The organism is Vibrio sp. A2-1, assembly GCF_021728355.1.
GTDB classification, from domain to species: domain Bacteria; phylum Pseudomonadota; class Gammaproteobacteria; order Enterobacterales; family Vibrionaceae; genus Vibrio; species Vibrio splendidus_K.
This window is the reverse complement of sequence record NZ_JAKKCO010000009.1, coordinates 57672-115342: the sequence shown is the minus strand read 5'-3', so window position 1 is coordinate 115342 and position 57671 is coordinate 57672. Positions and strand designations below refer to the sequence as shown.

General features: G+C 43.8%; 50 protein-coding genes, 1 other RNA gene and 1 pseudogene (2 of these 52 cut by a window edge). 16 read left to right on the top strand and 36 right to left on the bottom strand.

Annotated features, from left to right (window positions below):
- Together L3V33_RS20550 and L3V33_RS20545 are read right to left on the bottom strand one after the other, a co-directional pair.
- A protein-coding gene (locus tag L3V33_RS20550; RefSeq protein WP_004735169.1) for a hypothetical protein crosses the window boundary here: on the bottom strand, nt 1–551 show its 5' portion. It extends 82 nt beyond the left edge of the window; 551 of the gene's 633 nt are visible here — the first part of the coding sequence; it begins with the start codon at nt 549–551; the stop codon falls past the left edge of the window.
- Nucleotides 532–1038 (bottom strand): GspH/FimT family pseudopilin, encoded by a 507-nt coding sequence (locus tag L3V33_RS20545; protein ID WP_237291112.1) that lies wholly within the window; start codon nt 1036–1038, stop codon nt 532–534. Before L3V33_RS20545 ends, L3V33_RS20550 begins: the two co-directional genes overlap by 20 nt.
- A 102-nt stretch (nt 1039–1140) precedes the next feature.
- Between L3V33_RS20545 and L3V33_RS20540 the strand changes: the two genes are divergently transcribed.
- Nucleotides 1141–1572 (top strand): type IV pilin protein, encoded by a 432-nt coding sequence (locus L3V33_RS20540; RefSeq protein ID WP_054548065.1) that lies wholly within the window; start codon nt 1141–1143, stop codon nt 1570–1572.
- 137 nt (nt 1573–1709) lie between these two features.
- On the opposite strand, the gene dnaJ is transcribed toward L3V33_RS20540, so the two are convergent.
- The 5 genes from dnaJ to grpE form a co-directional block, all read right to left on the bottom strand.
- The gene (gene dnaJ, locus L3V33_RS20535; RefSeq protein WP_004735166.1) at nt 1710–2855 is read right to left on the bottom strand and encodes a molecular chaperone DnaJ; all 1146 of its coding nucleotides are present in this window, start codon (nt 2853–2855) and stop codon (nt 1710–1712) included.
- Nucleotides 2856–3138: 283 nt separating this feature from the next.
- Nucleotides 3139–5052 carry a molecular chaperone DnaK gene (gene dnaK, locus L3V33_RS20530; protein WP_004735165.1) on the bottom strand — a complete coding sequence of 638 codons (1914 nt, stop codon included), beginning with the start codon at nt 5050–5052 and terminating at the stop codon, nt 3139–3141.
- Between the two features lie 373 nt (nt 5053–5425).
- Nucleotides 5426–6463: a polysaccharide lyase family 7 protein gene (locus L3V33_RS20525; RefSeq protein WP_054548066.1), complete on the bottom strand. Its 1038-nt coding sequence runs from the start codon at nt 6461–6463 to the stop codon at nt 5426–5428.
- A gap of 256 nt (nt 6464–6719) precedes the next feature.
- Nucleotides 6720–7994 (bottom strand): dicarboxylate/amino acid:cation symporter, encoded by a 1275-nt coding sequence (locus tag L3V33_RS20520; protein WP_004735163.1) that lies wholly within the window; start codon nt 7992–7994, stop codon nt 6720–6722.
- Between the two features lie 392 nt (nt 7995–8386).
- Complete coding sequence (grpE, locus tag L3V33_RS20515; protein WP_017059864.1) at nt 8387–8968, bottom strand: nucleotide exchange factor GrpE; 582 nt, start codon at nt 8966–8968, stop codon at nt 8387–8389.
- A 143-nt stretch (nt 8969–9111) separates the two neighbouring features.
- Between grpE and nadK the strand changes: the two genes are divergently transcribed.
- The 3 genes from nadK (at nt 9112) to bamE (ending at nt 12468) form a co-directional block, all read left to right on the top strand.
- The gene (nadK, locus tag L3V33_RS20510; RefSeq protein WP_004735161.1) at nt 9112–9996 is read left to right on the top strand and encodes an NAD(+) kinase; all 885 of its coding nucleotides are present in this window, start codon (nt 9112–9114) and stop codon (nt 9994–9996) included.
- Nucleotides 9997–10276: 280 nt separating this feature from the next.
- A complete protein-coding gene (recN, locus tag L3V33_RS20505; RefSeq protein ID WP_054548067.1) occupies nt 10277–11941 on the top strand; it encodes a DNA repair protein RecN in 1665 nt (554 codons plus the stop codon).
- Between the two features lie 167 nt (nt 11942–12108).
- Entirely contained in the window at nt 12109–12468 is a 360-nt protein-coding gene (bamE, locus tag L3V33_RS20500; protein ID WP_004735159.1) for an outer membrane protein assembly factor BamE, read from the top strand.
- 200 nt (nt 12469–12668) lie between these two features.
- Here bamE and L3V33_RS20495 read toward each other — a convergent pair whose 3' ends face one another.
- Together L3V33_RS20495 and L3V33_RS20490 are read right to left on the bottom strand one after the other, a co-directional pair.
- Nucleotides 12669–12980 carry an RnfH family protein gene (locus tag L3V33_RS20495; RefSeq protein WP_004735158.1) on the bottom strand — a complete coding sequence of 104 codons (312 nt, stop codon included), beginning with the start codon at nt 12978–12980 and terminating at the stop codon, nt 12669–12671.
- 3 nt (nt 12981–12983) lie between these two features.
- On the bottom strand, nt 12984–13412 hold the full coding sequence (locus tag L3V33_RS20490; protein ID WP_004735157.1) for an SRPBCC family protein: 429 nt from the start codon (nt 13410–13412) through the stop codon (nt 12984–12986).
- Nucleotides 13413–13531: 119 nt separating this feature from the next.
- Here L3V33_RS20490 and smpB point away from each other — a divergent pair, with 119 nt between their 5' ends.
- The 5 genes from smpB (at nt 13532) to L3V33_RS20465 (ending at nt 17815) form a co-directional block, all read left to right on the top strand.
- Nucleotides 13532–14017, top strand: coding sequence for an SsrA-binding protein SmpB (gene smpB, locus L3V33_RS20485; protein WP_004735156.1), 486 nt, complete (start codon nt 13532–13534; stop codon nt 14015–14017).
- Nucleotides 14018–14083: 66 nt separating this feature from the next.
- Nucleotides 14084–14450, top strand: a transfer-messenger RNA (tmRNA) gene (gene ssrA / locus L3V33_RS20480).
- 186 nt (nt 14451–14636) lie between these two features.
- The gene (locus L3V33_RS20475; RefSeq protein WP_108193214.1) at nt 14637–15851 is read left to right on the top strand and encodes an integrase domain-containing protein; all 1215 of its coding nucleotides are present in this window, start codon (nt 14637–14639) and stop codon (nt 15849–15851) included.
- A 442-nt stretch (nt 15852–16293) separates the two neighbouring features.
- Entirely contained in the window at nt 16294–17085 is a 792-nt protein-coding gene (locus L3V33_RS20470) for an EAL domain-containing protein (RefSeq protein WP_237291111.1), read from the top strand.
- A complete protein-coding gene (locus L3V33_RS20465) occupies nt 17078–17815 on the top strand; it encodes a helix-turn-helix transcriptional regulator (RefSeq protein WP_060468487.1) in 738 nt (245 codons plus the stop codon). The genes L3V33_RS20470 and L3V33_RS20465 overlap by 8 nt, the downstream gene beginning before the upstream one ends.
- Nucleotides 17816–17952: 137 nt before the next feature.
- On the opposite strand, the gene L3V33_RS20460 is transcribed toward L3V33_RS20465, so the two are convergent.
- Both L3V33_RS20460 and L3V33_RS20455 read right to left on the bottom strand, forming a co-directional pair.
- The gene (locus tag L3V33_RS20460) at nt 17953–18798 is read right to left on the bottom strand and encodes a hypothetical protein (RefSeq protein WP_060468488.1); all 846 of its coding nucleotides are present in this window, start codon (nt 18796–18798) and stop codon (nt 17953–17955) included.
- Nucleotides 18799–18869: 71 nt separating this feature from the next.
- Nucleotides 18870–19034 (bottom strand): annotated as a pseudogene (locus L3V33_RS20455) (AlpA family phage regulatory protein); the annotation flags it as partial.
- Between the two features lie 213 nt (nt 19035–19247).
- Here L3V33_RS20455 and L3V33_RS20450 point away from each other — a divergent pair.
- Nucleotides 19248–19829, top strand: a complete 582-nt coding sequence (locus L3V33_RS20450) for a hypothetical protein (protein ID WP_146162395.1) — start codon at nt 19248–19250, stop codon at nt 19827–19829.
- 342 nt (nt 19830–20171) lie between these two features.
- Here the strand turns inward: L3V33_RS20450 and L3V33_RS20445 are convergent, their stop codons facing one another.
- The 6 genes from L3V33_RS20445 to L3V33_RS20420 are packed head-to-tail and all read right to left on the bottom strand — an operon-like array spanning nt 20172 to nt 28676.
- Nucleotides 20172–20903: a SprT family zinc-dependent metalloprotease gene (locus L3V33_RS20445; protein WP_054548068.1), complete on the bottom strand. Its 732-nt coding sequence runs from the start codon at nt 20901–20903 to the stop codon at nt 20172–20174.
- 48 nt (nt 20904–20951) lie between these two features.
- Entirely contained in the window at nt 20952–24179 is a 3228-nt protein-coding gene (locus L3V33_RS20440; RefSeq protein ID WP_054548069.1) for a type I restriction endonuclease subunit R, read from the bottom strand.
- An 11-nt stretch (nt 24180–24190) separates the two neighbouring features.
- On the bottom strand, nt 24191–24811 hold the full coding sequence (locus L3V33_RS20435) for a hypothetical protein (protein WP_054548070.1): 621 nt from the start codon (nt 24809–24811) through the stop codon (nt 24191–24193).
- Nucleotides 24804–25643 (bottom strand): hypothetical protein, encoded by an 840-nt coding sequence (locus L3V33_RS20430; protein WP_054548071.1) that lies wholly within the window; start codon nt 25641–25643, stop codon nt 24804–24806. The genes L3V33_RS20435 and L3V33_RS20430 overlap by 8 nt, the downstream gene beginning before the upstream one ends.
- The gene (locus tag L3V33_RS20425; protein ID WP_054548072.1) at nt 25643–26914 is read right to left on the bottom strand and encodes a restriction endonuclease subunit S; all 1272 of its coding nucleotides are present in this window, start codon (nt 26912–26914) and stop codon (nt 25643–25645) included. The genes L3V33_RS20430 and L3V33_RS20425 overlap by 1 nt, the downstream gene beginning before the upstream one ends.
- Nucleotides 26907–28676 carry a type I restriction-modification system subunit M gene (locus L3V33_RS20420; RefSeq protein ID WP_054548073.1) on the bottom strand — a complete coding sequence of 590 codons (1770 nt, stop codon included), beginning with the start codon at nt 28674–28676 and terminating at the stop codon, nt 26907–26909. Before L3V33_RS20420 ends, L3V33_RS20425 begins: the two co-directional genes overlap by 8 nt.
- Before the next feature lie 223 nt (nt 28677–28899).
- Between L3V33_RS20420 and L3V33_RS20415 the strand changes: the two genes are divergently transcribed.
- Nucleotides 28900–29385 (top strand): hypothetical protein, encoded by a 486-nt coding sequence (locus tag L3V33_RS20415; protein WP_133146333.1) that lies wholly within the window; start codon nt 28900–28902, stop codon nt 29383–29385.
- Nucleotides 29386–29802: 417 nt separating this feature from the next.
- Here L3V33_RS20415 and L3V33_RS20410 read toward each other — a convergent pair whose 3' ends face one another.
- From L3V33_RS20410 to L3V33_RS20395, 4 genes are all read right to left on the bottom strand, one after another.
- Nucleotides 29803–31683 carry a RimK/LysX family protein gene (locus L3V33_RS20410; RefSeq protein WP_054548075.1) on the bottom strand — a complete coding sequence of 627 codons (1881 nt, stop codon included), beginning with the start codon at nt 31681–31683 and terminating at the stop codon, nt 29803–29805.
- Between the two features lie 305 nt (nt 31684–31988).
- Nucleotides 31989–32798 carry a M15 family metallopeptidase gene (locus L3V33_RS20405; protein ID WP_237291109.1) on the bottom strand — a complete coding sequence of 270 codons (810 nt, stop codon included), beginning with the start codon at nt 32796–32798 and terminating at the stop codon, nt 31989–31991.
- Between the two features lie 82 nt (nt 32799–32880).
- A complete protein-coding gene (locus tag L3V33_RS20400; protein WP_237291108.1) occupies nt 32881–33609 on the bottom strand; it encodes a DUF429 domain-containing protein in 729 nt (242 codons plus the stop codon).
- Between the two features lie 46 nt (nt 33610–33655).
- On the bottom strand, nt 33656–34489 hold the full coding sequence (locus L3V33_RS20395) for a YeeE/YedE thiosulfate transporter family protein (protein WP_267136892.1): 834 nt from the start codon (nt 34487–34489) through the stop codon (nt 33656–33658).
- Nucleotides 34490–34706: 217 nt separating this feature from the next.
- Between L3V33_RS20395 and L3V33_RS20390 the strand changes: the two genes are divergently transcribed.
- From L3V33_RS20390 to L3V33_RS20375, 4 genes are all read left to right on the top strand, one after another.
- Nucleotides 34707–35645, top strand: a complete 939-nt coding sequence (locus L3V33_RS20390) for a hypothetical protein (protein ID WP_237291106.1) — start codon at nt 34707–34709, stop codon at nt 35643–35645.
- Between the two features lie 197 nt (nt 35646–35842).
- Nucleotides 35843–36610: a 1-acylglycerol-3-phosphate O-acyltransferase gene (locus L3V33_RS20385; RefSeq protein ID WP_114633031.1), complete on the top strand. Its 768-nt coding sequence runs from the start codon at nt 35843–35845 to the stop codon at nt 36608–36610.
- Nucleotides 36611–36787: 177 nt separating this feature from the next.
- Nucleotides 36788–38158, top strand: coding sequence for an MBL fold metallo-hydrolase (locus tag L3V33_RS20380; RefSeq protein WP_114633030.1), 1371 nt, complete (start codon nt 36788–36790; stop codon nt 38156–38158).
- Between the two features lie 455 nt (nt 38159–38613).
- On the top strand, nt 38614–40161 hold the full coding sequence (locus L3V33_RS20375) for an alanine/glycine:cation symporter family protein (RefSeq protein ID WP_065206930.1): 1548 nt from the start codon (nt 38614–38616) through the stop codon (nt 40159–40161).
- A 145-nt stretch (nt 40162–40306) separates the two neighbouring features.
- On the opposite strand, the gene L3V33_RS20370 is transcribed toward L3V33_RS20375, so the two are convergent.
- From L3V33_RS20370 to guaB, 5 genes are all read right to left on the bottom strand, one after another.
- Nucleotides 40307–40900, bottom strand: coding sequence for a GPR1/FUN34/YaaH family transporter (locus tag L3V33_RS20370; protein ID WP_010440610.1), 594 nt, complete (start codon nt 40898–40900; stop codon nt 40307–40309).
- Between the two features lie 423 nt (nt 40901–41323).
- The gene (locus tag L3V33_RS20365; protein WP_237291105.1) at nt 41324–42874 is read right to left on the bottom strand and encodes a Na+/H+ antiporter NhaC family protein; all 1551 of its coding nucleotides are present in this window, start codon (nt 42872–42874) and stop codon (nt 41324–41326) included.
- Between the two features lie 274 nt (nt 42875–43148).
- On the bottom strand, nt 43149–44873 hold the full coding sequence (locus tag L3V33_RS20360; RefSeq protein WP_237291104.1) for a glycoside hydrolase family 19 protein: 1725 nt from the start codon (nt 44871–44873) through the stop codon (nt 43149–43151).
- Nucleotides 44874–45160: 287 nt separating this feature from the next.
- The gene (guaA, locus tag L3V33_RS20355; protein ID WP_017079884.1) at nt 45161–46714 is read right to left on the bottom strand and encodes a glutamine-hydrolyzing GMP synthase; all 1554 of its coding nucleotides are present in this window, start codon (nt 46712–46714) and stop codon (nt 45161–45163) included.
- 202 nt (nt 46715–46916) lie between these two features.
- On the bottom strand, nt 46917–48380 hold the full coding sequence (gene guaB / locus L3V33_RS20350) for an IMP dehydrogenase (protein ID WP_004735127.1): 1464 nt from the start codon (nt 48378–48380) through the stop codon (nt 46917–46919).
- A gap of 269 nt (nt 48381–48649) precedes the next feature.
- Here guaB and xseA point away from each other — a divergent pair, with 269 nt between their 5' ends.
- Entirely contained in the window at nt 48650–49996 is a 1347-nt protein-coding gene (gene xseA, locus L3V33_RS20345; protein ID WP_102540578.1) for an exodeoxyribonuclease VII large subunit, read from the top strand.
- Nucleotides 49997–50115: 119 nt separating this feature from the next.
- On the opposite strand, the gene ureG is transcribed toward xseA, so the two are convergent.
- The 10 genes from ureG to urtD all read right to left on the bottom strand — a co-directional run.
- The gene (gene ureG / locus L3V33_RS20340) at nt 50116–50757 is read right to left on the bottom strand and encodes an urease accessory protein UreG (RefSeq protein WP_237291103.1); all 642 of its coding nucleotides are present in this window, start codon (nt 50755–50757) and stop codon (nt 50116–50118) included.
- 46 nt (nt 50758–50803) lie between these two features.
- A complete protein-coding gene (locus tag L3V33_RS20335; RefSeq protein WP_237291102.1) occupies nt 50804–51484 on the bottom strand; it encodes an urease accessory UreF family protein in 681 nt (226 codons plus the stop codon).
- 41 nt (nt 51485–51525) lie between these two features.
- Nucleotides 51526–52122 carry a HupE/UreJ family protein gene (locus L3V33_RS20330; RefSeq protein ID WP_237291101.1) on the bottom strand — a complete coding sequence of 199 codons (597 nt, stop codon included), beginning with the start codon at nt 52120–52122 and terminating at the stop codon, nt 51526–51528.
- A 239-nt stretch (nt 52123–52361) separates the two neighbouring features.
- Nucleotides 52362–52814, bottom strand: coding sequence for an urease accessory protein UreE (gene ureE, locus L3V33_RS20325; RefSeq protein WP_004735122.1), 453 nt, complete (start codon nt 52812–52814; stop codon nt 52362–52364).
- Between the two features lie 170 nt (nt 52815–52984).
- Complete coding sequence (gene ureC / locus L3V33_RS20320) at nt 52985–54688, bottom strand: urease subunit alpha (protein WP_237291100.1); 1704 nt, start codon at nt 54686–54688, stop codon at nt 52985–52987.
- Between the two features lie 41 nt (nt 54689–54729).
- Entirely contained in the window at nt 54730–55065 is a 336-nt protein-coding gene (locus L3V33_RS20315) for an urease subunit beta (RefSeq protein WP_145565967.1), read from the bottom strand.
- Between the two features lie 11 nt (nt 55066–55076).
- Nucleotides 55077–55379: an urease subunit gamma gene (gene ureA, locus L3V33_RS20310; protein ID WP_004735119.1), complete on the bottom strand. Its 303-nt coding sequence runs from the start codon at nt 55377–55379 to the stop codon at nt 55077–55079.
- A gap of 133 nt (nt 55380–55512) precedes the next feature.
- The gene (locus L3V33_RS20305; RefSeq protein ID WP_237291099.1) at nt 55513–56460 is read right to left on the bottom strand and encodes an urease accessory protein UreD; all 948 of its coding nucleotides are present in this window, start codon (nt 56458–56460) and stop codon (nt 55513–55515) included.
- Nucleotides 56457–57152 (bottom strand): urea ABC transporter ATP-binding subunit UrtE, encoded by a 696-nt coding sequence (urtE, locus tag L3V33_RS20300; protein ID WP_017079878.1) that lies wholly within the window; start codon nt 57150–57152, stop codon nt 56457–56459. The genes L3V33_RS20305 and urtE overlap by 4 nt, the downstream gene beginning before the upstream one ends.
- Nucleotide 57153: 1 nt before the next feature.
- On the bottom strand, nt 57154–57671 hold the 3' portion of the coding sequence (urtD, locus tag L3V33_RS20295) for an urea ABC transporter ATP-binding protein UrtD (RefSeq protein ID WP_237291098.1). It continues 325 nt past the right edge of the window; 518 of the gene's 843 nt are visible here — the last part of the coding sequence; its start codon lies beyond the right edge, outside the window; the stop codon is at nt 57154–57156.

The following is a 57671-nucleotide window of genomic DNA, read 5'->3' as shown; positions in this document are numbered from 1 at the left end:
TCGGTAAGCGTGGTTTTAATAGAGTTCTGCTCTAATAACTGAGCATCAACGCTGAATGCGTCTACCTCGATCAGGCTGTCATCGAAAAGTGAGTAACATCCAGTAACCTGATTAAAAGTAGGAATCGCCTCAGATACAGTGGTGCCCTTCTCACAAATTTGTAGCTTGGTTCCATCTTTCCGATAAACGATATTTCGATTATCTTTGTTTCCGTTCGAGCCCTCTCTGAAATAGACAAACCCAACGGCAACACCGCCACTCACTTGGATGGTGTTACTCGCTCCAGACAGCTTGATTGAGTAACCATTAGAGCCATCGTAGCCCGCCCGTTGGATATCCTCCTTCATCACCTGCATCGTGCTTGTTAGGTTTTGTAGCAGCAATAATTCAATGCCTTTGTCTTTGGCTATTCTCTGCCCTGTTATAAAGACACTACCGATAATCGAAATCGCGAACACACCAATCACAGACGCCACCATTAACTCAATTAATGATGTGCCTTGCTGCTTGCTAGGAGCTACCGCTGTCGATTTAACAGGCATCATAGCCATACTGTGCACTCGATTCACCGCACACCTTAACTCGCCCCGGCGGGCTGGATAATTTGATCAACATCCGATCGGTTGAAGCTGTATTAGGAGAAAGGTAAATCGTCCCTCTTGCTGGCCTTCCTCTCACACTCTCAAAGCTAATTCTTGCGCCTGTGTAGTTATGAGAAAACGAGACATCTCGAAACGGTTGACCCGATAGCATCACCAGCGTTTCGCCGGAGAGATCTTCGGTTGGTTTTAACCAAACAGTCCAATCTCCAGTTGATTGCACTTCATTCTTTTCCATCGAGAAATGAACCCAAAGATCTTGATTCCTTTTTACTGACTCTGACTTGGCCTGAATAAGGAAACCATTCAACTCGCTAGCCAATCGCTGCATCTTCACAGTTTGCGTTACTGAACTAAAACTCGGGGCAGCCGTCGCTATCAGTATCGATAACACCGACACCGTGATTAAAAGCTCTAATAAAGTAAACCCGCGAGTCATTTCCCAATTTCCTATGTAATACCGCTCGTAACCGTATTTAATCTTGCGCCGATGCTACCACCGGAGAAAAATAGGCAGAGATATTAAAGGAAACTACTCGCGATGATTCGAAGAAATATATGCAACAACAACAACTTAAGCATTAGAGGGATGACATTGATCGAATTATTGATCGCTGTCGCCATCGTGGGGATACTCGGCGCCATTGCCTATCCAAGTTATACAAACCATGTAATCAAAGCGCATCGAGTCACTGCAATGGCCGACATGACCAAGATTCAACTGGAAATAGAGACGCTGTACACGGGGAACTATGCATCCGCAGCGGAGAATATTATTTCCGGAGGGACATGTTTGTTTTGCGGTACCGACACCAGCCGATACACGTTAGCAATTTCGGCGAGTAGTACAACCTATGCCATTCAAGCAGAACCACTTTCACAGCAAGTGAATGATGAATGTTTAGACTCGAATACCGATATATTGGAATTACACCACTCGGGTGTTTCAGAGCCAGAAGCGTGTTGGAAGTAACAAGAACAACCACCAAAGGGCTCGATAATTTATCTGAGAAATCTCGACTCTTTCTTCTCTGGTCTTCTTTTCTCTGATCTACAGATACAAAAAAGCCTGCACACTAGCAGGCTTTAAAAATTTCAAATCACTATCAATTACTTAGTTAGGTCATCGAAGAAGTTTTTAACACCGCTGAAGAAACCTTCAGACTTTGGCTTGTGCTTGCTTGCCGCTTCACCACAACATGTTTCTTCGAATTCACGCAGTAGTTCTTTCTGGCGAGAGCTTAGCTTAACCGGTGTTTCAACCACTAGTTTAACGATTAGGTCACCCACACCGCCGCCACGAACGCCTTTCACGCCTTTGCCACGCATACGGAACATACGGCCCGTTTGTGTTTCTTCTGGCACTTTAAGGTTTACACGGCCATCTAGTGTTGGAACTTCAACTTCACCACCTAAAGCAGCCATAGAGAAGCTTACTGGCACTTCACAGTAAAGGTTATTGCCGTCACGCTCAAAGATGTTGTGCTCTTTTACGTGTACTTGTACGTACAAGTCGCCAGCTGGAGCGCCGTGCTCCCCTGCTTCGCCTTCGCCAGATAGACGAATGCGATCACCAGTATCAACACCTGCTGGGATCTTAACGTTAAGCGTTTTCGTTTTCTGTTTGCGACCTTGGCCATGACATGAGTTACATGGGTCTTTGATGATCTTGCCTTTACCGTTACAAGTAGGACAAGTCTGTTGAACCGCAAAGAAACCTTGGCGCATTTGTACCTGGCCGTGGCCATGACAAGTACCACACGTTTGTGCAGAAGAACCCGCTTTCGCGCCGCTACCGTCACAAATATCACACTCTACAAGAGTTGGTACTTCGATTTCTTTAGATACACCACGAACGGCTTCTTCTAGAGAAAGCTCCATGTTGTAACGCAAATCAGAACCACGTTGTGCACGCGCTTGACCACCACCGCGACGACCGCCGCCAAAGATATCGCCAAACACATCACCGAAGATATCGCCGAAGTCACCTTGGCCACCGCCGCCGTAACCGCCGCCACCCATGCCACCTTGTTCAAAAGCTGCGTGGCCGTATTGGTCGTAAGCTGCTTTCTTTTGAGAATCGGTTAGGATCTCGTACGCTACTTTTACTTCTTTAAATTTGTCTGCTGCGCTGTCATCACCCTGATTACGGTCCGGGTGGAATTTCATCGCTAAGCGTTTGTACGCTTTTTTAATATCGCGCTCTGATGCATCGCGGCTTACGCCTAATACTTCGTAAAAATCACGTTTTGACATGTTCTAGGTCACCAAATAATTGCTACTACCGAATGATCACTTCAGTAGTCTGTGTATCAATCTAGATAAAAGTTCTGCCGGCTGAAATGCCGAATAAAGCTATTATCTAGATCGACAAGTCTAAATACAAATTTACGGGCGTGAGAGTTACCTCTGACGCCCGCAATAATAAGTCTTTGAGACAAATTTCTAAGCAGATAGCTTGAGTCCTAAGTGGAAGCGCGGAGCCTACGTTAGTAGGTGAGCACTTCCGACAACGAAATCAGGCTACTCTGCGACGAAATTATTTTTTGTCTTCTTTAACTTCTTCAAACTCAGCATCAACAACGTCGTCATCTTGCTTAGGTTGTTCACCAGCGTCAGCACCAGCTTGTTCAGCTTGAGCTTTCTGTTGAGCAATTTCCATTAGCTTTTGAGCTGCTTGCATAAGTTCTTGAACTTTAGCGTCGATAGCTTCTTTGTCGTCACCAGACTTAACTGATTCTAGAGCTTCGATAGCTGCTTCGATTTTAGCTTTCTCGTCTGCAGGTAGAGCTTCACCAGCTTCTTCTACTTGCTTCTTAGTGCCGTGAATCATTTGGTCAGCTTGGTTACGTGCAGTTACTAGCTCTTCGAACTTTTTGTCAGCTTCTTTGTTAGCTTCTGCTTCTTGAACCATTGCTTCGATCTCTTCCTCAGACAAACCGCCTGATGCTTGGATAGTGATCTTCTGCTCTTTACCCGTTGCTTTATCTTTAGCAGATACGTTCAGGATACCATCAGCATCTAGGTCGAATGTTACTTCAACTTGTGGCATGCCACGTGGTGCTGGTTGGATACCTTCTAGGTTGAACTGACCAAGAGACTTGTTGTAAGTCGCTTGCTTACGTTCACCTTGAAGAACGTGGATAGTTACTGCGCTTTGGTTGTCTTCAGCTGTAGAGAACACTTGATCCGCTTTAGTAGGGATAGTTGTGTTTTTCTCGATAAGCTTAGTCATTACGCCGCCCATCGTTTCGATACCGAAAGATAGAGGAGTAACGTCTAGAAGAAGAACGTCTTTAACTTCACCAGCTAGTACACCACCTTGAACAGCAGCACCCATTGCAACAGCTTCGTCAGGGTTCACGTCTTTACGTGGCTCTTTACCGAAGAATTCAGTTACTTTAGCTTGAACCATAGGCATACGAGTTTGACCACCAACTAGGATAACGTCAGTGATTTCGCCTACAGATAGATCAGCATCTGCTAGAGCAACTTTTAGTGGCTCAAGAGAGCGTTGAACTAGGTCTTCAACTAGAGACTCAAGCTTCGCACGAGTCACTTTGATGTTCATGTGCTTAGGACCAGTCGCATCAGCAGTAACGTAAGGTAGGTTTACGTCAGTTTGAGTAGTAGAAGAAAGCTCGATTTTCGCTTTTTCTGCTGCTTCTTTAACACGCTGCATTGCTAGTGGATCAGATTTAAGGTTGATACCTTGCTCTTTCTTGAACTCATCTACTAGGTAGTTGATCATGCGGTTATCGAAATCTTCACCACCAAGGTGAGTGTCACCGTTAGTTGAAAGAACTTCGAAAGTCTTCTCGCCTTCTACTTCATCGATCTCGATGATAGAGATATCGAATGTACCACCACCAAGGTCGTATACAGCGATAGTGCGATCACCACCTTGCTTGTCTAGGCCGTAAGCCAGAGCAGCAGCAGTAGGTTCGTTGATGATACGTTTAACATCTAGACCAGCGATACGGCCAGCATCTTTCGTTGCTTGACGTTGAGCATCGTTGAAGTAAGCAGGAACAGTTACAACTGCGCCAGTTACTTCTTCGCCTAGGAAGTCTTCAGCTGTTTTCTTCATTTTCTTAAGAACTTCAGCAGATACTTGAGGAGCAGCCATTTTTTGGCCTTGCGCTTCAACCCATGCATCACCGTTATCAGCTTTAACAATGTTAAAAGGCATGATTTCGATATCGCGTTGAACTTCTTCATCTTCAAAACGACGACCGATTAGACGCTTAATCGCGTATAGCGTGTTTTGAGGGTTAGTAACTGCTTGACGTTTCGCAGGTTGACCAACTAGCGTCTCGCCTTCAGTGTATGCGATTACCGATGCTGTTGTGCGTTCGCCTTCAGCATTTTCTAATACGCGTGGTTTGTCACCGTCAAGAACAGCAACACAAGAGTTAGTAGTACCTAAATCAATACCAATGATTCGACCCATCAGGCTTTCTCCGAATAAATTCTATTTAGTTTTTTGCTATACCCACTATGTGGGGGGTAGTAATCAGGGATTCAACCCTAATACACAAAATTTAAATGCAAATGTATTTTGCTTTCGTATGCACCATAGATAAGGGCTGCAAACTAATTTTCAAGGGAAATAGGTAAAAAAAATCTGTTTTTCCCCCTATCTTTCTACTTAAAGGTAAAAAGTGGCTTACCCCTTACTGCTTAAGGCTCGAAAGTTGACATATTCACGCGTTCATCTTCATAAATAAAATGTCTCCCTATTCTATCTCGCATAAAAAAAGACCTTCATATGGAAGGTCTTTTTTCAACTAACAGCGAGTCGAACCGTTATTGATTCGGCAATATTATTGATTAAGAACTAACTGGTAGAAGCTTGCTTGGGTGTAGTCACCCGCTTCCATACCACGCCACTCACAGGCAGAACTCGACTTCTTAGTATTACACTGGTTATACGCACCCGCTTTGAAGTACATCCAGTCTTGACCGTAACCAAGATCGATATCGTGTCCCTGATATTTGCCCTTGGCCAAGTCAACATCATAGGTCTTCACAATAGGATCGGCTGAGTTTAGATTTTTAGTAAAGGTTAAGTGCATGATGTTATCTTTGATATTCACATCATATGAGAACACTTCACCTAGCTTGATACCATCAGTAGGATCAGAGCTGCCCTTTTTCAGATTGTATTGACCAAATACATCATGGCGAATGTCTTTACGAAGCTTCTTACCGTTTTCATCCTTCGCATTTTTCATCTCTGTCGGCGGGTTTAATTCATAGTTCCACGTTAACGAACCATGCTCATGCTCCGGTAGTTTACGGTAAACAATTTTCAGAGGTTCATTATCCGACCCATGGATTTGACCAATAACCACAGAGAATGCACCGGTTTTCTTATAGTTACCGCTGGTGCTCACCTGATCAACAGAAAGTGTTGCCGTCATCTGCCCACCGATAGAGCCAAACTCTTCCGCGTTCTTATGGCTTGAAATCGCGAAGTTGTTGCTCGGCGCAGAGTAGCTATCCGCTAGCATCGCTCTTAGCTCACTACGCGTGTTTTTACTGTTTGGCGTCGTTGGAGCTGTATTCGGAGCCACAAACACCATCGCACCAGATTCAGCATCCGTGTAGAACCATTTAGGGTGAACGTAAGGCGTGTCTACATTCGACAGTTCCTTTTTTCCAATCTCCAGCGTTTTACCTTTTCTAGACCCTTCAGTCGTCAGCTCCGGTAAGTTAATTTTCCATTTAGATAAATCGAAGTTTTGTGCTGGTGCTTTTGCAGGGTCAAGATTGAACTGTTGACCAATATCGTGATTAGAAGCAAGAGCGGGAGCGGCTAAAAGGCTGGCAGTCAGTAGGCTAAGGTAAGACAGCTTCATTATTGGGTTTCCTTTATGTCGTCATAATGTAGGTTGCCAGAACAATAAAATAATATTGTATTATTATATGTGATCTATATTAAAGATTGAAAACTGATGGCCAATTCGGCACGAGTAAAAAGAAAAAATGAGACTTAACACCAATCAAAGATCTTTTTAGCTAAGTTATCAGATAGCCCAAAGCACTTATCATCAGAAACAAAAAAGCCCCGCTCTCATTGAGCGGGGCTTCTAATTATCTAATCTTAATTAAGAATTATGCTTCTGCTTTCTTTAGCTCAGCTTCTTCGTTAGCTTCAACGCCGATTTCGTTTTCAGATTTCGCTACGATAGTGTTAACCGCAGTATCACCAACAACGTTAGAAGAAGTACAGAACATGTCACAGATACGGTCAACAGCAGCAACAATCGCTAGACCTTCTGGTGGCAAACCTAGTTGGTGCAATAGAACACCGACCATAACCACACCACCACCAGGAACACCACCAGCACCGATAGACAGTAGCAAGATAGTTAGACCTAGAGTAAAGATATCAGCAGTGTTGATTGGCTGACCGAATGCGTTTGCTACGAACATAGTTGCTAGTGCGATGTAGATAGATACACCAGACATGTTCATTGTTGCACCTAGTGGTACACCGAAACCTGCCACTGACTTAGATACGTTCAGTTTGTCCGTCAGAGTACGCATTGTTACTGGAATCGTCGCGTTCGAACTTGCAGTCGATAGTGAGAAAAGGATTTGCTCACGAGTTGCACGTAGGAACTGCTTTGGAGAAATACCAGTGAATGAACCAACCATCATTGGGTAGAAGAAGAAGATCCAGAACACAAGCATCGCTACAACAAGCGCTACATAGCCAGCAACTGACATTAGCGTGTTTGCATCAAGTGTTGCACCCAGTTGAATCATCAGAGCAAATACACCGTATGGCGCAAGGCTCATTACTAGGCCGATAAGCTTCATCATGATCTCGTTAGCCATCTTGAATGTCTTGATAGCTGGGCCACCACGAGAATCAAGAGCTTGGATAGCAAGACCAGTCAGAATAGCCATGAAGATGATTTGTAGCATGTCTCCACTTGCAAATGCTTCTACAGGGTTGCTAGGAACGATATTAACAACAAGAGAGAAGATATCTGGCGTTTCAGTTGTTGTAAGCGCAATTGTCTCAGAAACTGTACCCGCTAGATTCGCACCAGCACCCGGTTGGAAAATAAGACCAATCGTTAGCGCTGCAGAAATCGCGATGATGGTGTTAATAATGTAAAGACCAAAGGTTTTACCACCAAGACGACCGAATGAACGAATATCTTTTAGCTCAACGATACCGCAAACAATAGATACGTATACAAGAGGTACTACAAGCAACTTGATAAGTGATACGAACATACCACCAGCACCTTCAGCAGCGCCGAGTAGGTACGTATCAAAAATAGCAATGCCGCTGAATAGGTACTGAATAGCAGTACCAATAATAAGGCCGGCAAACAAGCCTACAAAAATCTTACTTGAGAGCGATTTGTCCATCGTTCTTCTCCAGTTTGTTGTGTTTAAAAATTGTACTTTTATAGTTATATATGCGACCCAAATCGCTATATTGCAGTGGATTTTACATACAAAGGTAACAATTAAAAGCATTTATTTACAAAAACATTACAAGTGTGACATCAAAACATTTCTTCATTAACAACCAGTTTCATAATATAAAACTCTAAATCACTGTTCTGGATAAAATAAAAAGAACGGCATTCTTAATGCGATTTTGGTGACTATTCACGTGGACTCTCAAGTTACAGGCATAAAAAAAGAGAGGCATATGCCTCTCTTTTCATTTCACGTTAACCAGTGAATTGTTTTGTCGCCGCTATTGTCTTACTTCGCAACTGCAATAATCAACTGCTTAGCAAGCGGCTACTCAATTACTTAGCAACCATTACCATTGCAGGGCGAATAACACGGCCGTTAAGCTCGTAGCCTTTCTGCATAACAAACATCACAGTGTTTGACTCGTGGTCTGGGCTTTCTTGAATCGACATTGCTTGGTGGAATTCAGGGTTGAATGCTTCACCTTCAGGGTTGATCTCTGTAAGACCAAATTTAGCCACTGTATCTACGAACGTTTTGTGAGTTAGCTCAACACCTTCAAGAATCGGCTTAACCGCTTCGTTCTCAGCATCTGCAGCTTGTACTGCACGCTCTAGGTTATCGATAACAGGTAGTAGGCCTTCAGCGAATTTGTTTAGCGCGTATTTACGTGCTTTATCCACTTCTTGCTCAGTACGACGACGCATATTCTCAACTTCAGCCTTTGCGCGAAGAACAGAATCTTGCTGCTCTTTCACTTTAGACTCACTAGAAAGCAGTGCGGCTTCTAGTTGAGCAATTTTTGATTCCTGCTCATCAGCCGCGTCTTCATTCAGTTCAGCTTCTTCAACTTTCTCAGCTTCAGCAATGATCTGATCTAGCTCTTCTTCGGTTACTTTGTTTTCTTCGTTGCTCATGATATCTCCAGAATTCGTTTTCAATGCCAGTGACAGGCGTGTTTGCGCCTCAAATTGATATAAAACACTCGCATAGACGTTCAACTTGCCTTTATTATGGGGATGAAGAATTTTGATTCAAGCCTAATTCGTTTGGAAACGTTATGAAAAAGCCATTTGAAGTCATCGCAATTATTGGTAAACCTCGAGATCAGCAAGCAATTCAGACTCATAGAGAGCTCTATCAGTGGTTAAGTACTGAGGGTTATCAAGTGTTTGTTGATGATAGGCTCTCCAGCATTTTGGACGATATCCCACAAGAACATTTTTCTAGCCTGATTGAATTGGGTAAACGTGCCGATCTCGCAATTGTTGTGGGTGGTGATGGAAATATGCTCGGTGCCGCTAGAATTTTGTCACGTTTCGACATTTCAGTGATAGGTGTTAACCGAGGTAATCTTGGTTTCCTAACCGATCTCAACCCTGAAAACTTCCAGAGCGCGCTGACTGATGTGCTTAAGGGAGAGTTCATGGAAGAAGAGCGCTTCTTACTTGAAACTGAAATTCATCGTCACGGCCAGATAAAAAGCCACAATGCAGCCCTTAATGAGGCTGTACTGCACCCCGGCCAAGTCGCGCACATGATCGAGTTCGAAGTGTATATCGATGACAGCTTCGCCTTCTCACAGCGCTCTGATGGCTTGATCGTCTCAACACCGACAGGTTCTACCGCTTATTCGCTTTCTGGCGGCGGCCCTATCTTGTCATCTAGCCTGAATGCAATTTCATTAGTGCCAATGTTCCCGCACACCCTTTCAAGCCGCCCACTGGTGGTGGATGGCAAGCGTCGAATCAAGCTTATCGTATCGCCTGATAACCGCGGTACACAGGAAGTCAGCTGCGATGGTCAAATCTCGCTACCGGTTTCTCCTGGCGATGAGATCCACATTTACCAAAGCCCAAATGTGCTCAAGCTAATCCACCCTAAAGACTACAATTACTACCATGTTCTACGTAACAAACTAGGCTGGTCGAGTAAGCTGTTCTAAGTGAAAAGCGAACTATTTTAAAAGGCTGACGACATTCGTCAGCCTTTTTTATTGCCGATTAAAAGCCCACCGCCTCTACCTTTACGCCAATCCACCACACCGTCATTCCCAAGAGGGAGGAACGACTGGGTTGGGAATCTATAGCGGTTTCAGTGATCTACGAACAACCTCAATTCTGATAACGGTCACAAAAAATTTTCACCTGCCGACTTTACTGTATAAAGAAACAGTATATACTGAGCTTATATACAGTATTGTTCAGTTATACAGGTAAATAAAAATGCTGGCTCATCTAAGTGTTAATAATTTCGCTATTGTTAAGTCTTTACAGCTAGAACTCTCTAAAGGCATGACAACAATCACCGGAGAAACGGGGGCGGGTAAATCTATCGCTATCGATGCTTTAGGCTTATGTCTTGGAGGAAGATCAGATGCGGGAATGGTTCGACAAGGTGAAGAAAAAACCGAAGTCAGTGCTGCTTTTTTACTTGAGAACAATCTACACGCTACCCGCTGGTTAGAAGACAACGAGCTGCTTGATGGCGGTGAATGCATCTTGCGCAGAACCATCTCAAAAGAAGGTCGTTCTCGCGCATTCATTAACGGCAGTCCTGTCCCTCTTTCACAATTGAAATCGCTTGGGCAGCTGTTGATCAACATTCACGGTCAACACGCGCACCATCAATTGATGAAGAGCGATTACCAAATGGCCATGCTTGATCAATACGCAGGCCACTTGAACCTGTTGAAATCGACACGTAATGCTTACCAAGCCTGGCGACAAGCCGATAACCACTTGAAAGAGTTACGTGAAAATAGCCAGCAAAATCAAGCTCAAAAACAACTTCTTGAATACCAAATCAAAGAGTTAAATGAGCTGTCTATTGGGGAGGAAGAATATGAAGACCTCGAACAAGAGCATAAGCGCCTCTCCAATAGCGGAGAACTGGCCACAACCTGTCAGCAAGCTATCGAGCTTATTTATGAAGGCGAAGAAGTTAATGCGCTTGGTATTCTGCAATCGGCCAATAACTCCCTAATTCAGTTAGCTGAGCTTGATGAAAGATTGGCTGAATTGCCGAGCTTATTGTCTGAAGCCATTATTCAGATTGAAGAGACCAATAACGAATTAAGAACCTACCTAGACAGCATTGATGTCGATCCGGGTCGTATGGCTTACGTTGAAGAGCGTTTCTCTAAAGTGATGTCGATGTCTCGTAAGCACCACGTGTTACCAGAAGAGCTTTACAAGCACCATCAAGACTTATTACAACAGGTTGAAGCACTTGATTGCTCGGATGAAAAACTCGATGAATTGGCCAATGATGTCGAGAACCAATACCAGTCGTTCGTTGCCAAATCAGAGAAGCTTCATAAATCTCGAACTCGTTATGCAAAAGAGCTCAACAAACTGATCACGCAAAGCATGCACGAACTGAGCATGGAAAAAGCGCAGTTTGCCATTGAAGTGAACAACACCAACACGCACCCTTCCCCATTGGGTATGGATAACGTGACCTTCATTGTTTCGACCAACCCAGGCCAACCAATGCAGCCAATTGCTAAAGTGGCTTCTGGTGGTGAGTTATCACGAATCTCACTAGCGATTCAGGTGATTACAGCGCAAAAAGTGGATACACCAAGCCTGATTTTCGATGAAGTCGATGTGGGTATCAGTGGGCCAACGGCTGCGGTTGTCGGGAAAATGCTACGTAAGCTGGGCGAATCTACGCAGGTGATGTGTGTGACTCACTTACCTCAAGTTGCCGGTTGCGGTCACCAACAGCTGTTTGTTGCGAAGAACACGAAATCAGGTAAAACCGAGACCCAAATGCACACGCTTGATGAACAACAACGCGTTTCAGAGCTTGCTCGACTGCTTGGTGGCAGCCAAATTACCGAATCGACACTTGCCAATGCAAAAGAGTTATTAATCGCAGCTTAGGTTACATATTCGGCAACTTTCTGATAATTTACCGAAAATTCTTGGCAATTTTGCAACTTAATTCAAAATTGCCAGTCATAACAAGCTCAAAGCGCAAGGAGCTTTTTACTTCTTGCTGGAGCTTGTTTATTATCAGGCAGTATTTTAGCGAAGAAAGATCTCAAACTATGCGAATTAAAAAGTGGTTAGTTGCAGTTCCACTTGCACTAACAATGTTGACCGGTTGCTCTCTACTAGAGAAGTTGGTTTATCGAATTGACATCAATCAGGGTAACTATGTTGAACAAGAAGCTGTCGATCAGCTCAAGTTTGGCATGACAAAAACACAAGTTCGTTACGTTATGGGCTCACCAATGCTTATCGAAAACGGCTACCCAGATACGTGGTATTACATTTACCACCACCAAAAAGGCCATGAAGACCCTATTCAGAAAAACCTAGTCGTTAACTTTGATGCCACAGGTACTCTAGTAACGATCAACGGTGATTTTGAAGCCAGTGATGAGTTCTTCGAAAGCCTTCGCTAGCTTTCAACCAACGAAGCTTTCCCGTCGACAAAGCTATCGGTCGACAAAGCTATCAGTCGACAAAGCAAGAATCGCAAAAGCCTGCTAACACGAGCAGGCTTTTTAATATCTGCTAACAAATTAGCTGCGTTGTCTAACCAGCAAGCACAAAAAAGCTCGCCAATATAGCGAGCTCCCTTCTTAATCAAACTTGTTTAGCATTACGATTTAGCAGCTGCTGCTTTCGCTTGCTCAGCACGCTTACGGCGAATCTCTTTTGGATCAGCTAACAGTGCTCGGTAGATTTCGATACGATCTTTATCGCGAACCGTCGCATCAAGCTTAACGTTGCGGCTAAACACGCCAACCTTATTTTTCGCTAAGTCGATTTCTGGGTACAGTTCCAAAACACCAGACTGCGCAATAATCTCTTCCACAGTCGCGTTTTTGTTCACCACCAAGGTAAACACACGCTGCTCGTGCGGAAGCGCAAACACAACCTCTACGTGGATCATATCCGATTCAATAGTCATGGCTTAATAAACCTGTTTCGCACGTTGAGTAAAAGCACTGACCATATTGCTCGTCAGCTCATTGAAAACCTTACCAAATGCCATTTCAATCATTCGACTAGAGAATTCAAACTCCAACTTAAGTTCAACCTTACACGCTTGCTCATCGAGTGGAGTAAAATACCAACCGCCCTGCAGCTTTTTGAACGGACCGTCCACCAGCTCCATCAAGATCTCAGCACCATCCGCTAAACGGTTAGAGGTAGTGAATGTTTTGCTGATACCCGCTTTAGAGACATCAACCGAAGCCACCATAGTTGAATCTGAAGATTCGATCACACGTGAACCAGAACACCCTGGCAAAAACTCATGATAACGAGCAACATCATTGACCAAGCTGAACATCTGGTCGGCACTAAACGACACTAATGCTGAACGAGTAACCTTTGGCATATAGACTCCTGTTAAAGACAGCGTTACATTAACACAAACTGCAATTTTAATTGTATTGGGCCAGAGCGCAAATAAAAAGGATTCCCCAACTAGGGTGCAATCCGTATAATGAGGCCATTATGGCAAAGAATAAATCAAAATCAAAAGCCGGTAGCAATACCATTGCGCTTAATAAGAAAGCTCGCCACGAATATTTCATCGATGATGAGATAGAAGCGGGGCTTGAGCTACAAGGCTGGGAAGTAAAATCCCTACGTGAAGGCAAAACCAATATCGCAGAAAGCTACGTATACATCCGAGATGGCGAAGCATTCATCAGTGGTATGACGATTACTCCGCTCACTCAGGCGAGTACTCATATCGTGGCGAACCCAACACGTATCCGTAAATTACTTATGTCGAGAAAAGAGCTCGACAACCTTATCGGTCGTATTAACCGTGAAGGCATGACACTTGTCGCAACCGCACTTTACTGGTCTCGCTCTTGGGCGAAGATTAAAGTTGGCGTAGCGAAAGGTAAAAAGCTGCACGATAAACGTACTGATATGAAAGAAAAAGATTGGGCGAGAGATAAAGCACGAATTATGAAGAGTAATTTGCGTTAATTTTAAGCACTTAAACGCACAGTGCTAGACAGGCAAAGCTTTTCTGGTACTATGCAAATAACACTTGGGGCTGATTTAGGATTCGACAGGAATTTTGAAGTCTGAGGTGCATGCCGTGGGGCGGTTGGCCACGTTAAAAGCCGCAAAAAAATAGTCGCAAACGACGAAAACTACGCACTAGCAGCTTAATAACCTGCTCAGAGCTCTCTTACCCTAGCTTCCGCTCGTAAGACGGGGACCAATAAGAGATCAAACCCAAACTAGCTAGCGCGGATTCTCCCACCTGAGAGGAAAAGCGCGAATAACAATTCAGGTTAGCCTTTAACTAGCGTGTCGGTTCGCAGGTTGCTGGTGAAATTAAAGATCGACTAAGCATGTAGTACCAATGATGAATGATTTTTGGACGCGGGTTCAACTCCCGCCAGCTCCACCAAACGTTTGGAAAAGGCCACCTTCGGGTGGCCTTTTTTGTACCTAAAACATCAAAAATTCAATCACTTAACTCACTTTTCTGTCTCATCGCGTCTCATCGCGTCTCATATCTGCTCACGTTTTTAGTACCCGTCCAGTTACCCTATACTCTCATCCAAGATATTTCGGGTACTAAATAGGTTTAAAAATGGCAAGACCAGCAGTTCAACTGACAGAAAAAAAAGTCAAAAGCACAAAACCAACTGGCAAAGAAAAATTGCTCAGTGATGGACGAGGCTTACAGCTTAGAATAATGCCAAATGGAACTAAATCTTGGCGTTTTGTATACAAGAGTCCAGCGACAGGGAAACGCAGCAATATAACCTTAGGCAAGTACCCAGATCTATCGATAGCTAATGCACGGAAAATAACAGAAGGCCACCGTGAGCTAATAGCACTAGACATTGATCCAAAACACCACAAAAAAGAAGCAAAGGAAAAAGCCGACGCTATATATAAGCACACGCTATTCAATGTTTCACAGCAGTGGATGGAACAAAAGAAATCAACAGTTACCGAAGATTATGCGAAAGATATCTGGCGTTCACTTGAGCTACATGTTTTTCCTTCTTTGGGCCCACAACCTATCTCTATGGTTACAGCTCAGACTGTAATTCAAACTCTAAAGGTTGTCGAAGCCAAAGGCTCTTTAGAAACACTCAAACGATTATCTCAACGGCTAAATGAAGTCATGCTTTACGCTATGCACAGTGGCTTAATTAACGCCAATCCAATAAGCAATGTTTTTGCTACTTTTAAAAAGCCTCAACAAGAGCATTTGAAAGCACTAGAGCCACACGAATTACCCGAATTAATGGCAACTTTAACTGAAGCAAGTATCAAGCGTTCTACACGATGCCTGATCAAGTTTCAACTACATACAATGACCAGACCAAACGAAGCTGCTGGAGCCAAGTGGTCAGAATTCGATTTAGAAAATCGAGTTTGGACAATACCTGCAGAAAGGATGAAAAAACGCAAAGAACACCGAATACCTCTAACGGACGAAGTCATCGTTCTATTAAATGCGATGAGCTCGATGAGAGTAAATAGCGAATATGTTTTTCCGTCGGCAACAGATCCAAAAAAACCAATGCATAGTCAAACAGCTAATATGGCTCTAAAACGCATGGGGTTTGGAGGTCGGTTAGTTTCCCATGGTTTACGCTCTATAGCTAGCTCAACGCTGAATGAAGCTGGACACGACTACATTTTAATTGAATCAGCACTCGCTCACCTTATTGGTACCAAAACACATCGTGCATACAGCCGAACAGATTACCTAGAACGTAGAAGAGATCTTATGACTTGGTGGAGTAAGCATATTGTTGATGCTACTCGAACAGGTATTCCGCTGAGCTAGCGCAGTTTGAAATACTACAATCATCGTAACTTTAGTTACTTCTAAACAGCGAAGAGACGCTAAGTCATCGAACTTACCAAGGAGTAAGAGAGCAGAGTTAGACTCCGTTAATTGATTAAACGATCACGAACAAGAGCAATCAATCTTTCTTTCTTTGCTAACCAACCCAAGTAGAAACTGATACTCGCAAATTGGCTAAAAAACGTGATCCATATAACAAACCGGGGTAATCACCAAGAAAAACAAAAATAATTAATGAAATTTTTGAACCGAAATCACACACTGTTCGTAACCGTCTAGTCCCTAAAAAGACAGTGAATAAAGAACATACTGTTTTGTTATTTCAGTTATTCCTTGTGCGTCAGGATTATGACGCTTGTTAATAATAAAAATATCAACTCAATCTTTTGTAAGATCAACACGCTTAGTAGACGGAAAAGTGATGCATATAGATGATACAAAAAACAACATCAATTCATTGAAGAATAATATGTACGAATATAATTACACGGAAAGTGGAATCACAGTAAGAAGCGATGCATCATTTGTTAAGCTTGAGTTTTTGTTTCAACCAATAATCGATTTGAAGCAGAGACAAGTAAGGCATCTTGAAATCCTATCTAAAGTTTTGAGCGATTCCGGTGAAATTTTCTACAACGAAACGTTTTTCTCTGAAATTGATCAAGAGTTCATAAAAATGGTCGCGCTAGCTCAAATTAAGTTCTGTAGTGATCTCAAAGTCCATATTCCTATAACTCTTAATATCACTTTGTCATGTTTAAAGGATAGTTTTTTTTTGCAAAGTCTCTTAAATGAATGTGATGTTAACTTTGATCTTGAAATTACAGATATCGACTGTGATGTAAATTGCGGCCGCTTGCAAAGTAGTATCAGATTATTAAAACGCTCTGGTGTAGGATTGTTATTAGATGATTATTATCATAAAAACAATGCTGCAAACTCATCATTAGGATTTATTGATTGGGATTATATTAAAGTAGACAAGTCTTTCCTTCATCATAACTTTGATGATATTAATACAATAAACTATCTATTGAGGGTAATATCTCCTTACGCCAAGAACGGTATTATTTTAGAAGGTGTCGAAACCTCTTATCAGCACGATATCGTGAAGAACCTTGATGTTCTGGTTCAAGGATATTTATATTCTCCGCCAGTAAGCTGGACACAGCTAAAAAGAGAAATGAACATAACGAATAAAGAACATGTTTAAGATAAGAAAGATAAAAATAAATTCAAAAATAAAAGATACAGGAAGCTTTGTATCTAAGTCAAAACACATAATTAAATTCACTGGTTTTTTCGGGGCTATCTCATACCCAGGATGCGTCATAGTGATAGAAGGGGAAGCTTTGATTCAGTTACCCTCAAATACATTAATAAATTTTTCGTTGAAAAAAGAGTTATCCGATGAGTTATATTTAGTGATGTGTGATATGGATTATGATAGCTATACGTTTAAAAAAATGAAACCTTATATCGATTCGTTAATTAATCTTCAAAATGGCATTTTCGAACATACTGATTTTTTACGCGAATTAATAAATAGAGATGCTTTTAGAACTCTAAAAAGATTTGATCTTAAAAAAAATGACTCTATATCTGAACGTGTTCATCGTCTAATATCTAAACAAATCCAACATCGTTGGACAGCAGAAGAAATATCCAAAAATCTTAATATGTCAAAAGCTACACTTATGAGGAGGATATCTCAAGAAAAAACCACGTTATCAGACTTGATACTTTCAGAAAGAATGAACAAAGCTGCTTATTTACTATTGAAGAAAAAACATCCTATAAAAAAGGTAGCTCACTTAACTGGTTTTTCTAGCGCATCTTACTTTTGCAAAAAATTTAAGGAAACATATGGGAACTCCCCCAAGCAATTTGTTAACTTAATGGACTATAAACAAAAAGAAACGCCGCGCGAACGCGCCTATTAAATGAATGAATTTAAAATTAACACCTTGTCACTAGAACATAATTAATAGGCGACTAGTGTTGTATCGGATGTTTCTTGAAAGTGCAAATATAAGCCATTGAGATAGATCATATTGGTGTAATCTACACAAATCGTAGATTACACTTTGGACTGCTTTAACCACGGTCTTGCATGCCATTGAAAAAATAGAGTCCTTCTATCTTGTTCATCTAACCAGCAAAGAGACTCACAGAACATCAACTTATTAAGTCGATATTTTTTAGTCAGATTCTTACCCCAAAACGATTGATAATCACGAACTTCAAAGCAAGCCAGCTTGTGTATGTAACTCAACTGCTTGAGAGGTTCTCTAAAGTCCTGCTTCATGAATGGTCTAGCTTGTCTGTTTTGCTTGATATGCTTAGGGTGTAGCTTCGTAAGCTTCTCTCTTAGCCGTTCAATCGCCTCTTCGTTACCCGATTTACGCATAAGAACATGATAATGAGGTAACCATTTTTGTGGTGAATCATGAAAATCTAGCTCGAAAGAACCCAATACCGGACCATCGATACCACATCTAGACAATAACTTTCTCAATCTGTCTTTATCTTTAGGGATATCATAGTCAACGAAGTCATACGCATCCACTCCGCGCGAGTATTGGATTATAGTGTAGACACCGTATTCAACATTCTCTGTTTGCTCTTGATCAAGCAAAATTGAAGCAATGATGTTATTAACACGTTCTATTTTAAACTGCCGATTACACTTCTTACACGCCACACTCTTACACTCGTATAGACCTTCATTGCAGTCTTTTAGCTTGTCTGCTAGCGCATGCAGTCGACCACAACTATATCTTCGACCAAGACTCCCATGGACATGATCAGCCATTTTTCTCAACAGCTCGATGCGATACTCATTCTCCAAATAAGTTTCATACTCGCTCATTAACCAATCGCACTCTTCTAATCTGATGCCAGATAAGAATATGTCTAGTTTCATCTTTTCCATACCTCTTCGAGTAGCTTTTGCCCTTTATCTAATTGTGGAAATAGAAAAATACTTTGACGCTCTTCAACCCAAGCATCCACTTCAGATTCTTTCCATGCGACTCGGTTTTTCGAAAGTCGATATGAACTTGGAAACTCTCCTGATTTCATCAGACGATAGATTTGCGCTCTACTGTAGGAGCTTCTTTCCAATACTTCTCCGATTTTTAAGTATCTATCACTAAGCATTTTTAATCCCAAAATTACAGGTCTAACCCAATACGTAGAACATATCCTAACATGCGTTTTTTTAGCTAAGTGAGGCTCACAAATTTTTGTGAGCCTCACTTAAAGTTTGTGTTATTAAGTAATTTCAAAACAATAGGTTAGCAACAACACTTTGTGAGACTCACAATAAATAGTGTATATTTATATATCATTTTTAAGTAGAGACTATGCTTTATGGTATGTAAATCTGATGCAGCCTCAAGACAAGAATACGTCACGATCCGACGCAAAGAATCAGGCTTGGTTACGAAGAAATTTCATCTTCATCAAGATTCCGTGGATAAACTGTATGAGTTAGGATTACTCATTGGATACAATGAGCTCGAATTAAAAAAAAATGAAAATCTCTCCGCTATTCTCGAAGTTTGTATAGATACCTTCACAGATCATTTTCCCAAAAATAGAAAGCCGAGTAGAAATTCTATTCGCCTTCAACAACTGCATAAAACCATCAAGTTTAAGGAAGATGAAGGATATACAGACGCATCGATAGCTGAATTCCTCAAATATTGGGACTATCAAACTCCAATACTGTTTAAAAACATGACTACCCAAGATGGTATGAAGATGAAAAAATTCAAACTCATCTCATGGTCAGATAAAGCGGTTGCTAGTATCAAAAGTCCTGAATACTTGAAAGAACAAACAGAGCACCTCAACAAACGGCCAAAGAGAACTCTAAGAAAACAAAGGACTGTAGAACCACAAAAAAGAAAGAAAAGAGATTTCGAAGATATGTTTCGTTATGAGATTTAAAGTTATTGCAAATAGTCAAACTAAGCTTATTGCACGAAAGACGAAAAACAGCAGAGTAAGCAGTAAGAGATTTCTCATTAGATAAGGTTAAGTGGCTTAGTTAGTAGCTGAAGTCGATCTAAATCACACTCTTATAATTTTCCCTTACTTTTCTTTTTAGTACCCAATGAGTTACCCAAAAAGAAAATGATTTGTAATTTTTTCTATAATAATCAGTCAGATAATCTTTATTTTCAGATGACGCCAGCTCCACCAAACGTTTGGAAAGGGCCAACTCGAAAGAGTTGGCCCTTTTTTTATGTCTCAATTGAGGGTGTCTTTTTACATTAGTGAACGTACGCACTATATGATTAGATTTTGTGCATTTCCTCTAAGCCACTCTTTATGCTCTTTATAGTCGGGCATGACTCGTTCAACTTCTTTCCAGAACTGTGGCGAATGGTCATGGTGGATTAGATGACAAAGCTCATGCACCACTACGTAATCAACCACCCTGTTGGGAGCCATAACAATCACCCAGTTAAATTCTAAATCACCGTAGGGGGTACAACTGCCCCATCTACTCTTAAACTCTTTAGTTCTAACAACGCCCGTTTCGACGCCCACCAGCGATTCATAACGCCTTACCTTCTCTCGAATCTTCTTATCAGCATGACGCTTATACCAATTCGTTAAAGCTCGGCGAATATAATGCGTTTGTGTGGATGGATCGGGAACGGTGACCGTAATACGCCCATTAAGCAGTTTTGTAGGCGCTAAGTCGCCTTTAAGCACTTTTAAGCGATAATTCCGCCCTAAGTATGGCAATGACTCTCCTGACACATACTCTCGCATTGTCGCAGGGCTGGTGGTTTGGTATTGCGCTATCTTTTCGACTATCCACTGATGTTTGCTCGCTAAAAGCTTATCTATTTTGTCACGCTCCAGCAGCTTAGGGACAACGATGATCACTTCCCCTTCATCAACTTTAATTGAAGCGGTTTTCCTACGAGAGGTACGCTCCACCAGCACACTGTAGCCTTCAGTATGAATAAGCTCAGGCTCAGGCTTGCTCGTAGCTTTTTGCTTATTCATAGCTTTTTCTTACTCATAGCTTTTCTTATTCATAAATTGTGGGCTTACTCACTTATTGCCAAACTTATGCTTAGCGAGATCCATAAAACGCTCTTGAAGAGCATTAACCAATGCTTTGTCACCGAATGGCTGATCAAGCACAGCGCGTTTTATTTCCTTCTTCATCCGCTTCACTTCATCTTGCTTAGCGAAGAAATCAATAATCTCTGTTGCTTCATCCAGCATCGCGACTAAAGTTTGAGTTGTCTGTTTTATTGACTCATGAAGCGACTCATCAATCACATCGCCATCACTGGCATGCGTGACTTCTGAGATAAGAATATTGTAGAAAGCAAATTCCGTTTCCGATAAGCCCACATCTTGTGCTGCTTGCTGATGGGCATTGCCAATATCGTCAGTCATTTCTAGTAGTAGCTCTAACTGAAGTGACCATTGACCTGCTGTTTTTTCAATGACATCACGTAGGCGTAAACTCAACGAACGGTAATATTCAGGGTCTTCATCGAGATTAATGGTAATGTGATGCTTGATTGCACTCTCAATCTCAGACGCTTTCGATTCATCCGACTTGGTTGGTTTTATCGTCTCTTTGAAGTTCGCCGCGAGTAAATCTACAGGGGGGATTTTCGGATCTACCCCTGTACTAAGAATGTGCTCATCCACCAACTGGCGAACCTTTTCACCGATTTCACGCATATCTAAACCCGCGTCTCGATACAGAGTTTTTGATGCGTTATGAATTTTGCCCAGCAACTTCATATCAGGAATGAAGGGTGCGGCACTGGCGTCAGGCAAAATCACGTTGAGTTGTTTGGCGAACAACTTAAAAGCAAGGTCGAACTGCGCACGAGTCGTTTCATCTTTTAGCGCTAACACGTAAACATCAATATCGTCACTTTTGACATTATTGAAGAAAGACATTGCTCTCGTGTGTTTCGCTTTTAGCTTAGGAATTTCATCTTTCAGGCTTTGGTATGTGCCTTCTACATCATCGCTGCTGAACAAGTCTAACGCTTCAGTAAGGTGAGTAGCTAACCCGTGATAATCCACCACATAGCCACAATTCTTACCCTTGTAGGTACGGTTCACACGGGCAATGGCTTGCATTAGTGTGTGGTCTTGTAACTTACGATCGATATACATAACTTGAGCAATTGGGGCATCGAAACCCGTTAACAGCATATCTTTCACAATAAGAAACGCCGTGTTATCAAACTTTTTGTTCTTCTCTTCGGTTCCCGCGTTATCGATACCAAAAGGTTTTTTGAAGTTAGCGATCACCTTTTTCTGATGCACTTTGTCGGTGTGCTGGGCGATGTATTGTTTATCATTATGATCACCTGAGATGATCACCTCAGAAGGAGGCGCACCCAGCTCATCAAGCGTCTTTTTAAAAATAGCGGCAGCATGACGGCTACCCACCACTATCATCGCTTTAAAACCATCTGGGCGAATGTGTTCTTTATAGTGTTTAAGCAGATCTAAACATACCCAGCGAATACGAGCAGGCGCTTCACGTACTGCGCGCTCCACTCCGTACTTTTTCTTTATTTCTCGTTGTTCGTCTTCGGTGTATTCACCAAAGTACTCTTCAAACAGCTTATCAAGAGACTCGCCAGCCACTTCTGATTGCACTTCTCTGCCTTCATACAGCAAGCGTACGGTTGCACCATCGTCTACTGCTTCATTGATTTTGTATTCATCAATATAACCACCAAACGCTTGACCCATCTTTTGCGTTTTAAGCAAAGGTGTTCCCGTAAAGCCCACTTTAGGGGCGTTCGGTAGCGCGGCATTGATGGTCATGGCTAACCCACCAAATTGTGTGCGGTGAGCTTCATCAGCAAGAACGATTATTTTGTCACTCGGGTTTAGGTCTACAAAGCCTTCCGCTACTGTCGATTGTTTCTCTTGCTCTTTTTCAAGATCGGAGAACTTTTGCACCATCGCAGTCACAAGATCAGAGCTGTCTTTCTTTAAGAGCTCTTTTAATTCAGCCACAGAGCCAGCGTTATAAACGGTTTCACCTTGGGCATCACGGAAGGTATTAGAAAGCTGCTCATCCAGCTGTGTTCTATCGGTAATAAAGACCAATTTGTACTGCTGTAATTCTGGGTCACGGCGCATCTTCACCGCGAGCATAACCATAGTGAGTGATTTACCACTGCCTTGGGTATGCCAAACCACACCGCTTCTTTCTTTACGAGAAAGGGCTTTGCGATCTTTGCCTCCCTTCAAGCGTTCGATGACTTTATTCACCGCTCGGTATTGCTGATAGCGAGCCACTTTCTTGATGATTTTCCCATCATCGGTTTCATAGATGATGAAGTTTTGCAGAATATCGAGGAAGTTGTCTAAGCTGAACATACCTGCTAGCAAACGTTGCTGAGCCGTCACATGAGTCAAAACCTCATAACTGGCTTTGGGTTCTGCTGCTTGCATAAGTTCGACTTGGCTTTCTATATTAGCTTCACTAACAGAGTCATCATCTAATACATCATCAGGGTATTGAACCTCTACCGCAGAACGAAACGTTACTACGTTATCTTGTAGCGACTGGTTCGCTAACGCTTCATCATTGAATGGGTAAGCGTCTTTCCAATCACCATAGTGCTGGCTGCTAGAGCTAATGGTGCCGACTTTGGCTTGGTCACGACAGGTAGAAACCATCAGTTGGTTATACCAAAACAGCTTCTCTGCACCTTCACCGTCTTGCTGTTCACGCAAATCTGCATAACGGCGAAGCTGATCAATTCCGTGGCTCATTGGGTCAGAGATGTACGGTGACTTACACTCAATTACCGCAAGTGGGATACCATTAATAAAGCAGATAATATCGGGGATGATTTTCTGGTTAACCCCTTCCACTTTGAACTGGTTGGTGACTAGAAATTCGTTATTGGAAAGCGTATCGAAGTCGATAAGTTTAACGGTTTGCCCTTTGCGCCCTTTACCTAAATCTTGCTCAACCGATAGGTAATTCACCATGGTTTGGTAGAAGGCGTGGTTGTACTCCATTAAGGCGGCAAAATGTGGGTGCGTAACCTCACGAGAAACTTTGCGAAGGTTTTCGTCACTTATCCATGGGTTAATGCGTTTAATGGCCGCTTCTAGGCGTTTAACAAGCACCACATCACGTAAGTATTCACGCTCAGGGGCACTATTGCCTTTGGTGTAATTAGGCGCAAGCTTCTTGCCTTGAACATACGTCCAGCCTAATTGAACCAGCTGAGCAATGGCGGGGGCTTCTACTTTATCGAATTCGTTGTTTTTCATATCATTCCTAGCTAAAGCGATGCGACGGGCTCTACCTGTTTTGTTTCTTCAAGGCGCTGTTGAATTCTAGCCGTGATCGCTTCAACGCCTTCCTCTGTTAGTAGGCTATCTAAAGGGACTTCGAAACCATATTTAAAAAAGAGGTTGTCTTGCTCAATCTCAACGGAATCACAGTAGTTAGGGTAGCTTCCGGCCTCCCACAGCTGATAAAAATCGCCCTCTTTTTCAGTCACAGCTCGATAAATCGCTACCCTTAAAACACTTGCCGCTTCACTTACAGGGATTTTCAATTTTAATGCGTCAGGCTGTGCTTGATACTCTTCATCATTCACACCCGAGTCATTAATAACAATAAATTCAACAATGTAATCATTGAGCGTGACTGCGCCGTAACTACTGAACTGCTTAAACACATAGCGCGTATTGGTGGCGGGTAATAAATCCCACTGCCACTTTTTAAACGGATTTTTCCCCGGCTTATCAAAACGAACAGGATGCCAAAAATAGAACTCTGTATTAACGCTATGCGCTATTTGCTCAAGAGTCGGCAGTAAGCGCTGATAATAGGCCGCCAGCAAACGGTGCGCAGTTCTGACTTGGGTGAACAGATCTTCTGGTTGTGAGTTATTCATGGGTGTTCCTAGGCCAAACCGACAGGGTGTCTAAACTGACGGGAGTAAAGTTATGATTGATAAGACGAGGTTCAGACTGAAATGCACAGGCAGAAACAAGCTCTTGCTTGATGCTATGATCAGAAAGTAATGAGTGTTGAAGTGACAATGCGTTAAAACCGTGACAGATAAGATCATGCCACTCAAAGCTATTCGTTTTTAACCCATATAAAGCTAATGCTTCTAGCATATCGGTAAGCACTCGTCTGTCTGTGGAGCTTATTCCATCACCTTCCATTAACTTAACCAAGTTGTCCGTTACGGCTTTCCATTTAGTTGCCCCAACTGTTTTAAGGCAAGGGTAGCGTTTTTGAAGTCGACTTGCCCATTGGGTCGCGGTGCCTGTTTCAATGCGCCCAATCGCAAGAAAGTGTAGCGGTAGCTCGTTGTACTCATCCGACTGAATAAAAGAAGCAACCTCTCTTTGCCATTGGTCGTAATACTGATCGCCGCCTGCTGGTGGTTTTACTTCAACAATCAAATTACACAGTTCAAAGCGAATCACTAAATCAGGCTCAACTTGGCGAGATTCGCCGCCTTCACTTAGCTCGTACCTCGGCCAATAGTCGATAGATTGAAATGCACCAAATTTCGCCTGAAAATAATTAGGCGACAGAGAAAAACAACTCGCTAGGATTTGAGTTTGAACATCATCAGATAGGTAAGCAAAGCGCTCAAAAAAAGTAGACGTGAGCAAATCTTCACGGGCTTTGAACACACTTGCCCAACGCACTGAATCTTGCCCGCCGTGCTCAATACGCCCTGCTTTTCCGTGAAGAATGGCTTTTAGCATTAGCTGTCTACCTTGACTCGTTTTTTGCCCGTTAGGAGATCTTGCATAAGGGCTTTTTTAATATCTTGAATCTTAATCAATTTATTACCTAAAATACCTAAGCGACCATCTACTGATTCTAAAGCCTTAGATATCTGCCTTTGCTCCTCAATAGGTGGAACTGGAATAGAAAAAGGATTCAAGATATCAAGATTTATATTTTTCTGGGCTGTTTGCGGAGCCAATAAGTCTAACTCCTCTTTTAAATGCCTCATTACATATAAAATAAACATTGAATCAGCTTTTTTAGGATTAACTTTCAATCCGACTAAACTATCAGGGAAACAAGAATCAAATTCCAAAATACCAATCTCACCAATAGTTGCTGCTATTGTGATCACTAAACAACCTTTAGGGAAAAGCTTGCTTACCCCTAACCCTTTTTCGTTCAATGTTTGACTGTATTTTGTGATGTAAGGACTTTTCTTAGGAATGTCCCCTGTTTGTAAAAAAGGAATATCCCCATTATAAAACGAAGGATCATTTCTTGGTCGATGTGAAAACTTACCTCGCTCTAACTTTGCCACTTTGGACAGAGGTAATACCTCCCATCCCTTCGGAATCCTCCCCACAGGCGAGTCTTTAAACTCCGTATGAGGCTTACCATCCACACCGACACCACGAGTTAATAGCTCTTGCATCATGCCTGTTTTCAGGTCTTTGAGCTTGTCGATTTGCGCCTGTGTTTTTTCAATCACTTCATCGACTGAGGTGAGAATAGCGGCGATTTTTTTTTGCTCTGGGAGTGGGGGGAGTAATAGCTCAAGAGATAATAAATCTTCTTGCCCGATACTTGCTTGAGCAGTTATTTTAGCTCTAATAAAAATAGCTTTTCGTAACGATTCAGAGTTGAGTAAGTACGATAAAAACCTCGGATTTACTAGTTTTTCATTCAACGTCGATCTAATAATATTTGATTCATATACTAGGTCAAAATTATGCTCTTCTACTATTACACATTGTCCTACGCCTTCAGGCTTTACCGATACCCTGTTAAATAATATATCGCCTACACAAAGCTTATATTTAGTTGTTTCAATTTCGCTTAGTGAGATTGATGAGCAACTACTCAGGTTCAATTTATCTTTATTAAATAGGTAAGCAATATCTAATATTTTTGCATTCCCATGATGATAAAAGTCAGCATGTTTATACAAACCATTAGTCAGCTTTCCACTCAAAAGACTACCATAGTTGTTTATCAACCAACCTTCTGGAACCAAGTTACTCATAACCTAGCTCCTTCAAGTAACCTTGCATTACCTGCTCGGCATCCGTTACTTGTTCATCAAGTTCATGCAACGACACTTGGTATTTATCCCACCAGCGCTCTAGCTGGCTTATTGTTAGGGGAAGAACCTTCGCATCAGCTTTCTCTATCACTTCTCGAATCTGTTCTTTGCTTTCAATACTTGGCTTGAAGACGTAGTACTCTTGATCGGCTGAAGGCTCTGCATCTTTCTTCTCGAAGACAACCGACAGATCAAAGCCTTGAATGATCTCTTCTTGAATGTATTCGTCTTCCACTTCACGCACTGGCACGCCGCCATGAAGAATCGCGCGCACATCGAAGATTTCTGCTGGTGGCGAGGTATCCGCATAGCGGCGAATATTGAGGTTAAAATCATTCTCGGCAATTTCTGAGAAGTTCACGACTTTTGCGTAACGTTTGATATCAGAGTTACTTTCAAACGAATGGTTTTCGAAGGTTTCGACAATCTTGCTGATGTCTTGCTCGCGCAGTTTGTTCTGGTTTTTACCTTCTTCAAATTCTAGCTCTGAGTTGATGAACAACACTTTGCCCTTACGAGCTGTGGCTTTGTTCTTGTTGATGATAAGCAGACAAGCAGGAATACCCGTACCGTAGAACAAACCCGATGGCAGACCAATCACCGCTTCGAGTAAATCGTCTTCCAAAATGCCTTGGCGAATCACCTTTTCACTTGAACCACGGAACAGCACACCATGAGGCATAACCACACCGACCATACCTTCATTGTTAGTACTGGCAATCATGTGTTGAACAAAGGCTAAATCACCCGCATCTTTCGGTGGTGTGCCGTAAGGAAAGCGACCAAAACCATCACTATCACACTCGTCTTTACCCCACTTTTTCAGCGAGAACGGCGGATTAGCGATTACGCGGTCAAAGCTCATTAGCTCGCCGCCTTCGGTATGCTTAGGCTCGCGTAGAGTATCGCCCTTACGAATATCGGCACTTTGCACACCATGTAAGAACATGTTCATCTTACAAATCGCCCACGTATTTAGGTTCATCTCTTGCCCAAATAGCGATAGGTTTGATGCGTTCTCACCATTTTTAGCAAGGTGGTTACGAGTTTGAACCAGCATACCGCCCGAACCTGTGGTGGGATCGTAAATACGCATACCTGCATGAGGCTTTAACAGTGCCACCAACAGTTGTACCACTTCGCTAGGGGTATAGAACTCTCCGCCTTTTTTACCTGCACTGTCGGCAAACATCTTGATTAGGTATTCGTAAGCTGTTCCCAGCATATCTGGACGCTCAAAATCTTCATTACGTAAACGGTGCTGGCTAAAGTGAGAGAGCAAGTCACGCAACTTAGCATCGGTCAGCTTATTCTTAATGTTGAAGTCGATAGTGACCAACACGCCTTCAAGCGCTGAGTTGTGTTCTTCAATCGCTTCTGTCGCTTTGTTCAGGCTTTCACCAATGTTGTGCTTTAAATCTTTCAACGCAGACCAACGAGAACTTTCAGGCATGTAAAAAGTATCGTCGTACTCATCTTCATCATTTGCCAGATCGATAGCTTGTTCTTGGGTTTTACCTTTACCTAAGTAGTAGGCAATAACTTTCTCTTGTTCTTCTTCAAACGCATCCGACATGCGCTTTAGGAACATCATGCCAAAGATGTAGTCTTTAAATTCAGAAGCATCCATGTTGCCACGAAGAATGTCAGCGGTTTCCCATAGGAAAGATTCAAGCTGCTGGAGAGAGAGTTTTTGAGACATTAATGTTACCTACAGAATATGAGGTGATCTCGTACGAAGGTGTACGTGTTCGACTTCAATCGAATTGAAATTAGGGAAGATTTTACGGGGATGTAGCTGGTGGGGCAATTAACTTATATGGATAATGTGGAGAAAGGTGCAGAGAGAGCACTACGTACCGAGTAAGACTTCTAAGCTATTAACAGATTCAATAACCAATCACATCAATAAGAGTCAAACCTTCATGCTAACCCCCATTGTTACTATTGTAATATCCTTATTACTTGTCATTGCATTCGTTTACAGCGCATTTTCCATCTACACCATTTATCTATTTTTAAATAGCCGCCCAACTAAAGAGCTAAGAAAGAAAGTACAGGCTAAAGGTGGAATCATGATAATCATACATTCAGGGTGTATTTATGCTTCTTTAGGCATATTAGGCAAGCTTAATTACTCCCCTACCGTTGATTATGTCACAACCACACTGTTTCCAGTTCTAATCGAAATAGAGCTTATGGAAGCGATATCCTCTACGATATTTACTGTTGCTGCTTTGATTTTTCCTTTTGCTACTGCCGCTGTCGGGACTAACCTTATTACCCAAGCTCTATGCCAAAGAACTGGCGAGGAAGACTATGATAAGGAAATACAGCGACAACCAAAGCGTTTTAGGAACTCTATCCATTCCAAGTTTAGAAAGTATAAACGCTGGTCTAAAGAAGACTAGGTTAGAGAACAAATATCCACCTTAGTTAATAGTTTCGAACTAAGGTGGATGTGATGATTTCGATAATTCATCTTATTAGTGAAATATAATGTAACTCTCTTAGCAACGTCTTTTAGTACCAAGAGATGTACCAAGCCAAAACATTAAATCACTAAAGGTGATATTTACCATATAGTTAGCTAGCAAGTTCAGATGACGCCAACCCACCAAACGTTTGGAAAGGGCCAACTCGAAAGAGTTGGCCCTTTTTTTATCTTTATTTTACTTGCCACAATATGACAAATTACATTGCTAACAATGAATTACCATTAGCACATCAACAATAAAACCAGACACTCAATAAAAAACCACACATCCCAATGCTGAAACGTGTGGTTGTTTAGAACTGTTCTATTTCGCTTTTAGCAAGTAAAGGCGTTAATCCATATCACCCAACAAGTAATCTTCGTCACTGCTCACTACTGCGCCGTGCTTTAAGAAGTTCTTACCTAGGATCATGCTGTATTCAAAGCGAGAGCGATCTTGAAGGTTTACTCTCACCTCTTTCTCTAGATCACCCAACTTAACCTTCATTTCAACGACAGGACGAATGTTCACCTTCTCGCCTTTCTTGGCTTTGATGCGCATAACATCAATCACTGGCTTGGTGAAATCTTGCTTATCGCCTTGGTTGTTTTGATAGGTAAAACTCACCATGTCTTGGCCGTCTTTCTTAAATCGTTTGATGTTGACTGCATTCATTGAGCTTACATCCGCGCCAGTATCCAACTTGGCTGGGAATTTCATACCGTTCACTTCAACAACTTCGATGTGCCCAACTTTAAACAAAGGCTCCGATTTCAAAAGATAGTCAGAACGAGTATTCACATATACCCCATCTTTCGCCATCTTCTTACCTAAAACAAAGTAGGCCTCTTTCTCATTACTGTTAAGCACATCGATAGCAAACTCTTGTTGGCGAACTTTACCAGCGCCTAAAAACTCACCACTAACAACTGGGCGAACATCATCACCGACTCGAAGCTTTTTAATTACTTTCTTAATGACTTTCTGTTGTTCACCATTCGCATCAATAAGGAAAAATTCAACGGACGTATCTTTGCCCTTACCTGTCATTTCAAAACTATCAACCTTTAACAAAGGCGTGTTTACGGTAAATGAGGCAACTGCCTTCATAGGGAAACCATCTAAGGTGATACCTTCCTCCGGTGAGATAATCAACGGCTCACTCTTTTTCGCAACCTCGCTGAAACTCTCAGAACCTTTAGAGAGAATATTTTCAGCGTTGGTATCAATCATGAAAAGTTCGCTAGCGGTGCTGGTTCCAAATCTCAACTGTGACTCACTGCTAGAACGGTCACGTAAGTAAACTAGAACATCTCGTGTTGTGTTTTCATCGAGTTGGACGGGCACATACACTAAAGGTCTCTTCTTACCGCCCACACTCAACATACGAACTAATGGCAGCGTCATTTCTTTTTGCTTGCCGTCATTGTCGACCATATCAAACGTGACTTCGCTGTTTTTCTTGTCTACATCGATATTTTTTGAATGCAAAATGCTGTAACGATTCTTTAGAGAGAAGGTCGCATTCATCGCCATTCCCGAGATAGACACTACCTCTTTTCGACCTACTACTGTCGCGTTTTCCTGCTCTTGCAAGTAGTCATAGCCCGCAAACACTAAAGCGTTGTCAGCAAGGAAGGTTTTACCAATCAGCACTGGCGCTGAAAAATGGCTTCTGTCGGTCAGGTTAACATCGGTTTTTAGCTCTTGGTCTGCAATGGTGAGCGACATTTTTACGGTAGGACGAAGCAAAGGCGTGCTGCTGGTGCGGCTGCGTATCATGCTGACACGCTCTAAAGGCGCTTCGATTAATACCATGTCTCCCGTACGTGGGTTTTGAACCTTGAAAGAGACCACCGCTTCATATTTTGCAAAGGTACTGCCATCCCAATCATCGTAATCAACATCGGAATTATTCAACAAGTCTTCGGTTAATGCCGCCATCAACTCTTTGTCTTTAAGATTCTTGTAATCGGCATTCGTGCTCTTCACATGAATATCTTCAGCATGCATAGAGGTAGTTTCTGCACCAGTGTCGATTTTGCCAATGAAAGGAACGTCTTTTAGCCCTTGAACACTAGATAGGTACACGTTCTCAGTACGGCCTAATACCGCCTTACCATCGAGTTCGTAAGTCGGGTTTTGAGTGGTAGGTGAAGTATCAGTAGCCAAAGTATATTGTGAAAAAAGTAGAGTGCTTAAAAGAGTTAGAGCCAAAGGTATCTTTTTCATTAGTTGGTCCGTTGTGATCAGTTCACTAATAATACTGGCGATTCGGCAAAGAGTTCCCCCACCAGCAATGGTTCTCACATAACGTTTACGTTATGACTTTTTCAATGACAAACCGATGACTTTGCGCCGCATTACTTCATCAGTTATTGACTAATGGATACCCAATAACCTGTTCAATAGTCGATGTGATATTGAAGAAACGAATACAAAAAAGGCCAACGACAAGCGCTGACCTTAGCGATTCAAAACACACCTGAAGCGAGTTTAACTTGCTAAAACACAAACGGTTCTAGATAAACATAGCACTAAAAGGTGCCGACTGTTTTCTTTGCACAGATAGCACGAGCTTTTTCTGCGCCCTCGCCTTTATTCTGATTAAAACATTGTCGATAAGATTCGACGTAACGCTCAAATAGCACTTTGGCTTCAGGTTGTGGTTTAGAGAGTAGTTGATTGACGAACTTCCTTGAGCCGACCTCAAAATGCTGGGTATCGATTGGGCTGTTCCAATCCCCTCCCCAGATCATAAATCCGTGATGGGCAAAAAGCTCAACCACATCTTCTGCCATGCCACTGCGTTCAATTTCATCACGCGCACGAAAACGAGTGCGATTCACATAGCGGGTAGCCGATTGCGATGGCTTTACCGTGATGGCTCCGTTGCTATCGAACTCTAAGAACGGGTTTTGAACTGGGTTGATGTCGATTGCCACACCATAGGCGTGTTTCGACCAACCCCCTCCGCCAGTAATAGGCCGAGCGTTAAAGGCACTGCTGTTGTTCGCGTCCATTGAGGCGTTGTCGTCACCGTTAAACTCACGCATAAGGCGAGCAGAATGAAGCGGGAAATTACGCTGTTTTAACTCTGAAAAGATTCGCTCAACTGAAGGTGCAATAACATCGAGCACAATCATATTGCCTTGTTGCGTTTCCCCGTTGAAATTAATGAAATCGAAATCCACTTTGGATAATCGCTCACAACCAACAGGCGCACCATTACTCAAGACGTTGTTCTTTTCCATCATGTCGCATTGCCATTGAGATATAGGAGCAACTTGAGCATAAGTCACTGCACTGAGCAAAGTGGCCAGACAGCCGACAATAAAACGTTTCATATCAAAGACTCAAAAATAGTAAGAGTGAAAAGTAGCAGAAGTTGGAAAATAGCATATTAAGCCAAGTTGAGCGCACGCTTTGTTAGCGCGTTTTGTTCCAATAAACAATCTCTCGAACTCGTCCGTTCTGGTCGACATCCGCTTCTCCACCAACATCAGAAGGCTCAGGTAAGGTCGATAATTGCGGAGCGTAATAGGCAACCAACATAAGTACGAACGCATCGTAAATATCGTCTATCGCGACGTCTTTACGCTTGGTATTTGAAATGGCCAACGACAAGCCGTCACACCATTGAGGGGCGAGTTGCTGAATAATAGAAAGCCGTTCCTCTTTGCCTTCTTGTGTTCGTTTGGAAAACGTCAGCGGCTCGCCTTTCAATGCTGCGAACACCACTTCAGGGTGAGACTCTCGGATCAATAAGTTTGGGTGATCATCGATAAGTTTATCCAACTCTCGGATTTTAGGAACAATCCCCCAAGTTTGCTTAGAGAACTTCTTATCAAGCTTCTCCACATTGGCATCACACGCTGCGATATAATCGGTTTGGTAAACCGCCTCACGACACGGTACCGGAAACACTGAAGAACCACGCTTGCTGGTGAGAAAACGCCTTGCTGCTTTATCGCATAACCTATCAGGAGTAAGCAAGTCACTAAAGCCAATAGGCATATCAATTAACGTCGTTGCTTCCGTGATATCATCAACCAACTCATCGAGCGTGTTTACCACTTTAAACGTAGGCACCGCGTTATCAGAGATAATCCAAGCGATCCAACCAGCCTTGCAGCCATCAATTCCGATGTATTTCATTGCGCTCTCAAATTACGTGCTCATGTTATTTACGTACTGTCCCTAACTATCGGCTTTGAATCAACTTAACTCCGGTATATATACCCACAATGATACTCAACACAGAAAAAACACCCGCCAACGACAGCACTGGCATCGCTACTAACAACTGAGTATCGTTCCCGCCACCAGCCATTACGGCTCCAAATCCCATAAGCACACCAGCAACCAAGTGTTTACCCAATCGACGTATAGAGCTCAACCTCAAAGAAAAAGACCCAGTAAACAACGCGGCACTGACCATTCCCACCAATAGCATGGCCATTAATATAAAGCGCTCGCTACTTGGCCAATCTTCAACTCTTCCATGCCAGAGTGAAGTACCCATTGATTTCAATAAACCACTTGGCGTCCAGTGCGGTTCATACAAGAAAACAAAGCCTGCCATTAACCCAATCCCCAACATTGAGAACCATAACTTGCGATTTACCGCATTCATGAAGTAGTAACTCACCACAATAATGGACGAAATAACCCCAAGGAATGCGTATCGGTAAAAATCAGATAATACCAACCGAGATCCTTTTAACTCCGTCGGCAACACTGGAGCAAACAACAACCAAGCAACGAACCACCCTAATATGGTCGCCAACATAACCACTTCACCACGGGCTAAACGACTCACCGTCGACACCCCACAACCACTATTAATCGCCGCGCCGATGCCAAATAAAAAACCGCCGAAAAGGGAAAACAGACTCGGCCAAAACGCAGAAGATAAAGATCGACCTTCCGCTGCCGCTCCTAAGGCCATAAACACCCAAGCCAATGAACCACTAAACACAATCGCGACAATCAACATTGGTGATCCTCTTGTCGCCTCTTTAACTCCCCTAACCATACAAAGGCCGGTAGTTTGGGCGAGATATCCGACCAGAAAGATGCAGAACAAAACGAGAATAAACAACATACACAGCCTCCGAATTGCGTTGATTTTGTTAGTGCCGTTGGTTAAATATAGTCAGAAGACCCAATAACAGCGTGCAAGGACAAGCCCGAACAGGGATAATTGTTTTGATAATTAAACCAACCTCAAGCACCCAGCCGATAAAAGACTAATGACCACATACTCGTACATAGACATCCCATTCAACCTGCGCCACACCTGTTGGTTTTGTGGTGAACCTTCCAATGATGTTGTTGAATTCCCTAAGACTGCACAGGCTATTGCCAAGATAGACTATTCACCGATTGCACTGCCAGCTTGTAAGGAGTGCGCGAGTGTTAGGTATGCAAAAGATCTGACTTCGATTTGGGCTGTGCGCGACCAGATAAAACACGCACTCATCGATAAATATGCAAAGCACTTAGGCATCGGTGAAAACTGGACGGAGCAAGAGCTTATTGATTCAGATTTCTCTGGCTCGACGCTTGGCGGGTTTGGGCGCAGTGCTTGGAAGATGTATCAAATCGCCAAGCAGCGAATCGACTATAAAGGTTGGCCTTTATCGGTTGATGACATTGTAATAGAGGTCTACGACGAAACCAGTGGCTTTGAATTTGACGGTACTCGTTATGCTTCAATCAATTCGTGTATCGATTATTTCACCAAGGCTGCGGGCGTAGACAAAGAGCTGCTATCGCAACTTGTCGACATCGTTTCAACTGACCGTTTTAGCTACGCGCTTCGAATCGCCAAGCTGAATAAGAATGTCTCTAATACCAAACGCTCAGAGATCATCGAAGAGGTGTTACAGCAAGAGTCTGAGCAAGAAGAGATACAGCTTGAGCAAGCCAATTCACTGTTCAACCCAAATGTCGAAGAAGTCAGCATTTCAGGTTCGACGGCTCCGGTGTTCGCTATTCAATGGGCAATGATGAATAACGTTAAAGATTTAGCTCACCTTTGTTCACTCGAAGATGATTATTTTGACTATTTCGAACATCTTGGTGGCCCTGCAGCTTTCATGTCCTATAACGGCCTACAACTCTATTTAGAGTCGCGTCAAGATCCGGAATGGGTAGAAAAGTCGGATCCAAATAAACAGTATTGGTGAACATGCCTCGCTACTGGTGAACACCTGTAAGCTCGATGATCGTGTCAAACACCCATTGTTAGTCCTTGTTTTATATAAAGATCTAAAAAAAGAACCCTATAACAGTTAATTGTTGCAATTCGGTTAAATAGAGTGAAAACTTCAAGCATCTAAAACTATTTAATCACTGCAATCTTGCGGTGAGTAAGGAGTGAATTGTGCTTGCTGTTCTTCGTATTATTTTGGCTACGGTGTTTATTATTTTCACCACTCTATGTGCTTTTGTTTACTGCTTGTTTAGCCCCAAGAACCCTAAGCATGTGTACGTTTTCTGCCGTTGGTTCAATCAACTCCAAAAGATCGTCGGTGTAAAACTGGTGCAGCGCGGCCTAGACAATGCGCCAACATCAGAAAAAAGCGTCTACATCTCTAACCACCAAAGCATATTAGACTTTGTGACTGACCCTGGGATGCTAAGGCCTCGTACCGTTTCTTTAGGCAAGCGCGATTTGTTGTATGTGCCTTTCTTTGGGCTGCTGTATTGGATCACCGGTAACATCATGATTAACCGCGAAGACAAATCCAAAGCACGCGATACCATCAAACAAGTGGCGGAAGCCATTCATCAGCGAGATCTGTCTGTTTGGGTTTACCCTGAAGGAACGCGCAGCAAAGGGCGTGGACTATTGCCATTCAAAACGGGTGCTTTCCGGATGGCGATTGAAGCCGGCGTACCTATTACCCCAATGTGTACCAGCACCACGCACAATAAGATTGACCTCAACCGACTTAATAATGGCATTGTGATTACCGAGATGCTTGAGCCTATCGATGTGTCTGGATACAAGCTCAGCGATGCGAGAGAGCTGGCCAATCGCTGTCACACAATTATGGCTGAAAAAATAGCAGAGCTTGATGCCGAAGTGGCTCGTGTAGAGGCGCAACAAAATCCAGAGCTGGATTCAGACCGTTCTTCTACGCGTTAATAAGGTAGTCACAGAGGGAACAGGAGCTAACTCGCAACGAATACACTGAGTCATCGCTCAGTTACTTAAAAAGACACTCAACGATCGCAACTCTCATTGTTCTTGTTTTACATGCCAGCGCTTATCCGCAAAATAAAAACAGGCGTTAATGGCTTTATAGATCAATGGGAGTAAACGATGGAAGTGATTCACCATGGCGGCAAACATACCGTCACAGGATCTTGTCACGAATTAAGAGATTCAGGCCAAGCAGTACTCATCGATTGTGGCCTTTTTCAAGGTTTAGATCTTCAAGGTAAAAAGCTTCAAGGGGAAGACGCACGCCCTCTTGATATTGAATTTGAAACGTCCCACCTTAACGCTCTGTTGCTGACTCATACTCACATTGATCATATTGGTCGATTACCTTGGTTACTCGCCAGTGGCTTTAACCAATCAATTTATTGCACTCAGGCGACGGCTGAACTCGCTCCTTTAATGATTGAAGACGGCCTAAAACTGCAAGGGCTCAGTCATAAACAATCCAAACTCATCCTTAAAAAAATTCATTCGTTGATTGCTCCTAAGCCTTATGGGAAGTGGTTTCCAATTGCCTCTAAGCAGCAAAACGACGGAAAGGATCATCATAGGCCAAATACTCTGTATGCTCGTTTTCAACCTGCCGGGCATATCTTAGGTTCGGCCTATATAGAGATTAAGTTACCCAACCAAGAGGTGGTGGTCTTTTCTGGCGACTTGGGCCCAAGTAACACGCCACTGTTGCCGGATCCGAAACCACCACAACAAGCCGACTATCTGTTTATCGAATCGACTTACGGCACTAGCACGCACGACGATATTGCTTCACGATCTGAACGCCTCAAAGCAATTATTGACCGTTCGTTACTCGATGGTGGCGTCATCTTGATCCCGGCATTTAGTATCGGCAGAACACAAGAACTGTTGTTTGATATTGAAAACCTGATCTTTGAGCATCAACTCAGCGCCGATATTCCTATCATCCTAGATTCGCCTATGGCAGAGAAAGTAACGCGTTCATACCGACGCTTTAAAGAGTTATGGGGTCAAGAAGCTAAACAGCGCCTAGAGCTGAAACGTCACCCACTCGCTTTTGAGCAATGCATTACCGTTGATGGGCATCGAGTGCACAAAAAAATCGTCAATCGCCTGCGTTCGACAGGTGAACCCGCAATTGTGGTCGCAGCTTCTGGAATGTGTCAGGGCGGCAGGATAATGAACTACTTATCCGCCTTGCTTCCCGATAAACGAACCGATTTGATTTTAGCGGGCTATCAAGCACACGGAACGCTCGGGCGCGAGTTGCAACAAGGTAAAACACAGGTTTTTATTGATAACAAAGACGTTGAGGTTAATGCTCAAATTCATGGCATGTCTGGCTACTCGGCTCATGCCGATAAAGAGGATCTCAACCGATTTATAGCAGGAATTTCCGTTCCACCAAAAGAGCTGCATTTGATACATGGCGAACCAAATACTCAGTCTGAGTTCGCTCAAGAACTACAGGCGCGAGGGTTTGTGGTTGTTTGAAACACGCATCAAACTAGCCACTTTTACTCAGTAAACATTAAGGCCAGAATTATCGAGCCTTCAAAGGCACAGTTTCTTAGGCCTGCGAGATCACTCGATGAAGGTGATATATGCCAATCAAATCCATCTCGCCACTCATATATCAGCCGTTCATGCTAATCGGTTTTCACCGCTGTTTTTCTCGATTTTGTCTCTTCTGTATGGCTCAAATTTCCATTTTTGTATTAATCACTATTTATTCACTCTGTAAAACGCCAGAAAATACATACAGTTGCATATGAGGTTAAATGGAACGATTATCGAATTAGAACTAAGCGTTAACAAACATCCTCTGTAACTTGCTTTATGTCACAGTAATCCTAATGCGCAGTTAAATAATTTAACACTTGGGTTACAAGTGAAGTATTGTGTTGTTCGAAAAACAATCATAAGTAAAACTAACAGGGAAAATACTCATGCAGTCATTCGTTGATTTTTTGAATGGAATAATCTGGAGCCCAGTACTTATCTACCTATGTTTAGGTGCAGGTTTGTTCTACTCCATCATGACTCGATTTGTTCAAATCCGTCACTTCTTTGAAATGTGGCGCTTGCTACTATCAGGTAAAAGCTCTACAAAAGGCATCTCGTCTTTCCAAGCTCTTGCCGTTTCGCTATCTGGCCGTGTAGGTACAGGTAACATTGCCGGTGTTGCTGCCGCTATCGGTTTCGGTGGTCCGGGTGCAGTATTCTGGATGTGGGTTGTAGCCTTCTTTGGCGCCGCGACTGCTTACGCAGAATCTACGCTAGCGCAAATCTACAAAGAAGAAGACGAAGGCCAGTTCCGTGGTGGTCCGGCTTACTACATTGAAAAAGCGATGGGCCAGAAGTGGTACGCATGGATCTTCGCTATCTCAACTATTTTTGCATGTGGTATTTTGCTTCCAGGTGTTCAGTCAAACAGTATTGGTAATGCTGTAGAAGCTGCATTTGGTTCAGGCGACATGATTGAAACAGCTATCGGTACATTCAGTTTCGCTAAAATTTTCACTGGTACTGTTGTTGCTATCATCCTTGCTTTCATCATCTTTGGTGGTGTTAAACGTATTGCGAACTTCACACAAATTGTTGTTCCATTCATGGCATTGGCTTACATCATTATCGCGTTCGTTATCATCTTGCTAAACATCGGCCAAGTGCCAGCTGTTTTCGGAATGATTCTTGGCGATGCATTCACACCTATGGCGGGCTTTGGTGCAGCAATTGGTTGGGGTGTTAAGCGTGGTGTTTACTCAAACGAAGCGGGTCAAGGTACTGGTCCTCACGCGGCAGCAGCGGCAAATGTCGATCACCCAGCTCAGCAAGGTTTGGTACAAGCGTTCTCTATCTACATCGATACTCTTCTAGTATGTTCTGCTACAGCGTTCATGATCATCATCACTGGTGCTTACAACGTTCACGGCGGCGCTGAAGGTGTGTTCCTTGTTCAGAACCTAGCAGCAAACATTGGTGCGAATGGTCCTGTATTTACACAGCTTGCTATTGAAAGTGCACTACCAGGCATTGGTAAGCCATTCATCGCATTTGCTCTGTTCTTCTTCGCATTTACAACGATTCTTGCTTACTACTACATCGCAGAAACGAATATTGCTTACCTACGTCGTACCATCAAGATCCCTGGCATGATGTTCGTACTTAAGCTTGTTCTTATCACTGCGGTTTTCTATGGCACAGTCAAAACAGCTAACCTTGCATGGGCAATGGGTGATGTTGGTGTTGGCTTGATGGCATGGTTAAACATCGTAGGTATTCTGATCATCTTCTTCATGTCTAAGCCTGCGCTTAAAGCTCTAGCAGATTACGAAGAACAACAGAAACAAGGCGTAACTGAGTACACATTTAATCCTGTAAAACTAGGTATCAAAGGTGCTACTTACTGGGAAGAGAAGTACAAGCGTAAAACAGGTAAGTCTCCTGAAGCAGAAGCTGCAGACACTAAACCTGTAGAGCAACCTTCAGCTTAAGCTTTCCTTAGCAAATAGATCGCTTTAACAAATAGCGCTATTAATAACGCATAAAAAAGGGGTTAGCCATTTCGGCTAACCCCTTTTGTTTTATTCATAACCAATAAACGGCTTATAACAAACTAACTGTTCCCGAGTTAGAGTATTAAGCAGCGATTTCTTGTGTTGCCATTTGAGGTGCTTTCTTCTCACCGATAGGCAGTACTGTGCGGCCGTATTCGTTGTTGATTACTTGTGCCATTGCAAAGTAGATAGCTGAAGCGCCACAGAAAATACCTTCAAAACCAGCGATAGTGCCGATTAGTTCACTGCCAGTGAAATCACGAGCTGCAAGTAGGAAGAACAGGATCGTTAGTGAACCGAATACTACTTGCTTCGCAACTGGGTAACATAGAGAACCGATGAACATAAAGCCTGTGAAGATGCCCCATAGTAGTAGGTACCAACCCATGAATGCAGCAGGGCTTGCTGGAAGGCCCATGTAAGGCATCACGATCAAACCAACTAGAGATAACCAAAATAGGCCGTATGAAGTAAATGCTGTCGTACCGAACGTGTCACCACGTTTGAAACACATAGTGCCCACGATAACTTGGCTCAAACCACCGTAAAAAATACCCATTGCAAGAATCATAGAATCGATTGGGAAGAAACCTGCGTTGTGGATATTAAGAAGAATAGTGGTCATACCGAAACCCATTAAGCCTAGTGGCGCTGGGTTAGCTAGTTTGGTCGACATTGCGAATTTACCTTATTAAAGTGGTTGATTAAAAAAAAACGATAAAAATTATCAGAAAATTTTAATCTATAAACCGTACAACTAGGTAATCCAGTTATCGCAAACTAAGATTGTACAAATGATCTTATGGAAAATTAGTTTCATAACCAGCTTGTTTAATTCACCGAAACTATCAATAAACAGATTCCCTATCACGCTATAAAAAAGATGCGAGTAACGAGATACGAGATGCGAAGAGCGTGTTGAGATTGAAGTTAGTGATATGCATATGAAAAAGATGCGGGTAACGAGATTCGGGATGCGAAAAGAGTCTTTAGATTTGAATAAGCGCCCCCTTAATAGCAAACGTAGGCAACAGAGGGCGAGCTTTTCGCTACTCGTTTACTCGCATCCCGTATCTAGTCTCTCATTTGTAATCTTAAATTACGCTTGTTGTGGTTTAGATTCAGACACTTGAGATTGAACTTCTGAAGAAGCGTTTTTACTTGCATCGCGCTTAGCTAACAGAGTCACAAGGATAAGCTGAGCAACAAGCGCACCTAGAACCACCCATGCACTTCCAGTAAAGCCTGCCACGACAAAACTAACCAAAGCGATAGAGCCGTTCATCAATGCATAAGGTAGCTGCGTCTTAAAGTGTTCAAACTGGTCACACCCTGCCCCTGTTGAAGAAAGAATCGTTGTTTCAGAGATCGGTGAGCAATGGTCACCAAACAAACCACCAGACAACACAGCGCCAATTGCGACGAGTAGCGGTGCATCAATCGCAATCGCGGTTGGAATAACCAATGGCATCATTATCGCGAAGGTTCCCCACGACGATCCCGTTGCGAATGAAATAATCGCCGACAACAAAAAAGCGACCGCTGGTACTAACCAGTATGGAAAGCCGCTCTGTGCTTGCTCGGCGATATAGGCCGCTGCACCTAGCTCTTTACCGACTGTGCTTAACGCCCATGCCAATACTAAGATGATCGCTACGGGCATCATGTTTCCCATGCCTTTTAAATACACTGCAACACCATCAGACAGCTTTCTTACACCGTAGTAAGCCATTAGCGAGATCAAGGTAATCGCCGCAAAGAAATAAGCCGATGATAAAGCCGCTCTGAACGATGAACCCGCGACCTTTTGAAACGGGAAGCCTTGTGGAACTAACATGGCACACAACACCACCAGCATCACTAACAATGGAGCCCAAACAAAAGATGCCTTTGCATTTTTATGCGAGAACGGATTCAGTGAGTCGCTATTCACGCCAGTATCGATTCCCGCTTGGCAATCACGCTCGGCTTTTGCCATTGGCCCAAAGTCTAAACCTTTAACGGACACTAACGGGACTATGAAAATCGCTAGGAATGCGTAGAACTGAAAAGGAATCGCACCGATGAAGGCATCCCAATCAGACATGTTGACATTCAACGCCGTGAATTCTTTTTGAATCAGACTCATGATGTAAACGCCCCATCCAATGAAAGGGATAAGAATAGCAACGGGCGACGAGGTTGAGTCGATGATGAATGCTAGCTTCTGTCTTGAGAGTTTCAGTTTATCGAAAAGGGGACGAAAAACAGGGCCCACAATTAAAGGGGTGCCTAAGTCTGAGAAAAATATAACGATTCCACCAAACCATGCTGAGATTTGAGCTTGGCATTTGTTGCTTACCCATTGAGTAACACGCTTTGCAAACGCAACACCACCACCGGATTTTTCCATCAAAGCGACAAAGCCACCGATGAACACCAACAGCATGATCACACCTGCGTTATAGCTGTCGGTAAGTTGAGGGACTAAGTAACCTTTCACCATAGTACCAAACGTATCAAGCGGGTTAAGTTCGCTAAACATACCAGTGAGCATTGCCACACCACTCAGCACACCTGCAAATAGGCCTATCACTACATTCCTTGTCGCCAACGACAACACCAAAGTAATCACAATGGGGATGAGTGACGTGATATCTGTCTGTTCCATAGGTACACCTTAACCCTAAAATAAAAAGAATAAATATAAATTAAATTTGAATATAAATTCACAATCACTATTTGTACAGAACTTTATCCTCTAACTGGATAATTAGTCTTTAAATGCGCTTCAACATAGCCAAATAGACCAATAGCCCTCCTTAGATAGCCAAGTTCGAAACGAAAAAAAGCCGAAAGTAGAAACTTTCGGCTTTTGATTATTTGTATCATTATGGTCGTACTACTGAACTCGTCGGTTAGACCGATTTTCAGTATTCAGACGATCAATTACAGCTAATTTCATCCCAGAACCAATTCGACTGAACAGGGCTTTCCCATACACCTGGGCCGTTTTTAGCCACGAAACACTTGCCGTTATGCGTCACTTTATCACCGTTACTCACTTGGCTAACGCCCGCTTGCCATGTGATAAACACCGATGGGTCAACAACGACAGGCGGCTCGGTCAGAGGTGGTTCAACGGGCGTTGGGTCTACCGGAGCAGGATCGACAGGTGCAGGATCGACAGGTGCAGGGTCAACTGGCGATGGATCTGTCACGGGTGGAGTTGGCTCTCCAGTAACCAATTTCCAAGGGCCACCATTGGCAGGGTCATCCCCTTGTGTCCACCATTTCGCTTCGTAGGTTGCACCGTTGTGAGTAACTTGGTCTCCAGCGTTGTAAACCTTGGTCGCACTCCAACCGTTACCACCAGGATCAGTACCAGGGTCTACCGGATCAAGCTTGTCGACCACTTTCACTTCAGGCCAGCTCGCATGAGAACCATAAAAGTTAGTCACACACTTCTCGTAATCGCCAGCCACCAGCGCTGAATATCCCGTTTGGAATCCAACCAACTCACATTCAAATGAGTAGCCTTCTGGGCGGTCTGCGTAGTATTTCCAGTTCCCATCCCAGTTGGTGTACAACACATCGGTCGCGCCGTTGAGATTCAAGCTTCCGTAAGGCGTTTGCTGCCAACAAGTATTGGCTTCATCCGCTTCTACCGGAATTTGATAGTGCGCTGCTAGCCCTTCCCAGTAACGAATACGGTTAACTGGCTGGCCTTTGTCTTTATTTTGCTCACCACACTCGATACCACCATTAATCACGTTGATGGTGGTACCAAAGCCATAACCAATTCCCGCATCCAATTCACGCTGAGATGGTGTCCAAGTACGGTCGATCACGTGCAGCATTGCTGGTTTAGGGGCTTGAGGCGTAAGGAAGAACCAGATAGCAGAAGCCAAGTTCAACCATGAATCAGCAACCAAACCTGGGTTATTCAATAGAACCGTTGCATCACCATCAAACATCACTTCCGAGAACGCGCCGTAGTTAAAATGGTAAGAAAGCTGTTTAGCACCACGTCCGAAGTAACCCTGCCCCGCGGCACATGGCCAACGTGCATTCTGCCAATCGTTCTGACCACAACCCGTGGTGTAACCTTCTTGCCCTTCAGACCAACCCATTTCACGAACATGCACTAGCGCTTGCTGCCACTCTTCTAGAGCTAATGGGTTATCAGAGGTGTTGTCTATCGCGATGTGACCGCCCGTCTCTTGTGAAAAGTGAGCAAAAGCGGTGATGATGGATTTTTTACAGATGGCGTCGGAGTCACGACCATCGCTGTACTCTCCACAGAAAGCTGGGAATTTACCGATCGCACGTAAGAAACGAGTGTAGGTGTATTCTGGTGCTGCCATCTGAGTAAGGAAATCCCATTCAGATTGAGGGAATACACGCTCAACCCGTTTTACGTTTTCAGGGTTGGAAGGTGAACCGGGTTCAACCGCTTCAACGATGGTGTTCGAACGAGTTTGTAAAGCTTGTGACCAGATCGCATACATAGGATCCGAGGTTTTTGCTTGTTCAGCGGCTTGTAATGCCGACTTTTCAACAAGGTAACCATTCGGGTTTTGCGGATCAGGTTGAATGTTCAAAGACGCATGACTTTGTGCTGCTAAGGTGCAGCCCAGTACTGTCGCCAAATATTTGATTTTTAACATGATAGATTCTCTTATCTGTCCTTAATAAGTCCATCAAAGAGTATGTGGCACATGGGAAATAGCCTAGCTGTTGCGGTATGAATTTATAAAAATTGCGAGTGATAGTTTTATGTATAGTTAAACACAACAGTGTGTCTCATAGGTTATTGAGGTGATATCTAGTTTCCAACTGATTTGGTGTTTAGTTGTCAGCTATAAGCTTTTAATACCCTGAGTCAGAAAGAAAAAAGCCCCGAACAAATTCGAGGCTTAAGAGCTTAATCAAAACTGGTTAAATCTCTAAGAGATTATTCCCACTCGATAGTTGCTGGTGGCTTACCAGAAATATCGTAAACAACACGTGAAATGCCGTTAACTTCGTTGATAATACGGTTAGAAACCTTACCTAGGAAATCGTATGGTAGGTGTGCCCAGTGAGCAGTCATGAAGTCGATAGTTTCTACTGCACGTAGAGATACAACCCAATCGTACTTACGGCCATCGCCCATTACGCCAACTGAACGTACTGGTAGGAATACCGTGAATGCTTGAGATACTTTGTGGTAAAGGTCAGCAGCGTGAAGTTCTTCAATGAAGATAGCATCAGCACGACGCAGTAAATCACAGTACTCTTTCTTCACTTCACCAAGTACACGAACACCTAGACCTGGACCCGGGAATGGGTGGCGGTAAAGCATGTTGTATGGAAGACCAAGCTCTAGGCCGATCTTACGTACTTCATCTTTAAACAGTTCACGTAGAGGCTCAACAAGGCCCATTTCCATATCATCAGGAAGGCCACCAACGTTGTGGTGAGATTTGATTACGTGTGCTTTGCCAGTCTTAGATGCTGCAGACTCGATTACGTCTGGGTAGATAGTACCCTGAGCAAGCCATTTAGCATTCTTCAGTTTCTTAGACTCTTCGTCGAAGATATCTACGAATACGTGACCGATGATCTTACGTTTCGCTTCTGGTTCAGCTTCACCTTCCAGAGCGTTAAGGAAACGTTCTTCAGCATCAACTTTAATGATGTTAAGGCCGAATTTGTCACCAAACATGTCCATAACCTGCTCGCCTTCGTTTAAACGAAGAAGGCCGTTATCAACAAATACACATGTTAGTTTGTCGCCGATAGCGCGGTGAGCAAGCATCGCAACTACAGATGAATCAACACCACCAGAAAGACCAAGGATAACTTCATCGTCACCTACTTGTTCTTTAATACGTGCAACTGCATCTTCAATGATAGACGCTGAAGTCCACAGACCTTCACAACCACACGCGTTAAGAACGAAGTTCTCAAGCATTTTTAGGCCGTTTTTAGTGTGCGTTACTTCTGGGTGGAATTGAACACCGTAGTATTTCTTATCTTCGTTTGCCATTGCTGCGTATGGGCAAGTGTCTGTCTCTGCGATTTTTGTAAAATCAGCAGGGATTTCAACCACTTTGTCACCGTGGCTCATCCAAACATCTTGAGTCGTCTCAAGGTCAGCGAAAAGTGCAGATTCACCCGTTACTTGTACCGCTGCGTAGCCGAACTCGCGCTCAGTAGACGTTGCTACTTTACCGCCAAGTTGCTCAGCCATCGTTTGCATGCCGTAGCAGATACCGAAGACAGGAACACCTGAATCAAATACGTACTGAGGTGCACGTGGGGAATTCTCTTCCGTTACACTTTCAGGGCCACCAGATAGGATGATACCGTCTGGATTGAATTCACGAATATCCGCTTCTTCTACGTCCCAGCTCCAAAGTTCACAGTAAACACCGATCTCACGAATACGACGAGCTACTAGCTGTGTGTATTGAGAACCGAAGTCCAGAATTAGAATACGTTGGTCATGAATATTTTTAGTCATTGTAAGCAGTCTTATTGGCTATGTGATAAAACGGAGGCGAGTTTACTCACCTCTGATTAACTCTTCAAGAAATAAAGCAAACGTTTTCGTTGGTTATCTGTAAGGCGATGTTTTGCAAAAATCATACGTTCAACAAAACAGGCTTTAGATAAAATAATGTGCCGACTAAATCAGCACATTATTCAAACGTTTGGACGTATTATTAACCTAAACGGTAGTTAGGTGCTTCTTTCGTGATTTGAACATCGTGTACGTGAGATTCTTTCATGCCCGCACCAGAGATACGAACAAACTCAGCTTTAGTACGCATATCTTCAACAGTTGCAGAACCCGTTAAGCCCATGCTTGAGCGTAAGCCGCCCATCTGTTGGTGAACGATCTCTTTTAGACGACCTTTGTATGCGATACGACCTTCAATACCTTCTGGAACAAGCTTGTCTGCAGCGTTGTCAGATTGGAAGTAACGGTCAGAAGAACCTTGAGACATAGCGCCAAGAGAACCCATACCACGGTAAGACTTGTAAGAACGACCGTTATAAAGGATAACTTCACCCGGTGCTTCTTCAGTACCCGCGAACATTGAACCAACCATCACACAAGATGCGCCAGCAACGATAGCTTTACAGATATCGCCAGAGAAGCGAATGCCGCCATCTGCGATTACTGGAATACCGTATTCGTTAGCCACTTCAGCTGCGTCTGCGATTGCTGTTACTTGAGGAACACCAACACCAGTAACGATACGAGTCGTACAGATTGAACCCGGGCCGATACCTACTTTAACCGCACTAACACCCGCTTCGATAAGAGCACGAGCGCCAGCGCCAGTTGCTACGTTACCACCGATGATTTGTAGATCAGGGTATGCAGCACGCGTATCACGGATACGGTTAAGTACGCCTTCAGAGTGACCGTGTGAAGAGTCGATAAGTAGAACGTCTACGCCAGCTTCAACAAGAGCAGCAACGCGCTCTTCGTTACCAGCACCAGCACCAACAGCTGCACCTACACGTAGGCTGCCGCGCTCATCTTTACAAGCGTTTGGTTTACGTTCTGCTTTATGGAAATCTTTCGCAGTGATCATTCCAGTTAGTTGGAAGTCATCATTTACAACAAGAACTTTTTCAACGCGCGCTTCGTGCATTTTCTCTTGAACTTCTTCACGAGTTGCACCTTCTTTAACAGAAGCAAGGCGAGCTTTAGGCGTCATTACTACATCAACTTTCTTAGAAAGGTCAGTCACAAAGCGAACGTCACGGCCAGTAATAATACCAACAAGTTCGTTTGTTTCAGTAACAACAGGGAAACCGGCGAAGCCGTGTTTTTGAGTAAGGGCTACAACATCAGCGATTGTCGCGTCAGGGTTTACAGTCACAGGGTGAGAAACCACACCTGCTTCGTAAATTTTAACCTGGCGAACCATTTCAGCTTGCTGTTCAATAGACATGTTCTTATGAATGAAGCCTATTCCGCCTTCTTGTGCCAGTGCAATCGCTAGGCGAGCTTCTGTCACAGTATCCATCGATGCAGAGATCATTGGGATGTTTAGGGAAATATTCTTCGTCAGCTGAGTGCGAAGATCAGCTGTATTAGGGAGAACGGTGGAGTGTGCTGGCACTAGCAGTACGTCGTCGAATGTCAGCGCTTCTTTGGCAATTCTTAGCATTTGCAATATCTCACAATAATAGGAGTAAAAAGAAACAATCCAATCTCATCGTTTCGCCTAATGAGGGCAGCCAATTAAGGAAAATCAAACTGCATTTGGATTAGATATTGCGGACGGATTATACGGCCAACGAAATCGCTTGGCTACACATTTTTGTGTTTTTAATTTGCATTTACCCCCTTGCTATGTATTATATTGCCGCTATCTTCCATACTCACGCCCTGTGAGATTCTAAGAAAGACCTTCCTTCAAGGAAAGATAGTGCTTCTATGACTAATCCAAACATCTTTACTGTTTCTCGCCTCAACTCAGAGGTTCGTCTCCTATTAGAAAACGAAATGGGAATAGTCTGGCTCGTTGGTGAAATCTCAAATTTCTCTGCACCTGTCTCTGGTCACTGGTACCTCACGCTTAAAGACTCTCGCGCTCAAGTTAAGTGCGCTATGTTTCGTGGCAATAACCGCCGTGTAACGTTTAAGCCTCAGAACGGTAATCAAGTTTTAGTCAAAGCACGTCTGTCTCTTTATGAGCCACGCGGTGACTATCAGCTGATTATCGAAAGCATGCAGCCAGAGGGTGATGGTAAGCTTCAGCAAGAATTTGAAAAACTTAAGATGAACTTAGCGGCGGAAGGCTTATTTGCTCAATCCAGTAAGCAGATTCTGCCAGAACATCCTAAGTGCGTCGGTGTCATCACCTCTAAAACAGGCGCAGCCCTCTTCGATATTCTCGATGTTCTCAAGAGACGCGACCCTTCATTGCCAGTCATCGTGTATCCGACCATGGTACAAGGTGAAGGAGCTTCGATTCAGATCGCTCAAGCGATTGGACGTGCCAATGAGCGCAACGAGTGTGACGTATTGATCGTGGGTCGTGGCGGTGGTTCATTAGAAGACTTATGGTGTTTCAATAACGAGATCGTCGCTCGCACAATTGCAGCAAGCCAAATACCGATTATCAGCGCCGTTGGCCACGAAATTGACGTCACTATCGCCGATTTCGTCGCAGACATGCGAGCTCCAACGCCATCAGCAGCCGCTGAATTGGTTAGCCGTGACAACAGTCATAAAGAGCAAGCTTATGCGTCTAAACGTGCTCGTTTAGTCAGTGCGATTCGTCATGTGTTAATCAAACAAGCGCAATCAACTCAAACGTTGAAATACCGCTTAGAGAAACAACACCCGAGCTACCAACTGCAAAAGCAGAGTCAGCAGCTTGATGACTTAGACATGCGTTTGCGTCGTGGTATGACTCAATACCTAAAACAACATGCACAGCGTGTTGAACGTAAACAGCACCAGCTTCAGCTGAACTCACCAGTAAAACGCCTTGGTGAACAAAAACTGCATCTACAACGTTCAGAGCAAAAACTATTGGATGCAATGGATAAAACACTGCTAACCACTCGCCACCAGCTAGCCATGGCTGCCGAGAAGTTAGAGACCGTTAGTCCACTTGCTACCCTAAAGCGTGGCTACAGCATTACTCATTCAGCATCGAGTAAGACCGTGTCATCGATTAATGACGTAGAAGTAGGTGAAGTGATCACCACTCAAGTTGAAGACGGTGTAATTGAATCGCAAGTGACAACAAGAGTCGCGAAGAGCGAGCTTTAGATTCAACTAGGACGTTAAAAATCATTTAAAACCAGAAAGCCCTATCGAATAATCGACAGGGCTTTTTTGTGTCTATTGGCTTCAAAAGCAAACGAACGGATTCAAACCTTACTCCCTACTCACGACTCAGTCGTAGAAGGCTCCTTCATGGTCAGCATTCCTTCCGTCACAATAAAGTTGATGATGAAGTCCAACCCTTGGCTCTCTTTTAGGTTGGTGAACACGTATGGTTTGGTTGGACGCATGCGCTGCGTATCTTGCTCCATCACCTCAAGTGACGCACCAACATACGGTGCTAAATCGATCTTGTTGATGACTAACAGATCGGATCGTGTAATACCCGGGCCACCTTTACGTGGGATCTTCTCCCCTTCCGCTACATCAATCACGTAGATAGTAAGGTCGGCTAACTCTGGGCTGAACGTGGCACTGAGGTTGTCTCCACCGCTTTCGACGAATACCACATCGAGGTTCTTATGCAGTTTAGCCAGCTCTTCTACTGCAGCTAAGTTCATCGACGCATCTTCACGGATCGCAGTGTGCGGACAGCCACCTGTTTCAACACCAATGATACGATCTGGTTCCAGCGCTTCTGCTCGCGTGAGTATCTTTGCGTCTTCTTGGGTGTAGATATCATTGGTTACTACGGCAATGTTGAGCTTGTCTCTAATCTCCTTACATAGCACCTCTAACAATGCTGTTTTACCAGACCCTACAGGGCCGCCAATACCAATTCGAAGGGGTTGCTTATAACTTTCCATTGTCTACTTCCTTATATTCTTTTTACTACATCGTTCGTGCTAACCGCTACGAACGAAATAGTCTCGTGTATTGTGTTTCGTGCAGTGAACTTGCTAATGCCATTGATGGCGAAAAGCTGCCTATCATCCAATCTTCTATCGTGCGTGCTTTCTCAATGATCTCGGGAAACGTATTGGTGATATTAATCAGTGCCAACTGACCATCGGTTTGACCTAAAGGCACTAACTTGACCCCTGCGGTAACGATGTTTTCAAGCCAACTCCATAAATAACCCTGCTTGAGGCTCTCTAAATCAATACCCCAATGCTGAGCCGCCATACACATGCCCAACAATTGGTTTGGGTGACTATCAACAGAATCCACCAGCGAAATATCGATATCTAAGCGCTTCAATAAGGTGTTCAATGCATGCCCGCGCTGCTTTTCTTCCGCTCGCAATTCACTGGTTTCACGGCTTGAGTACAGGTAGTTACACCAGTGCTCAATCTCATCGAGTTCACCCTTTTCTAAAGCGTGATAAAGGCGCTCTAAGATGGGCAGTTCCAAAGTTGCGACACTGGAACTGACAATGGTATTCAGCCACTGTTCCATGCTATCGCGATTGGTCACCCATCCAGCTTCAACCGCTAACTCTAAACCTTGCGAGTAAGTGAACCCACCAATCGGCAACGATGGACTGATCAATTGAAAGAGACGATAAATGGCGACATTTTCTGTTGTGGTCATACTCTTGCTCTCTGTCTTCTAGAATCAAAAAGTTCGAGAGCTTACGCGCCTAACAGCAATAGTGCGCTTGCTGAAGCCACACCGACCGACATCCATTTAGAGTAAACCGCGCGGCCAACAAACGTACCGACAACCATTAATCCCAGAGCACTGATGCCCATACCGGTTGCGAACTGAGTCAGGTTGCTCGCAGCTTCAACACCGTGTGCGTAACCATGGAAAAACAGCATAGCAATAGAAGCGACCAATACGCTGTTTACACGCTTGGTTGATGGTGAGAACACGTGCCATAAACATAAGCTGACGACGAACAGAGAAGCGATAATGGCTGGCTCAACAATTACAGAGAAACCTAAGGCTTGGCCTGCAATAAGCCCTACCACTAAAGACGCCAATCCACCGCCAATCAGAGCGGCTTTTATCTTGGTTGAAAACGACAATGCGCCAATTAATAGACCAAAAGCGACCAGCATGATCAGGTGATCCATACCAGTCACAGGGTGAGTTAAGCCAGACATAAACGAGTGAGACTCATGAACCGAGTGTGCTCCATGTCCTGGGTGAGCTAAAGCCAATGTTGATGTTGTTAGAGAAGCTATTGTGAAAGTGCATAAGCCTGCAGCTGTTTTAAAGTTCATCGTGAGTTCCTTGCTTTATACCAATCGTAGTAAATAATTGCTCACCCTAGCTTGCTAAAATGCTCGATAACTGCGTTATAATTTTTGATTGTAGAATAACTACTTATCGAAAAATTATGCCTTGTTCTCAAGCCTTTTTTCTGCGCTATTGTTGATCACTTACTTACGGTGATTGGTATTATTGTTATTAATATCGTTGGTGTTTAAATCAATGTTTTTTTGAGTCATCAATGACTCGATTAATGATGGTGGTGATGACCACCCGAGCGACCGCCATAAGCGCCGCCTTCTGGTTCAAACGGTTGTTTCTCGGTGGTCACTTTAGCGCCTAAGCCTTCAACCATTTCATCCAAAACATGGTCGTGTTGATAACGAACCCAACCCGCCTCGACTTGCAGCGGGACATGACGGTTACCAAGGTGATAAGCCACTCGTGTTAACAGGAGCAAGTCTTCACAGTAAACAGTCGAAACAGTTTCTGGTGCCGCTTTCACTTCTACGACTAAACCGCATTCACTTGAGAGTTGTTCGCCACCACGCAAGATATGACCTCGTGGTAGAAACAGCCCTGCATTGCGCCCGTCATCTAGCATCACCTTAAGGCGGCTTTTGATGCGGCTATCAATCGGCAGGCTCAAGTAACCGTCTGGTGCATTTTGTATTTGAGTATTCAGTTGGGTCAGTTCAATCATGCTATTACCTCAATCTCCTTGTGAGATTTATAACGTTCAAAATAGGGTCGCCAAAATAAGAGTGTTCAGTCAAAGAGCCCTTAGCTCAGAGCTAAAACAGGAGTCTTCAGCTCAGAGTTAAAATGAGAGCCCTCAGCTAAGCCTTAAAACAAGAGCCTTCAGCCGAGCTCTTAAAATAGAAAGTATCTCTGAGCCATTGGCAGCTTTTCAGCAGGCTCACAGGTCAGCAGTTCCCCATCGGCGCGTACTTGATACGTCTGAGAATCCACCTCAATCTTCGGCATCCAATCGTTGAGCTTCATGTCGGCTTTGCTAATGTTTCGGCAGTTACTTACTACGCCAATCAAACTCTGCAGACCCAATTGCTTATCGATGTTCTGCGCCTTGGCTTCTTTAGAGACAAACAACATCGATGTGTTCTGACACGCCTTGCCGTAGCTACCAAACATAGAGCGATAGTGAACTGGCTGAGGTGTTGGGATTGAAGCGTTTGGATCACCCATCGGCGCCATGGCGATCATGCCGCCTTTCAAAATCACACTAGGTTTCACACCAAAGAAAGCGGGCTTCCACAACACTAAGTCTGCTAATTTCCCTGCTTCGATAGAACCGATTTCATGAGACATACCATGAGTGATCGCTGGGTTGATGGTGTACTTAGCGACATAGCGTCTTAATCGGAAGTTATCGCTGTAGTCTGAATCTTCTTTTAGGCTGCCGCGCTGAACTTTCATCTTGTGCGCGGTTTGCCAAGTTCGAGTTATTACTTCACCCACTCGCCCCATAGCTTGTGAATCCGAAGCGATCATCGAGAATGCGCCTAAGTCATGAAGAATGTCTTCTGCGGCAATGGTTTCACGGCGAATACGCGATTCAGCGAACGCGACATCTTCGGCAATCGATGGTGAAAGGTGATGACATACCATCAACATATCCAAATGCTCATCGACGGTATTGATGGTGTAAGGTCGTGTTGGATTGGTTGAGGAGGGCAAAACGTTCGGTTCACCTGCAGCACGAATAATATCGGGAGCATGACCACCACCCGCACCTTCGGTGTGATAGGTATGAATCACGCGGTCGCCGATTGCGCCAAGTGTCGATTCAACAAAGCCCGACTCATTCAAGGTATCGGTATGAATCGCCACTTGTACGTCCATCTCGTCAGCTACGCTCAAACAAGTATCGATGGAAGCGGGAGTGGTTCCCCAGTCCTCATGCAACTTCAAACCGACTGCGCCAGCAGCGACTTGTTCACGTAATGCTTCAGGCTGACTTGCATTGCCTTTACCTAACAAACCAAAATTCATTGGGAACTGATCGAGCGATTCCAGCATGCGATGCATGTTCCAAGGGCCCGGCGTACATGTGGTTGCGTTGGTCCCTGTGTTTGGCCCTGTACCACCGCCGATCATGGTAGTAACGCCGGATGCCAACGCCTCTTCAATTTGTTGTGGGCAGATAAAATGAATGTGTGAATCAATACCACCAGCAGTCAAGATTGAACCTTCGCCCGCTAAAATCTCCGTGCCCGGGCCGATCACAATATCAACACCCGGTTGAACATCTGGATTGCCCGCTTTGCCCAATGCCTGAACTCGGCCATCTTTAATTGCGACATCGGCTTTCACGATGCCCCAGTAGTCTAATACGATGGCGTTGGTAATCACCAAATCCGGTGTCTCAGCACTTGGACGTTGGCTTTGCCCTTGTCCATCACGGATAACTTTACCGCCGCCGAACTTCACTTCGTCGCCGTATACGGTGTAATCCTTTTCAACTTCTAGCCATAAATCAGTGTCAGCAAGACGCACTCGGTCTCCAACTGTTGGCCCGAACATTTCGGCGTAAGCCTGTCTGGATATCGTCGCCATGATCAATCCTTTGTTGTTTTAATTATTTCCGTGAAGAGCGCTTAAAGCTTGCCCATCACCTTTCCTTGGAAGCCATAGATCTCTAACTTACCGGCGTAACGCACTAACTCGACGCTGCGCGACTGACCCGGCTCAAAGCGGGTTGCAGTACCAGCAGGAATATTGAGTCGAAAGCCTTTAGTGGCTTCTCGGTCAAAGATCAGCGAAGGGTTTGCTTCATAGAAGTGGTAATGAGAGCCAATTTGAACAGGACGATCGCCAATGTTTTTCACCTTAACGGACGTCGTGTCGCGGCCTTCATTGAGAATGATGTCACCGGGAGCGGTTTCTACTTTTCCGGGAACGAATCCTGAGTATTGTTTTGTTGAACCAGCCATATTACTTCTCCCTACACGATAGGTTCATGAACGGTCACCAGCTTGGTGCCATCAGGAAAAGTGGCTTCGACTTGTACATCAGGGATCATGGAAGGGATCCCCTCCATAACGTCATCGACGGTAAGCAATGTGCGTCCAAAATCCATCAATTCCGAAACGGTTTTACCCTCGCGGGCACCTTCAAGAATGGCACTGCTGATCAGCGCAATAGATTCTGGGTAGTTGAGTTTTAAGCCTTTTTGTTTGCGCTGCTGTGCCAGCATTCCTGCGCAGAAGATAAGTAGCTTATCTTTTTCTCTTGGTGTTAATTCCATTTAGCCGCCCGCTGTTAGTGTTGTTTTCTTAGTGCTCAAAAACGCATGAGCAGTAAGTGGGATTCAAACACAGCAAGCTTTAAAAAATGTACCGAGGGCCGGAAGTCGCCCTCGGTACAAAAAGGGCTAATCGCTAAGTCGCCCAAATCCTTGGTAAATCAGGAGTCGTACCACACAAATGAGAGCGAGTTGCTTGCCATATCTGACCAAAGGCTTGGAGGATGTCTTCACTCCAATACCCCAAGGCTCGCACTACAATCAATCCTTCTATCTGAGTCGCGCCCAATATTAATGTGGGTTCACTCGATATTTTTGATGTAACTGATTGCTGTGAAGCTTGCTGTGTAATAGATAAGAGCAAGCTCTGTACCAACTCTAAATCTTGCTTCTCATTTGAGGTGATATAAAAGGTTCCCATCATTGAATAATCAAGTAACCCCATATTTATCATTAGCTTATCGCCACCGTGAAAATTAAAACCTTCAGTCAGAAGCCTTTGATTATCAAGATAGATTTCTGTTTTCCCAACGAGGTGACCATGCTCGAATCCCTCATTCTGTGCAGGGCGTCCAAAACAGTGCATCTCCCAACCCCAAAATTGTGCACCCTTTTCCAGACGAATTTCAGTGTCTAAACGAACGTGTGCATTGGGGAAAAAGATGTTCTCTTGCGGCATCCATTCCAAGCGTGCATCTTTCTTCACTCGTAGGGTCTGCTTCTGCTTGGCGTACTTGTTGTTTGAGCGATAAAACTTGGTCGCACCGGGTGTGGTGATCAACGCATGTGCACCGCTTTCGATGGTCGCTTCAATATTGAGTGTGTCACCACCTACGACTCCGCCGGGGGGATGAAGTAAGTAGGTGTGACACGTTTCCCCATCAGGATACAAGGGGCGTTGCACCGCAAGCGGACCAGACTGCTGACGATTCTTTAAAACGGTTTTATCACCACGGTCAACAAAGGTGAGGTTTAAGCTCGCTTGCCAACCGTCTCGGATATCTTGCTCGATGGTCTCATTCAGAGACAACACTCCCGCTAAAGAGGTGTTTATTGCTTCACTCGAAGAATATAGAGAGCTCATACGGTTAGGTACTCCTTAATCAAAGACTCATTGAGCCCTTTCATTTCACCTTCTGCTACCTGACGACCACGGTCGAGAATGCAAAATCGGTCACCGACCTTTCTCGCAAATGGCAGCTTCTGCTCAACAAGCAGGACAGTGAGTCCCATCTTCTCGTTGAGCATGCGAATGATGTCACCGATCTCTTGCACGATATTGGGCTGAATACCTTCTGTTGGTTCATCCAAGATCAACAGTTTTGGATTAACTACCAGCGCACGCCCAATCGCGAGTTGCTGCTGCTGACCACCAGATAAGTCACCTCCGCGACGATGCAGCATCTCTTTTAATACTGGGAATATATCGAAGATGAACTCAGGGATCTTACGGTCGCCCTTTTCTCGAATCGGCAAGCCTACTTCTAGGTTTTCTTGAACGGTAAGCATCGGAAAGATCTGACGGCCTTGCGGCACATAACCGATACCTTGGCGAGCACGCTCTTCCGCATCGGTTTTCAAAAGCGACTCACCCGATAACGAAATGTCACCGCTCTCGACCTTAACTAGCCCCATGATGCATTGTAGCAACGTCGTTTTACCGACACCGTTTCGTCCCATTAACACTGTGCACTTGCCTTCAGGGATCTGCATATCCAAATCCCACAGCGTGTGGCTCTCACCGTAATATTGATTAACTGATTTAACCTCTAGCATCCTATTCTCCGAGATAAACTTGTTTAACTTCAGGGTGAGCCTGCACTTGGTCCATGGTGCCTGCAGCCAGCACATGACCTTGATGAAGTACAGTGACATGGCTAGCAATAGAACGAACGAAGTCCATATCGTGTTCAACCACTACCACTGAGTGCTTGCCTGCCAGTGAGTTAAGTAACTCAGAGGTACGGTCCATCTCTTGGTGAGTCATCCCTGCAACGGGTTCATCCACCAGCAATAGCCTAGGGTTTTGCATCAATAACATGCCTATCTCTAACCACTGCTTTTGCCCGTGAGACAGATTACCTGCCAAATTCGCCGCTTCGTCTTTTAAATGAATCAGCTCAAGTACCGAGGTCAGTTTGTCTTTCTGTTCACCAGACATTACAGCAGTGAAAGTCGTCCACACTGAGCGGTCACCCGCCATGGCTAACTCAAGGTTCTGCCACACGGTTAAACACTCAATCACGGTCGGTTTTTGGAATTTACGCCCAACGCCTGCATTGGCGATTTCTGCTT

Excerpts from the sequence above, each read along its gene's own strand:
- L3V33_RS20525 (WP_054548066.1), bottom strand. The coding sequence starts at position 6,463 with ATGAAGCTGTCTTACCTTAGCCTACTGACTGCCAGCCTTTTAGCCGCT.
- urtE (WP_017079878.1), bottom strand. The coding sequence starts at position 57,152 with ATGCTAGAGGTTAAATCAGTTAATCAATATTACGGTGAGAGCCACACG.
- L3V33_RS20540 (WP_054548065.1), top strand. The coding sequence starts at position 1,141 with ATGATTCGAAGAAATATATGCAACAACAACAACTTAAGCATTAGAGGG.
- L3V33_RS20365 (WP_237291105.1), bottom strand. The coding sequence starts at position 42,874 with ATGGAACAGACAGATATCACGTCACTCATCCCCATTGTGATTACTTTG.
- ureA (WP_004735119.1), bottom strand. The coding sequence starts at position 55,379 with ATGGAATTAACACCAAGAGAAAAAGATAAGCTACTTATCTTCTGCGCA.
- L3V33_RS20520 (WP_004735163.1), bottom strand. The coding sequence starts at position 7,994 with ATGGACAAATCGCTCTCAAGTAAGATTTTTGTAGGCTTGTTTGCCGGC.
- L3V33_RS20395 (WP_267136892.1), bottom strand. The coding sequence starts at position 34,489 with ATGGTTAGGGGAGTTAAAGAGGCGACAAGAGGATCACCAATGTTGATT.
- L3V33_RS20415 (WP_133146333.1), top strand. The coding sequence starts at position 28,900 with ATGCTAACCCCCATTGTTACTATTGTAATATCCTTATTACTTGTCATT.
- ureG (WP_237291103.1), bottom strand. The coding sequence starts at position 50,757 with ATGGAAAGTTATAAGCAACCCCTTCGAATTGGTATTGGCGGCCCTGTA.
- L3V33_RS20400 (WP_237291108.1), bottom strand. The coding sequence starts at position 33,609 with ATGAAATACATCGGAATTGATGGCTGCAAGGCTGGTTGGATCGCTTGG.
- recN (WP_054548067.1), top strand. The coding sequence starts at position 10,277 with ATGCTGGCTCATCTAAGTGTTAATAATTTCGCTATTGTTAAGTCTTTA.
- L3V33_RS20435 (WP_054548070.1), bottom strand. The coding sequence starts at position 24,811 with ATGAATAACTCACAACCAGAAGATCTGTTCACCCAAGTCAGAACTGCG.
- L3V33_RS20405 (WP_237291109.1), bottom strand. The coding sequence starts at position 32,798 with ATGAAACGTTTTATTGTCGGCTGTCTGGCCACTTTGCTCAGTGCAGTG.
- L3V33_RS20440 (WP_054548069.1), bottom strand. The coding sequence starts at position 24,179 with ATGAAAAACAACGAATTCGATAAAGTAGAAGCCCCCGCCATTGCTCAG.
- grpE (WP_017059864.1), bottom strand. The coding sequence starts at position 8,968 with ATGAGCAACGAAGAAAACAAAGTAACCGAAGAAGAGCTAGATCAGATC.
- L3V33_RS20375 (WP_065206930.1), top strand. The coding sequence starts at position 38,614 with ATGCAGTCATTCGTTGATTTTTTGAATGGAATAATCTGGAGCCCAGTA.
- L3V33_RS20425 (WP_054548072.1), bottom strand. The coding sequence starts at position 26,914 with ATGAGTAACTTGGTTCCAGAAGGTTGGTTGATAAACAACTATGGTAGT.
- ureE (WP_004735122.1), bottom strand. The coding sequence starts at position 52,814 with ATGATTGAACTGACCCAACTGAATACTCAAATACAAAATGCACCAGAC.
- L3V33_RS20330 (WP_237291101.1), bottom strand. The coding sequence starts at position 52,122 with ATGAACTTTAAAACAGCTGCAGGCTTATGCACTTTCACAATAGCTTCT.
- L3V33_RS20420 (WP_054548073.1), bottom strand. The coding sequence starts at position 28,676 with ATGTCTCAAAAACTCTCTCTCCAGCAGCTTGAATCTTTCCTATGGGAA.
- L3V33_RS20410 (WP_054548075.1), bottom strand. The coding sequence starts at position 31,683 with ATGAAAAAGATACCTTTGGCTCTAACTCTTTTAAGCACTCTACTTTTT.
- L3V33_RS20360 (WP_237291104.1), bottom strand. The coding sequence starts at position 44,873 with ATGTTAAAAATCAAATATTTGGCGACAGTACTGGGCTGCACCTTAGCA.
- L3V33_RS20380 (WP_114633030.1), top strand. The coding sequence starts at position 36,788 with ATGGAAGTGATTCACCATGGCGGCAAACATACCGTCACAGGATCTTGT.
- L3V33_RS20450 (WP_146162395.1), top strand. The coding sequence starts at position 19,248 with ATGGTATGTAAATCTGATGCAGCCTCAAGACAAGAATACGTCACGATC.
- L3V33_RS20315 (WP_145565967.1), bottom strand. The coding sequence starts at position 55,065 with ATGGCTGGTTCAACAAAACAATACTCAGGATTCGTTCCCGGAAAAGTA.
- L3V33_RS20445 (WP_054548068.1), bottom strand. The coding sequence starts at position 20,903 with ATGAATAAGCAAAAAGCTACGAGCAAGCCTGAGCCTGAGCTTATTCAT.
- L3V33_RS20335 (WP_237291102.1), bottom strand. The coding sequence starts at position 51,484 with ATGACCACAACAGAAAATGTCGCCATTTATCGTCTCTTTCAATTGATC.
- smpB (WP_004735156.1), top strand. The coding sequence starts at position 13,532 with ATGGCAAAGAATAAATCAAAATCAAAAGCCGGTAGCAATACCATTGCG.
- nadK (WP_004735161.1), top strand. The coding sequence starts at position 9,112 with ATGAAAAAGCCATTTGAAGTCATCGCAATTATTGGTAAACCTCGAGAT.
- L3V33_RS20495 (WP_004735158.1), bottom strand. The coding sequence starts at position 12,980 with ATGACTATTGAATCGGATATGATCCACGTAGAGGTTGTGTTTGCGCTT.
- dnaK (WP_004735165.1), bottom strand. The coding sequence starts at position 5,052 with ATGGGTCGAATCATTGGTATTGATTTAGGTACTACTAACTCTTGTGTT.
- ureC (WP_237291100.1), bottom strand. The coding sequence starts at position 54,688 with ATGGCGACGATATCCAGACAGGCTTACGCCGAAATGTTCGGGCCAACA.
- xseA (WP_102540578.1), top strand. The coding sequence starts at position 48,650 with ATGACTAATCCAAACATCTTTACTGTTTCTCGCCTCAACTCAGAGGTT.
- L3V33_RS20545 (WP_237291112.1), bottom strand. The coding sequence starts at position 1,038 with ATGACTCGCGGGTTTACTTTATTAGAGCTTTTAATCACGGTGTCGGTG.
- L3V33_RS20305 (WP_237291099.1), bottom strand. The coding sequence starts at position 56,460 with ATGAGCTCTCTATATTCTTCGAGTGAAGCAATAAACACCTCTTTAGCG.
- L3V33_RS20370 (WP_010440610.1), bottom strand. The coding sequence starts at position 40,900 with ATGTCGACCAAACTAGCTAACCCAGCGCCACTAGGCTTAATGGGTTTC.
- L3V33_RS20470 (WP_237291111.1), top strand. The coding sequence starts at position 16,294 with ATGCATATAGATGATACAAAAAACAACATCAATTCATTGAAGAATAAT.
- L3V33_RS20430 (WP_054548071.1), bottom strand. The coding sequence starts at position 25,643 with ATGCTAAAAGCCATTCTTCACGGAAAAGCAGGGCGTATTGAGCACGGC.
- L3V33_RS20490 (WP_004735157.1), bottom strand. The coding sequence starts at position 13,412 with ATGCCAAAGGTTACTCGTTCAGCATTAGTGTCGTTTAGTGCCGACCAG.
- L3V33_RS20460 (WP_060468488.1), bottom strand. The coding sequence starts at position 18,798 with ATGAAACTAGACATATTCTTATCTGGCATCAGATTAGAAGAGTGCGAT.
- L3V33_RS20465 (WP_060468487.1), top strand. The coding sequence starts at position 17,078 with ATGTTTAAGATAAGAAAGATAAAAATAAATTCAAAAATAAAAGATACA.
- guaA (WP_017079884.1), bottom strand. The coding sequence starts at position 46,714 with ATGACTAAAAATATTCATGACCAACGTATTCTAATTCTGGACTTCGGT.
- L3V33_RS20475 (WP_108193214.1), top strand. The coding sequence starts at position 14,637 with ATGGCAAGACCAGCAGTTCAACTGACAGAAAAAAAAGTCAAAAGCACA.
- dnaJ (WP_004735166.1), bottom strand. The coding sequence starts at position 2,855 with ATGTCAAAACGTGATTTTTACGAAGTATTAGGCGTAAGCCGCGATGCA.
- guaB (WP_004735127.1), bottom strand. The coding sequence starts at position 48,380 with ATGCTAAGAATTGCCAAAGAAGCGCTGACATTCGACGACGTACTGCTA.
- bamE (WP_004735159.1), top strand. The coding sequence starts at position 12,109 with ATGCGAATTAAAAAGTGGTTAGTTGCAGTTCCACTTGCACTAACAATG.
- L3V33_RS20390 (WP_237291106.1), top strand. The coding sequence starts at position 34,707 with ATGACCACATACTCGTACATAGACATCCCATTCAACCTGCGCCACACC.